The organism is Sphingobium sp. BHU LFT2, assembly GCF_018604485.1.
GTDB lineage: Bacteria > Pseudomonadota > Alphaproteobacteria > Sphingomonadales > Sphingomonadaceae > Sphingobium > Sphingobium yanoikuyae_A.
The window spans coordinates 1-54,416 of the sequence record NZ_JAFCGW010000013.1; the positions used below are offsets into that span (position 1 = coordinate 1).

Genomic DNA, 54,416 nt, shown 5'->3' on the forward strand with positions numbered 1-54,416 from the left:
TAAGGTCTACGGCTATCGCAAGCTACACGATGACCTGCTGGATCATGGCGAGACCTGCTGCCCCAACCGCGTTGCCCGGTTGACCAGGCTGGCGGCTATCAGGGCGCAGGTCGGCTACAAGCGCCGGCCCGGCAGCTATGGCGGCAAACCGTCCCTGGCGGTCGACAATACTCTGGATCGTCAGTTTGACGTCGCAGCTCCCGATCGGGCCTGGGTGACGGACATCACCTACATCCGCACCCTGGAGGGCTTTGCCTATCTGGCTGTCGTGATCGATCTCTATTCCCGCCGCGTGGTGGGCTGGTCGATGCAGAGCAGGCAGACCACCGATGCGGTGTTGCAAGCGCTGCACATGGCAGTATGGCGGCGCAAGCCGAAGCAGCGGGTGCTGATCCATTCGGATCAGGGTTCGCAGTTCACCAGCATGGACTGGGCGGCCTTCATCCGGGCTCACAATCTTGAGCATTCGATGAGCCGGCGCGGCAACTGCCATGACAACGCCGTCGCCGAGAGCTTTTTCTCCTCGCTCAAGCGAGAGCGCATCCGGCGCCGGACTTACAAAACACGCGAGGATGCCCGGCAGGACGTGTTCGATTACATCGAGATGTTCTACAACCCAGTGCGCAAGCAGGTCAGGAACGGGATGCTGTCACCCGCACAGTTCGAACGGCAGCAGATTTTGAAAGCAGAAGGCGTCTAGAAAACTAGGGGCTACTCAAGTGTTACCAGATATCCTTGATCGAAGCGCATTCTTTGTTTTGGCAGAGATTGCTCGAATCGAGGGGGCAGCGATAAGTATTTTCCATGCCGAGTTCGGCAAGCAGCCGGAGAAAACCACTAGCATGGATCCGGGGCGCGCATGGGACTGTCTTTTTCAGGTCTTGCACGAGGACATCATACTTGAATTCTCGCCCAAGCCGCTTTTTGTGTGGCTCCCCGCTGGCGAGCGCTTCCACGTCGTATTCGGAAGCAAGGCGATGATCGCCCAGATCGGCAATGTGCGAGATCAGGCTGGCTCGTTTTCAGCGTTTGTTGACGCATCGGGCCTGACTGAAAAAGGCAAGCAGTTCCTGCGGAAGGCTTATAAACGATACACGATACCCGAATGCGCAGGGTCAGCCATTTTGAGCAATCGCTTATATTGAAGTAGCGCTGTTGACCGTAAGATCAACGGAGTGGACGATGACGGCAGTTAATCAGTTTCGAGTAATTTTTCGGCTGCCGATACTCTCGGTAGGTTTGCCTATGAGCGTCGCGTGGGCACCCCCCGAAGGCAGGCGGCGCGACGGGATATTCAGCGGTTTAGACCATATCAGGGGATTGGAAGGCAGGGCGATAGATGGATCAGCCGGCAGCGAGCATGATCGTACTCTGTCTAGCGCCCGGGCCAACGCCTACATCTTTGGCGTGGCGGGCGCTACCAGCAAACGATGGTGCGGCGCAGTGACGATCCTGCCTCACGAACTTGTCGATCGCGCCTACACCTATCTGCGCGCCCTTCCATCCGATCGTCTTCAGGAAGGCGCGTCATCGCTCGTGGCCGATGGCCTTGCGGGCGCGTTCCCTTGTCGCGCCAACTGATGTTCGCGAAAATTTGTATGGCAAACGCGGTACGCGAGCACAGGACGCAACGATCATGGTACCAAAAACAACTCTCGCTATTCTCATTCTTCTGTCTGTCGGCATGTTGGTTCCCGCCACGATTGTGGCGACATCGAGGCTAACCCTGAGAAACGAAGCCGCCAAGGCTTCCACAGCGTCCGAACTGTCGACCCGACTCATCATATCGGTTGCACGGCCGCTGGACGAAACAGGAGGAGCGATCATCGTTTCCGGGCGACCGATTCCTGATGATGAGTGGCGTGCGCTAGAAGCAGACGGTGGCAACAATAGCAGGAAAGAGTTCAACCTACGCGTATCGTCTCCTGCGTCCATAGTGGATTTTGTCTATCCTCAAAGCGGCACCTATAGTTTTAAGATTCAACGCACGTCCTCGGACGACGCGACACCTCTCAGGACAAGGCAGATTCTGATCGGCAGCGCCGAGGTGCACGATCCTGAAACCAATAAGCTGGTGACCTGGCCATCAATGAGCGTCATTCATGTCGAAGGCGACACTTATGATGCGGGATGGGCGCGGATATTCGCTTCGACCTTTGATGGAGCCTTCAGGCAGGAAGACAAGGATGCTCTCCTGATTCAGCGATTCGCTGCTGGACGTATTTTATCGCTGTCCCGAAGTGCGATCGAAGCTGTCGTACAGGATAGCAAATAGCTTCATAGCATGGAGAAAGTATTTTGTATTTCTGTATTCTATATAGTTCGTCGGGTATGAGAAATCGCAGAGTGACCGTCCAGTTGATGCGGGCCAGCATCTGAGAGCATTTATTTCATTCTGACATAGCGACAGAGGGTGATGATGCGTTTACCTTATGTAATAGCTGTCGTCGCATCCATGGCGGGGATTGGGGGCCGCATCCGCTCGTTTGTCGTCAGGGAGAGGGACGCGCGAATTTGAGGGCGCTTCGCTTAACCAATGAAGGCAAAATCAGCCGTGCTGTCGGGAAGGGTGCGAGCCTCGTATCCGCGTGGGAGAATCCCCGAACCAGCGTCGGCAACTGCGAGAGAACACCGCCTGCTCGGCGAAGCCCAGTTTCTCCGAAATCTCACGGAAATCGAGATCGGTCTGCTGAAGGTAATAGAGCGTCATATCCCGGCGGACGTCGTCCTTGACTTCCTGAAAGCTGGTGCCTTCCTCCTTCAGCCGGCGTCGCAAGGTGCGATGGTGGATGTTCAGCGCACGTGCGACTTCAGCGCTTGCGCAGTCCCCCTGGGCCAGCCTGCGCATGATGAGCCCGCGCACTTCGGCTTCGAAGGGCGGTCGGTGCTTGGGATAATGCCTCTTGATGTATGTCACCAATTCCCGGTGGACTTGCGCGTTCTGGCGCAGCATCGGGCTGGCCAGGTCGCGGTCCGAGAACGTGATCCCGTCCGCCGGCTCTCCGAAACGGACCTCGCAGCCGAAATAGCGGTGATAGTCGCGAGGTGGCGACAGGGGTTCGTGCCTGAAGTGAACACAGCGCGCTCGTGCGTAACCGCCAGTCATCTCCATGGCCTCGACATGGCCGATCAGAAGAATCTGCTCGATGGCCTGGATACGCTCGGCGCTGGTCTCCAGCAGCAATTCATGTCCCGCGAAAATAGTGCCCTCGGCAGGATATGGCCGTAGCCACACGCGCGCGCCGCGGCTGTGAGCGCCGATGTGCGCGCTTGCGAAGTGTAGGGCGTCTCCGAATGTTTTCTAATGGCGCATGGTGTTGCCCAGCGGCCCGAAGATCGCCCCTCCGCGCTGCCGAAGTGCCAGCCGCATTCCAAAATCGCGACAGCCCAGGCGGTTGGCCGCATGGGCCAGTAGCCGGATCGCCTCCGGATATGTCAGTTCGACGATGTCATCGCGAAGGTCCCGGGCGGATATACCGGCCAACGGCAAGAGTTCGTTAGCGTCGCCGCCAAGTGATTTCACCAGTTCCGGAAAATGCCGAAGTAGCGGATTATTGAGGCGCCCAAATTCCGCATCGGCGATGAATGGCATCGGCGGGTCTTTCGCATACAAGGGAAGGGCGATGATCAGGGGATTCGGGGTTGGCGTCGCCCCCCTTCGGTGCAAAGGCTGCATCGCCTGTCCACTTCGGTCAAGTCGCCACCTCAAATCTGCGGCATGAGCCTGGGGTGAACGAGTATGCGTGGCTGCGAGTGGCCACGCTGTTTCCCAGAATTGCAAGGACCACAGGTCTACGGGGAGGGAATGATGACTACACGCGTTACCAAGGCCGCCGCATCTCTGCTGGCTATCGAGGCAGTCTTCGTAACCGCTGCTCCGGCCCTGGCGCAGGAGTCGACTGGCGAGGGCGGTGCCAACGAGATCATCGTCACAGCGCAGCGGCGCGAGGAAGCCTCGCGCGATGTGCCGATCAGCGTGACGACCTTGGGGCAGGACCAGCTCTCAACCGCGAACGTGCGGCAGCTTTCAGACACTGCCAAGCTTACGCCCGGCCTGCGCTTCGATGCGCAGGGGCCAGCGGTACAGCCGACCATCCGCGGCGTCGGCACCGCCATCACGACCTCTGGTGGTGGCCCGAACGTCGGCATCTACGTAGACGGCTTTTTCCAGGCCAACACCTACTTGTCGGATTTCGACCTGCTCAATGTCCACAGTATCCAGGTGCTGAAGGGGCCGCAGGGCACGTTGTTCGGCCGCAACACCACCGGCGGCGCCATCATCGTCACCACCGCCGAGCCGAGCACCGATACGAGCGCACAGGCCAAGGTCAGCTACGGCCGCTTCAACTCCCTCAAGGCGCAGGCTTACGCCACCTATGGCATCAGCGACAGGGTCGCCCTTGACATCGAGGGGCTATACCGCCGGGGTGATGGCTACTTCACGGAAATCGGCACCGGCGACGACAAGATCGGCCAGTACGAGAACTGGTCGTTGCGCCTGGGCCTCAAGGCTGAACTGACCGACGATGTCTCGGTCCTGCTGCGCTGGGTTCATGCGGAGACGGACGATCCCACCACGCAGCTGGTGAACGCCTATGTCGATAAAAGCGGCGATGCCGGCTTTTTCGACAAGGTATCGCCCGCAGGACTGGCGATCTACGGGCTAAACAGCTCGAAGGGGCTTCCGCTGGTCGGCTACGGAACACCTGCCTCCGCCTACGCTACGCGGCCGGGCGAAATTCTGCTCAACAAGCCGCTGAGCTTCCGCACCAATTCGGATGCGCTGCAGGGGACGATTAACGCCGACCTCGGCTTCGCGGACCTGACCAGCTACACCCAGTATCGCAAGGACCTGTCGCCCTACTACGGTGACCTCGATGCGACGGCGATTCCCGCGTTCAACATCTACGTCGGGGTCGATGACGAGACGTGGAGCCAGGAATTCCTACTGAACTCGAAGCCGGGTAGCCGGCTGCAGTGGACGGCGGGGCTCAACTACTTCCAGATCCGCGACACCTGGACGATCGGAGCGTCGTTCGGCGGCGCGCCGTTCGCGCCCTTCGGCGGTTCCAGCACCAAGACGACGTCCTATGCGGCGTTCCTTGACGCGACCTACGAGGTCAATGACCGGTTCTTCGTGACACTTGGGGGGCGCTATAGCCACGACGTGGTGGGCGATGCCTACTTCACCGCCAACTTCACGACGCCGCTGACCGGCTACACCGGCCCCGATGGCGAGAACGTGCCCTTCACCGGCAACCCGGGCGACCGCATCCCCGTGAACACCCTCAAGAACGACAGCTTCACCCCGCGCGTCGTGCTGCGCTACAAGCCAAGCGAGGATTCGAGCGTCTACGGATCGTTCACGCGCGGCTACAAGGCGGGCATCCTCAACGTCGGCGGCTATTCGCAGCAGCCGGTGAAGCCCGAGAAGATCAACGCCTTCGAAGTCGGCTACAAGTTCGACAACCGCACGCTGCAGGTCGACCTTGCCGGCTTCTACTACGACTACAAGAACCTTCAGGTGTCGAGCTACCAGGACGGCGCGGCGCAGATCCGCAATGCCGCTTCCTCGGAGATCTACGGCCTCGAGGCGCAAGTGCGCTATGCCGTCAGCCGGGACTTCAACCTTAACGCCGGCGTCGCCTGGACCCATGCGCGGTACAAGTCGTTCCCGAACGCGCCGTTCTACGGCTATTGCGACCCCGCTGTCACCGACTTCGCCAATCCGATGAACTGCGCCTATTCGGGCACCCAGAACCCCGGCGGCATCGTCCAGGCATCGACCGACGCCTCGGGCTACAAGATGCAGCGCGCGCCCGAGTTCACCGGCAATGTCGGCGCGAGCTACGGCCTCGATCTGGGCGGCGGCAGGCTGCTGGTTTCTGGCAACCTCTACTACACCTCCAGCTTCTACTTCGATCCGGAGCAGCAGTTCCGGCAGAACGGCTACGAGGTGCTGAGCCTGCGCGCGCAGTGGACCGATCCGAGCGAGACGTTCACTGTCGCCGCCTTCGGGGACAACGTCACCGGCCGACGCTATCGCACGCAGGTGCTGTTCAACACGCTCGGTACCGGCTCGGTCTGGAACTCGCCGGTCACCTATGGTGTCGAATTGGGCGTGAAATTCCGTTAATTTTGCATAGGCAGCCATGATCGAGTGGAGTTTCCGATGGAAGAAATACTGCACGAACTGCTCGACCGCGAGGCGATCCGTTCGTGCGTCGCCCGCCTGGCACGCGGCGAGGACCGGCGCAGCGCCGATGTCATCCGCTCTTGCTGGTGGCCCGGGGCGCGCTTCGACTATGGCGTCCATGGCGGCGATTTCGAAACCTATCTCGCCTGGGTCGTACCCGGAGCCGAGGCGATCAAGGACACCCAGCACCTGCTGGGCCAGACCCATATCGAACTGGACGGCGACGTGGCCAAGGCCGAGACGCACGTCTTCTCGTACCATCGGGTAGACATGGGCGAGGGCGACCGCGACACCTGCATCGGCGGGCGCTACCTCGACCGCTTCGAGAAGCGCGGCGACGAATGGCGCATCGTCGATCGCGTGATGCTCTACGACTGGGAGCAGGACTGGGGCGCGGCGGCCGACTGGTCGAAGGGCGTGATGGGTTATCCCTTCACCGCCGAGCATTTCCCGGGCCGCGCCAAGGGCGACTACTCAGAGCGCTGGTTCGCCGAGGACAAGGCATGAGCGCGCCGCTTGCCGGCAAGGTGGCGCTGGTCACCGGCGCCAGCCGTGGGATCGGCAAGGGGATCGCACTTGTCCTCGCCGAGCAGGGTGCGACCGTCTACGTCACCGGCCGCACCGTGCGCGAGGGTGACTACTACCTGCCGGGCACGGTGGGCGGCACTGCCGCCGGGTGCGACGAGCGGGGCAGGGGGAGCGGAGGCCGGGGCATCGCCGTCGCCTGCGACCATGGCGACGACGCGGCGGTGGAAGCGCTGTTCGCCCGCATTGCCTCGGAAGCGGACCGGCTCGACATCCTCGTCAACAACGCCTTCACCCTTTCGGACGACCTGCTGGAGCCCAAGGGCTTCTGGGAAAAGCCGCTATCGAACCTTGAGATGTGGGATGTGGGGGTGAAATCCAACTACGTCGCGGCTTGGCACGCGGCCAAGTTGATGGCGCCGCAGAAGTCGGGACTGATCGTCGCCATCTCTGGCTTCGCGGTAGTGACTTATACCTATGGCGTGATCTTCGGCACGTCCAAGTCGGCTGTGGACCGCATGGCGCGCGACATGGCGATCGAGCTGGAACCCCACGGTGTCGCCTCGCTCACCTTGTGGCAGGGCCTGACGCTGACGGAAAAGGCCAGGGACAACCTTGCCAGGATGGGGGACAAGATGACCAAGTCGATCACCTCGATGCAGGGAAGTTCGGTGGAGCATCCCGGCCGCGTGATTGCCGCGCTGGCAGCCGATCCGGATGTGATGAAGCGCTCCGGCGGCGAATACGTCACGGCGGAACTCGCCCAGGAATACGGCATCACCGATGTGGATGGCAGCACCATCGCTTCCGCCCGCGAAAGCTGGGGCTCGCCGATCTGGAAGCCGATCTCGGAGGTGAACTACCGTGGCAAGTGACCGCCTCACGCGCCGTGATGCGCGCATCGACGCGCTGCTCGACAAGCAGGACATCCAGGAATGCCTGGCCCGCTTCTCGCGCGGGATGGACCGTTTCGACCGCGATATCTACCTTTCCGCCTTCTGGGACGATGCCGAGATGGCGGCGGGTCCCTTCGTCGGCAGCGCGGCGGATTGCTGGGACTGGGCCGTGCCGATGCACGAGGCCGGACAGATCGTGACGCACCACGCCCTGCTGCAGACGATGATCGATCTCGATGACGATGCCGCGCATTCGGAGACTTACTACCAGTTCGTCGGCCGCAACCGCGACGAGAGTCTGTGGATCGCCGGCGGGCGCTACATCGACCGGCTCGAGCGCCGTGACGGCGAATGGCGGATCGCCCTGCGCACCAACGTGATCGAGTGGGGCTGCCTGCCCCCACCCATGCCGATTCCCTTTGCCGACGTACCTGACATCGCGGTCAACGGCGTATCCTCGCGCAGCCCGGAGGACCCGTCCTACCAGCGCCCGCTGGTGAATCGCCGGGCGCCCGCGAACCCGGCGAAGTCCTGATGGGCACGCTCGCGGGCCGCGTCGCCGTCGTCACCGGAGCAAGCCGGGGGATCGGCAAGGGCGTCGCCTGTGCGCTCGCCGATGAAGGTGCGACCGTGTACGTCACCGGGCGAACCGTCGGCGCCGGGGGGCATGTCCTTCCGGGGTCGCTGGAAGAAACCGTGGCGGAAGTCAACGCGCGCGGCGGGCGCGGCGTGGCGGTTGCCATGGACCTCCTTGACGACGCACAGATCGCTGCGGTGTTCGAACAGGTCCGCCGCGAAGAGGGGCGGCTCGACGTGCTGGTCAACAACGCCATGGCCATTCCCGATTCCATGACGCAGCGCACCGGCTTCTGGGAAAAGCCGCTCGCCGACGAATGGCAGATATGGCACACCGGCATGCGTGCGGCCTTTATCGCCGCCTGGCACGCCGCGCGGATCATGGTGCCGCAGGGATCGGGCCTGATCGCCGGGCTCTCGGGCTATGTGGGAGTGACCTATACCTACGACGTCGTCTTCGGCACGACCAAGACCGCCATGGATCGCATGATGCGCGACATGGGCCACGAACTGCGCGGAACGGGGGTATCCGCCGTCTCGCTCTGGCAGGGGTTCACCTATACCGAGCGCGCGATGGAGAACCTGAAGACGGTGCCCGGCATGGCCAGCCAGTTGAACAGCGCCGTCGGCTCCTCGCCCGAGTTTCCCGGGCGGGTGATCGCGGTACTGGCGGCGGACACGCAGCTTGCCGCGAAGTCGGGCGGGACTTTCGTCAATGCCGAACTGGCCGCCGAATACGGCCTGACCGACCGGGACGGGCGCACGATCCCCTCCTTGCGCGAGAGCCGGGGTGCACCGCTCTGGGAACCGGGATCGACAACATGGAGAATGCCATGAGCGAGCGTCGTTTCGATGGACGCGTCATTGTAATTACCGGCGGCGCGCGCGGGCTGGGGTTTGCCTATGCGCAATTGCTCGGTTCGCTTGGCGCGCGTATCGTAATCAATGACAACGGGAGCGCCATGTCGGGCGAGGGTGGCGGTTGCGGTCCGGCTGAGGACGCGGCCGAGGCCTTGCGCGCCACGGGCTGCGAAGCGGTGGCCTCCACTGACAGTGTCGCGAGCCCGGAAGGGGGCAGGGCTATCGTCGAGGTCGCGCTCGATGCGTTCGGGCAGATCGACGTGCTGATCCATTCGGCAGGCAACGTGCGCTATGGTGCGCTCGATGCGATCAGCCATGAGGATTTCCGCGCGGTGATCGACGTTCATCTGCTCGGCGCGTTCAACGTCGTGCGCCCCGCGTTCGAGCGGATGGCGGCGGCAGGCTACGGGCGCGTGGTGCTCAGCGGCTCGATCGGCGGGCTTTACTCCATCGCTCACGGCGTGAACTATGCCATGGCGAAGTCGGCGATGATCGGCCTCAACAACATGGTCGCCATCGAAGGGGCGGATCGGGGCGTGAAGTCCAACGTGATCCTGCCCGGCGCGGTCACGCGCATGGCGGACGGGCTTGACGTGAAGCAGTATCCGCCAATGGGGCCCGAGCTTGTCGCACCCGTGGTCGGCCTGCTGGCGCATGAAAATTGTCCGGTCTCAGGCGAACTTTACGTCTCAATGGCGGGCCGCATCGCGCGGGCTTTCATCACCGAAACGCGAGGCGTCTACCGCCCGGAATGGACCATTGACCAAGTCGCCGCCGACCTCGATGCCATTCGCGACGAAGCCACGCGTTGGACGTTCCACCCGCTCGAGAACGGTTTTGCCGAGCACATGGCGCGAAGTTTCGCGATGGCGCGCGGGAGCAGATAGTCTGGTGATCGGCACTGAGAAGTAACCCGAACGAGTCAGGGTCGCAAGGACAAGCAGTTTTTGCCGAATCAAATAGGCGCGCGCTCGCTGCCCAAGTTGGCTTGCAACGTGGCCAGTGTATATCAGAACCGCTTGAAAAGGCGCAGGCTGATCGCCCGTCCCAACGGATCGAGATAAGCGGCTTGCTGACTGATCGGCGTCTCGCCGGATCGGTCACGAACTTGCGGGCGGGCGTTGGTAATATTCTTGACGTTGAGGTCGATCATCAGTTTTTTTGCCCACCCTGCCTTGGGATAAAGTTGCTCCATGTCGGCATAGATGATGAGACCGGTCGTCCCCAGGCTCGCGAAACGCAGATCCGCTTCAGCGATCGGGCTGCGTACCCTGCTCCCGGAATGCCACACGGACTGCAAATACATGCCGAGACCATTGCGCGACAGTCCGAGATCGGCCTGTACATCCCAGCGTGGCCTGCCGCCGCTCGCTGAAATACTGTCCCCGCCCAGAAGGTCGAGCGGCGGAGCGCCGGGCGCGAGCACCAGCCTGTCTTCCAGCTTCCAGGCCGGCGTCACCGAGGCATGAAGGTAGGTCATCTTCTGCAGTTCGCCTTCAGGCGGCTTCTCCGGCTTCGCCCCGATCTGTCCGGAATAGGTGACTGTCGCCTTGACCGTCCGATGCTTCTCGCGATGAAGGTTGACCGGCCGCAGATCGACCGTCGTCAGTTGTCCTGTTTCATCACGTACAAAACGATCCTGATAGGCAGCGGCAATAGCCGGTGTCAGAATGGAAAGGCTCGCCGACTGATCGCGTATTGCGGCCTCTTCATAGATGATGCTGGTGCGCAAGGCTTCGGTAGGCAGCGGACGAAAATTGGCAGTGAATGTCAGCGTGCGACGCCGTTCCGCCAGCAGGTCGGAGTTGCCTCCGGCGATCGACGTGACGAGGAGGCTCTCGCCTGACACAAGATCGACGAACGGCGTGTTGGGGGTCGCTGTCCGAGGTGCGCCGAGAAGATCCAGCTTTGGCGCGGTCTGCGCATGCCTGAGCGTCGCGAGCAACTGGACCCGCTTTGCGGGTGTCCAGATCAGGCTCGCATGCGCGTTCTTGAGCGCTGCATAGCGACTGATCGCGGTCAGGCCACCCGAGAGCTCGGCTGAAAGCCGTCCCAGGAAGGGCAACACATTGTCGGCCGCCGACGCGATCGGTATCGCCGCTGTTACCGCACCGCCGCCCTCGCTTCGCCCGATATGAGCATCCGCGTCGGGAAACATGGCCGAGGCACTGTCGCTGGACGAGCGCTGCGCACTCAGCGTGGCGGTGAGGCTGACCGGTCCGGCAGGAAGCGATCCGATGATGCCGTTGAGGATAAGTTGGGCATCGGTCGTATTCTGGACGGAGCGGGACCGATCCGTCACACTCGGATCGGGCCCCTGTGCAGATATGATCGAGAACGGGTCGCTGCCTGACAGGACAGCCGCCTGCACCTCGCTGAGATCGAAGCCGAGTTCGCTGGCGATCCTACTGCGTTTGCGATCGTGATTGAGGCGTAGCGACCAGTTCCATCCGCTGAGAGTCCCGGTCAAGCCTGCGGCCGCGTGTAGGGACAGCATATTGCCGCGCTGCTCCAGCGGGCCAACCTCGACCAGATAACGATTGAGGAGGATATCCGTGGCAAAAGGCGCGTAGCTATTGTCCGCGGGTACAAGGATCGAGGCCGCTGCCAGCCCTTGAAGCGACCGGCTGCGCTCCTGTTCAACCGAGAGACTGAGCGCGCCGGTAATATCATCCGAGATCGGCTGACTGAGGAAGCCCGAAATCTTCATCGATCGCTTTACCGGCTGAAGGCTACGATAGGCGCCAAGGTCGCTGACATTGGGTCGGTTCGCACCGGACAGGTAGGCATTGAGGATGTTGCGCTCACCAGGATCGAGCGGGACAGCGGCTATAGTCACGGTCTCGCCCGCGAGCATGCTGAACCGGGGATCGATTTCCCCGCCGTCCAGACCGGTAATGTTACCGGTGCTGTCGAAAATCTGGTCGGGATCGGGCCGGATCGACCGTCGGCTCTGCCGCAATTCGCTCTGATCCAAGACTGTGGCTGAGAGGGTCAGGCGGCTCTTGCCGCGAAGGCGCGTCATGGCAAGACGCCCGTCCCGCGCTCCGCCCCCGCCATCCGTACTGGCCTGGCCGTTCACCATAGCTTCGAAGCCCTGAAATTTGGGCTTGGTGACGAGGTTCATCACGGGCTGGTTTGGCGAATATCCCAGTCGCGCGGCGGCCACCTGAGGCAGAACGTCAAAGGACAGGAGTGCATCGAAGGGCAGCGTCTCCACTTCATCATCGTCGAGCGGCCGACGGCCGTTGATGGCGAATACCGGATTCGAGCCGTCGGGACCCTTTGCTTCCGCCCCCAGTCTTTGCATCAGATCCTGAATGCTGGTGATGCCCAAAGCTCGCAGGTCCTGCGCGTCGAAATGGCGAAGCGGCTGTGTGTCGAGCCTTCCTTTTTGACCAGTGACGACAATATCCTGGGCGTGAGCCTCAGTTCCAGTCTGAACCAAGATTACTGCGCTCGGACACAGGAGCGCAAAACAGCCTGAAACTCTCGCTCTATATGTCTGCCCGTTCATGGTCTCAGGAATGGCCGCTGTGACATGGGGATGGAAGACTTAAAATTCGCGAAAACTGGCTGTGCGCTATCGTTCCCCAGACATTTGCTCGCCGCTCGCCAGTTGCGAGGGCGAAATTAGAGTAGGGGTCATCGATCACTCTTATCCCGCCCGACCTCTCTTGCAATTTTTCATTTCCATCACGCTAAGGTGCCGCAGGGCTGAGACGAATTGAGATGCGTTCACCCGAAAATATTTTCCATCGTTCAATTAATCGGTATAGCATCCTTGTCGATAGAAACGAGGGAGCCCTCCATGCGGAAATCGAGGTTCATCGCTTTCGGGATTGCAGCTGTTAGCCTGGTCGCCTCGGCTGTTCCGGCCTTTGCTCAGGACTATCTGGGCGCCCATCTTCAGGCTCAACGCGACGCGAACATTCGGCTGCATCAGCAGCGTATGGTCAAAAATCAGCAGGCCAAGCGCCGCGGCGCAGCCAAGGAGCAGCGCATGTCAAAACGGCAGTGGGAATGTGCCCGGCGTTATCGGGGCTACGACATCAGCACCGATCGCTATGTCGTTCGGCCGGGCGTCACTGCGAAATGCCCTTTGTCCTGACTGGCTGCGGCTTCACAATCCGGCACAGGCAGGCTGCAGCACTTCGATCGCACGGACCAGCCGTGCCGGTGGCGGTGCGGAGACAATGACGCGCTGAATGCAACTGGCGAGGAGTCGATGAGATTTCTCGCGGCTGCATACCAGATCGGCGGACCCGTCGTTCGCAAGGCTGTTCTCACCGCATTCAAACCCTGCTGCCAGGAGGGATGCTGAGGCCTGCTCCAGCGGCATTCCTGTGCGGACGTGCGTCCTGATCTCGGCGGCGAAATCCGATTGCGAACTGGCCGCACACGACGCCAATAGCGGGGCAAGGAGAAGACCCGGGCAAGCCTTTGCGATCATCGACTATCCTTCACGTTCATTCGCGGGCCGCACAGGCAGAAAGCCAGGCACGGTCTTCCTCGGACAGCGGGAGGCGATCGGCGGAAGTTCGGGTCATTCCCGCGTCCTCCGCCACGCTATTACAGCCGGAAGACGACGGCGTCAGCCGATCGCGGCACAGATGGAGTGTCTGATTGTAGCTGCGCCATCCATATGGGTCTGCACCGTTCGGCGCCCGGGCAGTGCAATAGGCGTCGGTCTCCATGCCACGATCACCGCAGATCCGATCGAAATGCACACGGTTCCCATCTGCTGTCCCGGTGAGACGATGGGTATAGTAAGCGTTCGTGGCAAAATCCTGACTTATTGCGCAGACCCGCTGCCCCTTCTGGATCATGGCTTCCCAAGCCCAGATCGACTCACCCTGATAGGTATCTCGATGCTCCCAAGCCCCGGAAAATGGCGCTCCCTTCTCCTGCTGGGAAAGCGCGACGGACGCCGGTACGAGGAGCGCCGCCAGAACAGTGCAAGCAAGACGGACGATCATATCAATTCTCCAGAACAGGCGCGCTGCATGCGGAATAGACGATCCGGCATTGAAGCCCGCCATTTTTCTCCGAACAGCTGGAGAGCGCAATGCTGGTAGCCTGGGTGATGGTTGCGGCGCTTTGGTTGATGCTTTGCCCGCCGGCTGCAGCTTGGCCGTTGTGGAACGGATCGGCGATCACCACGCACTGATTATGATAGGCAAGTAACAGTTGGCATGCCCGACCGCCCAATCCCTCGCATTTCTGTATGGCCGCCTGGGTAGCACGCTTCTCGGAACGCTGGCCGGTCGCGGTCCCTGTTGATCCTGTCTCGTTGTCGTAAGCGATCGCTCCCCATGTCGTTCTCCACCGCGGCGCTGCCGGTGCCGCTTCCGGTCCCGGCGCGGCGGGCGCATCGGGTAGGCACATGGCGCCCCCTTGCTGCGCGCCATAGGGACAGGCGGTCTGTGCGAGCGCAGGGACATTCAGGAGCGCGAGCGCGATAACGGCAATCGCCGACAGCCCGGCGGTGTTGAGTAATCGTCTCGTCATCCTACCTCCTAATCAGTGTGGCGCGCTTTCATTTCACGCAGGAAGCCATGAAGCAGTTCGGTCGAGAGGCCATGGAGCATCAGCCGAAACCCCGCGCGCAGTGTGCTGTGCGGCACCATCGGATGCTGATTGACGACCATCGCCAGATGTTTTTCTTCTCCCGTCAGCCGCGCCACATAGAGACCGATCGTCTCATCCAGTTGCAGCGAGTTCGTCGCGCGCCAGAAATCGCGGTCGGTCAGCAGCAGGGCATAAGCGGGCGTATAGAGCTCGATCGCCGTCTGAAGGTCGATAAAGGCGAAGCGTCCGCGCGGCAGTGGATCAAGGGCAATCTCATCAGTGATCGCCGAGAAATCGAGGCTTTGCACCCGCTCGATCCGCGCGCCGCGCTTATCCAGCTCCGCGTTGAGGGCGATCAGGAAATTGTAGATATTGAGGTCGTGACGCAGGAACAGGTCGTCACGCACGTCGTCGATCCGGCGTGGCTCCATCGGCCACAGGTCCGGGCGAAATCCGGGCGTCGCATTGTCGGCGATGAAACGCAGTATCTGCGCACCCAGGTGGAAGTGGCGCAGGATCAGGAGATTGGCATCGGGCGTCAGGAAGTGCCGCATGCCGAACGCGATCGTCCGATGCAGCAAGCGCGGTGCATGCGGCCAGCGCGGACTCACGGTATGGACCAGTTGCGCCGCGATGATCGACAGGCGGGCGAAGGGCCGAACCAGCGGCAGCAGGAATTGCCGGCTGCGCGAGCGCTGGTCGCGCAACAGCGCCGCCTTGGCCCGTGGATCGATGGGCAGCGAGCGATCCATCATCAGCGCGAGCCAGGGATCGGGATCGTTCCTGTCCCAATCGGCGAGACTAAGCCCGTCGGAACCGGCGCGATCAGACATTGTCCAGTTCTTCCAATTGCAGGCGGTAGAGCCGCGCGATAACCTTGGCGTGGCGGATGACATCGGTGGCGGTCGCGGCGTCTTGTACGGCAAGCGCCAGCGCCTCGTCGAACATCGCCAGATGATCCTCATCATTCTCGCCATGATAGGCGAGGAAGCTCACTGCTTCCTGCGGCAGGCCAAGCTGCTCGCGGATCATCGCCGCCCATGGGCCGGCGAGGCGCTGGCCAAGCCCCTCGATGATGAACATGGCGCCAAGCAGGCCAACCGGGTCCGGCTGCGAGGCGGCATGAAACATGAAGGCGCTCAACGCCTCCGAGCCGATGTTGCGGGAGCCACCGCGAATGGCTTCGCGATCGCCGCCCGCCGCGACATAATTGTCCTCCAGCAGCCGATAGTCCCTGTGCTCGGCGGCAGCATGGCGGATGAACAGCGAGCGCAATTCCTCATGCGACAGGTTGGAGGCCGCGCGGCTAATCCAACGGCCCCCGTCGACCACCTGCTGACGCAGATTGAACAGGAGGCTGCGATAGTCCTCGATCCGCAGCCGTCCGCCCAGCAGCCGCGCAATGACCGGAACGGTCGCCAGCGCGCTTTCGAAATCGATCCATATCCTTGCCAGTCCCCGCTGGGCGGCTTCCACATGCGTTGAGACCGTCGCGCTCATCCTTCTCTCTCCACCACAGTCATCAAGGCGTGGGCCATGATGCATTGGCCGCTCTCCGGCACGGCGCACAGGATCTTCTGCCCCGGACGCAATTGCTGCGACCGCAGCAGGTCGTCGATCAGCAGGAAGGGCGACGCCGCGCCGACATTGCCCTTGTCATAGAGGTTCGTGAACCAGCGCTCCTCCGGGATCATACAGCCGGCCCGCGTGGCGAGCCGCACCATCTCCTCGCGCAGGGATTTCGCGGAAAAGTGGCACAGGAACCAGTCGATCTCATCGGGCACGAAACGCCCCTCATCGACGAGCCGCATGAATTCGCCGAGCCAGACCGGCAACATGCGATGCAGCGCGTCCATATCCTGCCGCAACTGGAAGGCTCCGCGCGAAGCCGCCTCGCTTATCGAGGCGGAATGGCTCCAGGGCATGATGACCCCATCTTCGCCTTTGACCGCCCCGCCGGTCATGCACGGCGCGAAACGATCCGCAAAGGAGCGCGACATAATCCAGTCGATCCGAAGCGACAGTCCGTGTGCGGCGGGACGGTCCTCGATCAGCACACCGGCTGCGCCATCGCTCAGCGTCCAGCGGAGGAATGCCGCGTCGCGCGGCAGCACGCCGTCCGCGGACAGGGTTTCGGTCCCGATATAGTGACCGGGACGAAAATAGCGGCTCGCAAATTCCGCACCGAGCGCCAGAGCGGCGCGATGCTCTCCCGCCGCGACCTGAAGAGCGGCGCCTTTGAGCGCCATCATCGAGGAGGCGCAGACGCTCTGATGGCTCGACAATTCGAGGGGCGGCAGACCGGACAAGCCGTGAACGGCGCTTGCGAGGCCCGGCACCAGAAGGTCGTTCTGCGTGGTCGCTGTCGCGAGATAGCCGATGGCGTCGCGGTCCAGTTCGGCGCGTGACAGCAGATCATCCAGCGCCGCAGCTGCGAGATGTGACACTGTCCAATCGCTCTCGCCGTTCGAATCCATCGCATAATGGCGGTGACGGATGCCATTCTGCCGCAACGCCAGGCGCCCTTCACGCTCGCAACGCTCTGAGATCATACCGATATGCGCCGAAATGGCGTCATTGGCGATCGGCTTGCCCGGCAGAAACTGTCCGCTTGCTGTTATGAAAGACTGCATCGCCGCTCCAATTGGCCAGTGCTCAATAAAGCGACTTGCCATTTTTGTGAACGATGTTCAATATTCTTGCGTCCTCGGAGGAGCCTTTATGCGTCCAAGTCGCACGCCCTGGATAATCGCCTTCGCAGTCGTGGGGAGTGCGCTCACCCATGCCGCTGCCGCCTCCATGCACGCGCAACCGAGCCCTCTGCGGGAATTATTGCTCCGGCTCGCTGAAGGCGCGCCGCCATCGCAATGGCGCACGATTCCTGGCGTGCGCTGGCGCACATTCCTTCCGCCCGATGCGCCGCAGGGGAACGGTCGGCTTGAATGGCAGGGGCAGCTACGCCTCCAAGGCTTCGGCGAGGTGATGGTCCCCAAGGGCGTGGGCGCAGACAATCGCGCCGTCAAGGCGAACGAAGGCGATGCGCGCCTCCTTGTGCAGGGGGATGCGCGTGAGGGCGTTCGCACCATCGAGCTGGTCAAATATCATGCCAGCGCGGATTATGCCGGCGTTCTGCGCCGGCAACTGCGGGGCCGCGACAAGGTCGTGCTGGTCGCCGATGGCTGCGCAACGGACCGCTATGGCGAAGGCAATGATCCAGGACGCACGGCGATCTACCGGATCGATCTGGAGGCAACGGCCATGCCGGTCTATGCTGAGGCGTCGCGAGACGAAGCCGGGACGCGCTACAGCCCCGGCGAGACCATGCTGAGTTTTACCAGAAAGCGCCCGTCCGACCATCACATGGCGCGTATGGGCTGCTCGATCCATAAGGCGGAGGATCGAGCCCGGTGATGATCGCAACTTTGCTCGTCGGCTGTGCCCTACCAGACAATGCCGCTCTTCAATCCGTCCAAACGCCGGTCGTCTCTTGCGGTGCAGGAAGCGTGCCGCCAGGTGCTGCACATTACGCGCTGGCCAGTGGGCGGCAGACGAGCGACACTCAACATGCCGCAGAAGACCACATAGATCATTATGGCGGATGCGATGTTCGCCGGCTCATTCCTGGGCATTTCAGGCTTGCAGAGGTAGTATCAGGAGATGTCGACGGCGACGATCGGGAGGACCTGCTGGTCATATCGCAGGCGAGAAGCCCCATGCCGACGCCCCCGCGCGGCACGTCCTCGCAAATCGAGCGCCAAGGTTCGGCCCCTGCGCGCGAAGAGAACCTCAACGGCTATCGCCTGACGATCGCTCGGCCGCGCCAGGACGGACCGGACTGCGAAATCGTGGCAACCGACGAAAGCCTGATCCCCGCGCGTGAACACCGCAATTTCGAAGACGCATTCGATGGCGCTGAAATCCACGATGGCGTCATCGTCATCAAGCTGCGATTCTTCATGGGAATGGGCAGTTGGCGCGCGGAAACTCGGACGCTGCGCTTTCGCCGCGATGGCCGGGGCTTCCGCCTGATCGGCGTCGACAGCACGGAGTGGATGCGCAACAGCGGCGAAATGACGAAGCGGAGCGTCAACTATCTGACCGGCCGAATGCGGACCGAAACAGGCAATATGGGAGACGAGGGAGAGGGGCAGGTCCGTTGGTCGCGGCTTGCCCCGACGTCGCCGGCCTATTTCGGCCAGATGGGCGCAGGGCTTTCCTATCCCCTGCCTGGGGATGTCCAGTGAAACTGGCCGCCACCTTCGTGGCTGCGGGGGCGGCGCTGGGATTGCTGTCCCCAATCGTTGCGCCGAATGCTTACGCCGCACCGGGACGCGAGCGACAGACGAGCGCCTGTCCTGCGGGAGACTTCGCCTCGTTCCTCAACGCCTATGTCCGCAACCCCTCTATCCGGCCGCGTTACACCGCGCCGACCGTGCGTTTCGTCACCCCTGACGCGAACCGGCAAGTCCCACTTACGGCATATGCCGACACTTTCCCGCTGGAATTCGTCGGCGTGCACTATCGAACCCAAAGCCGTCCAGGGGAAGTCGGACGTGACGTCACGATCACGACCAGCTACGCAACCGGCCCGGTACACCCAACCGGCGAAACTGGCGCGCCTGCGCGCTCGTCGCCTGTCTGGCAGGCCGACTGGATCAAAGCGCGCTTCGATGAAGATCACCCCGAACTGGTCGCGGAAACCTACGACAAGCCCAATCGCCTGACATTCGCGCGCGCTGACGATGGCTGCTGGCAACTGATCGAAGATGCCCGCGACGTGTCGCGATCGGCTTTGGCTGCCGGGCCGCAATGGCTGTCATGCCATTTGCGCGGCGATGGTTTCGCCGAACGCTACCGAGCCGGCCCCGCCGGTGACAGAGTCGCGGCTCTCGCCTGCCATGTGCTGGAGGCTCGCATCGATGCGGCGCTGAAAAGCGATGATCTGGCCGCCCGTGCGCTTTCCATCCGGCAACGGATAGCCATGCTTTCCAAAGCCAATCCCGCGCTGCGCTCGCCAATCGCGACAGATGAACGCCGCTTCCGCCGCAGCCTGATGCGTGAAGTCGATTCGCAGGTCGACGAGAAGACGTTGAGGAAGGAAGACCGCCAGTATCTGGAGGGGAGGCTGGATGCCTATCTGGCGGGCCTCAATCGCACGCAGCCGCGACGTTCGAGGCCCGTCGGCTTATGGCGCAATGTTTCCGGCGAGATGCTTTTTGCAGGGTCGAATGGCGGCTACGACGTCGAGGGCTGGGCCGCTGAACCCGAGATGTTTGGCTGGACCTGCGAATTCACAGGCACCTTTCGCCAGGAGAATGGCCAGTTGATCCACAAAGGGACGGAAGGTGAGCATATCTCGCTTCAATTGAAGGATGGGCTGCTTCACGTGGCGGACGAGGGACGCCGTCCCCAATGCGGCCTCATGGGAACCTTGTCCGGCATCTATTTTCCCATTGAGAAGGACAGGCGATGAAAGCAGGTAAGTTATATCATCGAAGCGCAGCGCTCGTAGCCGCGGTGGCCCTGGCGCTGGGTTCACCCCCGGACGTACGGGCACAAGGACGTGCCCAAGCGCCCGCCGTCGCGGCGTTGCGGGTGCTTTCGACGCAGGGGTGGAACCTCCGCACGCCTGAAGGTGCTGCGTTCCAGCGGCGCTTCCTCGCCGAAGGAACCGGCCTGGCGCGACAAAATGGCTGCCTCGACGACGAGCGGCTGCCGTTCGATCGACTGTGCCAGTCCTACGGGACAGACGACGAAATGCCCGACCTGATGGTCGGCATCAAGAACGAGCATATCTTCGCCGCCATCCTCCCCGGGACGAGCGGCCAGGCTCTGGGCAAGGACTGGCGATGCAAGCAGGTACTCCACGACTATTATGCGGTGTGCTTCCCGACCGATACCGATATCCAGACCGAGATGCGCTGGACCGATCAGATCACTGCTTTCCTGGGCTCGCTGGGATGAGGAGAGGATGACTGCATTCTGTCGCGTCGGGGCCATTACGATTGCCGGTTGGCTGCTGACGGGGGCGGTCCCTGCTGGATCGGTCGCGGCGGGTTCGCGGATGATCGAGGCAGATGCCGCGTTCCTGCGCGAAGTCTATGCGCTGAAGGCGGAGCAGTCGGTTCGTCTCGACCGCTTCGTCGCGATCGGCGAAAAATGCAGGAGCATCTCCGATGAGGATGCCGCGACGATCCGCGCCCGTAGCCGCGAGATGCTGGAAGCGCATGCGGCGGATTTACCGGAAAAAGAGCGTGATTGGGCACGCGGCTATCTTCAGGGGCTGCGGGTCGGCGCGCTGCGCGTGGTCGACTTCGTCGACTCCATCCAGGCCGATGCCTGCGCTCGCTTCGCCAAGCCCGGCGGCGCGCTGATGAGGATCATGACCTGGACGAACAAGCCGCAGCGGATGCCCGACGGAAGCGTGGCGCCTGCGCGTATGACGCCGTGACCCGCCAGTTCCGAAAGGATAGCGCATGAGATTCCGAACGTTCGCACTCATTGCGGCAGCATTCGTCCCTTCACTTCTCCTGCCGGGACAATCGTCGGCCCAACGCGTTTCCGTCCAGGAAGAAATTCAACAAATGCAGGAAAGGCTCGAGCCCGATCCGCTTCGCCGGATTTTCAAGGCGATGGCCGTCCAGACTGTCGCGCTGGAACGGCTTGCAACGATCGGGCAGCTTTGTCGCATGGTTTCGGATGAGGACGCGCAAGCGATACGACGTAACGCGGCCGGGATCCTGGAGGCGCACAAGAACGCTCTGCATCCAGAAGATCAGCTATGGGCCGGGACCTATCTCGAGGGCATGCGCATCGGCGCTACGCAGTCGGGCATTCTCAAGGAAGACAGGGACGAGGCGGGCTGCGGCCGCTTCGCCCAAGCCGGTGGCGCTCTCATGCGGGTCATGACGTGGACGGACAAACCGCAATATACCAAGGAAGGCCTGCTGGCATCGCCACGCATGATACCCTGATTCATTGCTCGATCATGACAAATTTGGACGGCGTTCATTTTCTGGCCTATAGCGGACGCAATGGGACGTCGAGCAGATCATAGCCGGGAAGAATTGCATCACATGCTCGTGGTGGAAGGCCACAAGCATATGGCGGAAGTGGGCTTTGCCCGCTTCTCCGCGCGAGAGGTCGCCAAGCGCATAGGCTATTCGGTCGGCACAATTTACAATGTCTTTGGCGACTATGATCACCTGATCATCGCGATCAATACCCGCACTTTTCGGTTGTGGGCGCAGTTCATGCGCGAGGCGCTTGAGAAGGGCGGCACGGACCGGATCGCGACCCTGGTGGAGTGCTATTTCGCCTTCGCGCGGTCGAACCGCAAGGCGTGGACGGCAATCTACGATCATCATCTGCCCAGCGACATGGAGATGCCGCAGGAGCATGACTGGCTGCGCAGCGAATTGACCGAGATCGTCGTCACGGAAGTGCGCAATGCCCTTCCGGAACAGGCGCGCACCGGCGCGGGCAGCCTTGCGCGGTCGCTGATCGCCATCGTTCATGGTCACTGCGCATTCGACCTGAGCGGCAGCTTTCGGCTCATGGGCGAAGCGGCGCCTGTCGACATGGCGCTGGCCCGGGTCCGTGAAGTGCTCGCCGCTGCAGCGGATAAGGCCGCCGACGCCCCCAATTAACCACTGTCGATTTTATATTGAACAGTGGAGATTTAATTGATAGCTAGATCCTGTATTTGCGAGTCCCTTTCAACTGCGCAAAGGATCGTGCCGGATGAAATTTGCGATCAATCCTGCCCTGCTCGGATTTTGCCTTTTGTCGGCATGCTCGGCGGCGAAAGAATCAGAGGCTTCGCAAGATTCCGCTGCTAGGAGTGCGTCTTCCCAGCAGCGTTCTGAGAATGCGGCCGAACATATCTTTCAGGTAAGCGTCGCCAGCTCGGTCCAGGGCGTGGCGATCGAAAAGCTGACGCGGCTGCCAAAAGCACCAGCCAGCGGCGATCGCACCGCCTGCGAGGGTACCTGGATCAAGCCTCAAACCCGGGTCGGACGACAGGTCGCCGCGGCCGGTTGGCGCGTGACCGGCGAAGCGCGGATTGGCGCTTATCAGGCTGTCAGTTTCGCCGGCGATTTCAATCAGGGCACCAGCGGATCGTGCGATGTGCGTCACGGCAATGTCGGCTTTTTCCGGGACGACGCGCTTGTGGCGATCGCCTATGCCCCAGCTTCGGCGCAAACGACGATCGGAAGCTTCGAGTCCAAGGGTTCGGAATCGCAGCGGATACGGCTGTGGGACGGGGATATCTCTCCACGGCCGATCGCGGACGTCGAAGTGAGCAGTGACGGCGACATCGCCGTGCAGCCGGTCGCTGGGCAGGACAAGGTCTGCAAGGGGCACGCGGCCGTCCCGAACATCTTCGGGCAGCCGATCAGCCAGGCGCGCGCTGCGGTGCAGTCTAAGGGGTGGCAGCCGATAATCCAGCGCGCTGACAGAGATCCGGAACTTGGAGTTGCGGAACGCGGATATACCGACCGCTTTCCTGAAGTCGAGAGCTGCGCCGGCACGGGATTTGGGTATTGCAACTTCGAGTATCGGCAAGCGGCGGGCACGTTGTCTGTCACGACGGTCGGGGACGGTGACGACCCGACCGTCTCCCATTATCGTGTCGCTTGCGCCGAGTGAGGGGCGTACATCATGACGAAGTCTCTCGCAGCCCTTGCCATCGCGGTCGCCCTGGCAGTCCCGCACGCTCCGGTGGCAGCGCAAAGGCAAGGGTCATCACCCTCGTTCGATTGCGGCAAGGCCCGTTCGCCGGTCGAGCGCGCGATTTGCGCAAGCGGCGAAGCTGCCCGTCTCGACTGGCAGATTGGGGAACAGTTCGGACTCCTGACCCGGCTGTTGGACAAGGGCGCTGCCGCAGCGTTGCGTGAAGATCAGCGCGTTTTTATTACGGTTCGCGACGAGCTTTACGAGCCGACCGAGAGCGGACGTACGCGCTTGCTCGCGCAGCTTCGTGCGCGCCGGGACCTGCTTGCCGGGATCGTCGTCCCTCCCGAGGGATCTCGCTCGCTGGAGGGACGTTGGCGGAATATCGCGGGTGAAGCGGCTATTACCAAGGAGTCTGATGGAACACTGTCGCTTGGCGTGAACACGGCTGAGCCAACGACCGGACGCTGGGTCTGCGAGCTGGGTGGCGTCATCGAAGGTGGGTTCGTGAGCACGAGTTCCGACATGATCATCGAACCCAGGCGCGTGGGTGCGGCTCTGAAGATCGAGGAGCATTCTTCGCCGAACAAACGGGGCACCCGCGACTATTGCGGCCTCAACGGCTATGTCGAGGGCACCTATTTCCTGTGGCGCAAACCATGAAGGCCCGCGGCCGATGAAAGGTGCCACCGGGAGATGGCTCATGGCGGCGGGGCTGGGCATGGCGATCGCATGGATCGTGGGCAGGGCGATCTATACCGTGTTGGAATATGCGGCCGGGCTGTCGACACCGCCCGCGATGATCACGATCTCTAATGGCCGACAGGTGGTCCCCATCGGACCGGCCAAGCTGGCCCGCGACTTGCCGTTCGTCGTACTGCTATGCCAATGTGCGCTGGCCTTCGCGGCCGCTCTTCTTCTCCAGCGATCACGCAACCTGATGCGACAGGTAGGCTGGGGCTTACTCGCCTTCGCCGCAGCGCTTCTTCTCACCTGGCTGCTGCCGCTGATCCAACGGGGGCCGCTGTTCTCGCCGATCCGTAAGGAGGATATAGAAGAGCTTTTTGACCTTAACTATGCCCCTTACCTCCTTCTCTATGTTGGCTCTTATATATTGCCTGCCATCGCAGCAATCATCTGCGGCATCTGGCTGCTTTGCAAAGGCGCAGCGCGATCGGCACCGAATTGTGTGAAAGAGGAAGCGTGACGATGAGAATGCGTTTCGTGTTGCTCACCGCGAGCATGGCCGCCGCGACACCAGTCTCGGCAGCATCCCAATTCGCATGGTACCTCATTGGTGCGGCGGGAGAGAAACCCAACCGCGTGGCGATCTATGCCAACGGCATGAGTATCACGCGCTTCCCCAATCCGGATACTCAGGGCAGCCGCGAACTGCGCAGCGTGGAAACATCGGAGGTTCAGGAAGCGGGCAACGGCCCCTACGCTATCCACTATCTCTATCAGGTCGACTGCGGTGCGCGGAAGATCCGGACGATGACGCGCGAGCGACGGTGGTTGCGTGGTCGCGAGCAACGCCCGCCGGAAGTGACCGTGACTGATGTGCGCCAGTCACCTTGGGAAACGCCGCCCGCCAATCATGCGCGCTTCCCCATCATCGAATTCACCTGCACCCCGGCCGAACGCCGCGATGAAAAGCGGATGCTTTACGTCACCAATGCCGGAGAGCCGGTGGCGTCGAACTGGAACATGTTCTGGCGCGACAGCCCGCGCTTTGCCGAACTGGTCGCGCTCAGCAAGGATGACCGGTGAAACGCGCCGCGATCGCGGCCGCCCTCGCGCTTGTCGCAGGTGGTGCGACGATCCTTCTGGGAAAGGACCTTCGAGGCTGGTCACCAGGCCGCGAGATTGCCGCTGATACACGTATCGAACCCACACGCGGGGGCCGACCGTCGTTCTCAGTCGCCGCGTGCGTGCCAGTCACCATCGGTTATGATCTGCCGCTGGCCGACGAGCCCACCGGACATGCTTCGCTCGAAGTGATCACTTGTCGTAGCCGGACAGGCGCAGCGAGGATCGCGCTCATATCTGTTTTCGTGGCCGGCGCCGTGGTCTTGGCCGGTTTCATATTGCGTCGCCGTTCGACAAACCGGGAAGGAGAATGATGTCCATGAAACGTCTCGTGCCAGCGCTTCTCTTGTTGCAGCCCTTCTCGCCGGTCGCGATCCTCGCCGCCGCACCCGCCGCGGCGCAGACCGCATGCCCCGGCGGTGTATCGCCGGGCGATCCGCGGTGCGGGCCGGGCGGCGGGAATGGCCTCTGGACGGCGCCACCGGAATATCAACCCCGGTGGCGCTACAAGAACCGGTTTGGCGCCTATGCCTTCGGCTTCACCAAAGAAGGGCGCGTGTTGGGGATCGCGACGGGCCGCAAGACACGGGGCGGCGCGGAGAAAGCGGCGATCGAGCATTGTCAGGCGCAAGGCGGGAGCGACTGCCAGATGATCGTCTGGTTCGGCAACAACTGCTCCGCGCTCGCCTATCCCGTCGACAAGGGCGCTTACACCTATTTTGATAGTGATGGTGGCAGCGAGCGGGATGCGGCGACCAAGGCGGTGCGTGCATGCGCCAGCAAGAGCGGCGTTCCCTGCGTCCCGCTCGCTGCCTTCTGTGCTGGGACCGAATGGGTGTTTGGCTGATGAACTTGCTTTGCCAACTCACCCTGATGCTGCCCGTGGTGGCGATGTCGGCCGCGTGCGACGCCTCGCCGCAGCATACGGCGCCACAGCATCAGGCGAAAGCCCCGGTCGCTGCCGTTCGGCCCGGTGCGCCCGTAGCTGAGTCGGCTCCGCCATCGCCACAGGAGGTCCTGCGCAATATCTACATGGGGCAGGGGCCGATGCCCTGGCGCTACGAGACGAAGAGCGGCACCTATCATGACGACGAATTCGAAAGCGAAATGGGCTTTTGGAAGGCTGTCGAATTCACGCAGGATGGTCATCGATACTTCACCGGCTTCACGTACAAGACGCCCGATGGGCCTTTCAATGACCCGAATGAGGCGCCGGGCCCGATCAGCATCGATCAGGCGACCTTTCTCCACGACAATGAGCGCTGGCGGATCGTCGATACTGGATTTGTCGGTGAACTGGAAGTCAATCGCTCCAGTCGTTGGCCCAGAGCGGATTCGCACAAGGCCATTGCGGATCATGCCTTGGCCGACGGCAGGCGATTGATCGCTATCCCGACCAGGGAATTTCAGAATGGCGTGGATCTTTCCGCCTATCTCATCTTCCGTTTCCAACCTCAAGGCATGGCGCCGTCGACGCGGAGGAAGCAGGGCTACCCCAATGGAGGGTGGTCGCTGATCGGAACGATACCGGTCGGTGAGGACAACGGCGCAACATGTGATGGCGGGGCGGTCGTGCCATGCATCGCCAACGGCGGCGCGCTCCAGTTCAGGCCCAATGACGCCGAGTTGCCCGACATTCACGTTGCACGGACCGGAACGGAGATCGCGGCTCCAGGCAAAGCGCGTCGCGTGGTGCCGACTGATCACCTCCTCTACCGGTTTGATGTCACTCGGGATGCATACGTGCGGCATGGCCAGTCCGGAGCCTGAGGGAGAGGGAGAAGCGGGCTTTACGCCCCGGTAATAAAGAACAGGCCCCGTTCCCAGAGCCACGCCTCGATCTCATCAGTTGTCTTCTTGCCGGAGTTGGGCGCGTCGAAGACCTGGACTCGGGTCAAAGCTGCGACCCGCTCAGGAAAAAGCCTGTCGCGCTCGGCAGGATCGTCTTCGGGTTCGTAGATGAGATTTTTGAGGACATGATAGGCCCGCGTCGAGAGGGCGACGCCGTTGGGCTGCTCCGCTCGCCTTTTCTCCCGTAACTGCATCTGAGCGATGAGCTGCCGCACTCGGTCGACGCTGATCCCGAAGGTGGCGGCGATGTCGCGCATTGTTTTTCCTTCGGCCTTCATCGCGAGCATCTGCTTCGGTCGCTCGTCCACATCTTTGGCGACTGCCTTCGGCTTGCGCGGCGCGGGTCGCCGTATTGCCATCGCGCGATAACCATCCCAAAGCCGGATTTCACGAACATTTTCTCGTTTTAGGATCTCCACGGCCCGCGCTTTGGCGGTGTCGAAGTTCTGCGCGTCAACAAGGCTCATCGATGGTTTGCCGGTTTCGAACACATAATGGAACGCAAACGCCGGCATAGATCGATCTCCAAAAGATGATCCTGAGTTTCCGACAAAACCGGCGCGTTATCAACGCGCCGATTACCACAGTTTCTAGGCTGTTTAATCGAAGTACATGGTAGAGAAGCACTGCACCTATCTTGGGCCGTACTTAGGACGGTTCCTTGACCAGCGCAGCATAGCCGATCGAGATAGCGCCACTCGCCCTCACGCGGAGAGCGGCGCGCATATGGGCTATTCGTAAGAATAGCTGTCGTGTCCGCCCCGAAAAGCTCCGACGATGCTGCCACCGTCCTAATAGCCGGTGATAATGCCATGCGGCGCGGATGCTCTTGATCAGTCACCTGCGCGCGGCGAGCAGCTTCGCACCGATCAGCAAGCCCGCGAGGAAGGCGATCGCCGCACGCAACGGAGTCATGGAAAATGCCAATGCACGACACGCGATTCCATCGCGCCACGATATCCCCATGCAACAGGATAGACCTGCCGCTAGCGCGCTCAATGTGCCAAGGTCCTCATCACATCTTCCGAAGCACTAGCATTGCAGTTGGTCAAATGGAGGGGCGGGAGTGGCTGTGTTCCCGTTGCTTCACCAAGGCAGCAGGAAGGCGGTGAGCACGGACACCACTGCACGGTCCCCCTCGGACCCGGTCCAATTTTCCGCGCAATATCTGACCGCGCAAATCCGACCGCCCCAAAGGAGAAGAGCGGGAAGGGGACAGGAGGATTGTCCTGTTGTCCCAAGAGGTGCCCATGAACTTGCCCCAACTCGCCCTGTCGCAGACCCAAGACAGCGCCACATGTCTGTCCGAGGTCGCCCGCTCTCTTTCCCACCGCCTGCGGGGTAGCGCCGCCGTCAGCCGCCAGAGCCTCAGGCGCTTGATGACCGAGGCTTTCGACGACGACGATGCCGGCGGGCTCTGGTCGATGCGCGATGCCTATGACGCATTGGAAACGGCCCAGGTCCTGCTCCTCGCCGATCCGCAAGGCTCGCTCCTTGGCGGCACGCCCGCCGACATATTCGAACGCCTACGGCAGTTCGAGCGCGGCTTGCCAACCCAGACCTACCGCTCAGAAAAGCAGGTCGATCTCCAGCAGTTCAGCACGCCGATTACCCTTGCCTGGCTCGTGGCCATGGCGGCGCGCTGCCGACCGGACGATATCCTACTCGAACCCTCGGCCGGCACCGGCATGCTGGCCGTCCATGGCCTGCGGGCAGGCGCGCACCTGCTTCTCAACGAACATGATCCGGCGCGCGCCGACCTCCTGTCCCGTAGTCTCGGTCAGACTGTTACCCGCCATGACGGCGAACATATCCAGAATCTGTTGACCGGCGAGCGGCAGCCGACGCTGGTGCTGATCAACCCGCCCTTCAGCCGCAGCGCCGGGCGCGGGATCGACCGTCATGCCGGCGCGCGCCATCTGCGCGCCGCACTGGCGTGCCTGACCCCTGGCGGGCGATGCGTCGCCATCATGCCCACCAGCTTCTCGCCTGAAGGGTCCGCGGCGCTTGGCTATAATGCCGTCGCCGAACTTGTGCCGCCCCGCGCCGAACTCACCATATCAGGCAGTCCCTACGCCAAGCATGGCACGGGGGTCGATGTGCGGTTGCTGGTCTTCGACAAGGGATGGACCGGTACGCCCGAGCGCCACGTCGCGGGTGACATCGAAGCGGCGTTGCGCCTCGTGCTTGCCATGCCCGATCGGCTCGATCCCCTCGAGCCGCCGCCGCTTGCCCCGCCGCCGGCCGCCGCTGCACCCCGCTCCCTTGTCCCTGCCGCCCAATCGCCCGACATGCTCTTCGCGCGCATGAACGGCCAACGGCTTACGCCACCCTCCCGGATCGCCGCCACGGCGGATGAGGCGCGACCGATTATCTATACCGCGCATCAGGCGCCGCTTGCGCCTGGCGAAACCGTGGGCATTTATTCGCCCTGGCGCCTCGCGCGGATCGCAATCGAGGATGCTTCCCGGCATCCCGACGACCTGGTCGAATCCATCGCCATGGCTTCTGTGTCGCTTCCGGCGCCCAGCTATCGGCCAATGCTCCAGGACCGCGCGATCAAGGCGCTGTCGGAGGCGCAACTCGAAACCATCATCTATGCGGGCGACGCCCATGAGCGCGATCTTCCCGGTCGCTTCTCGGCCAATCTCGCCGGCGATCGCCTGATCGAGGACAAGGACGGCCACCTCTATCGCACCGGCTTCTTCATCGCCGACGGCACCGGCGTCGGCAAGGGCCGCGAGGCGGCCGGCACCATTCTCGACCAATGGAACCGCGGCAATCGCCGCGCGATCTGGATTTCCATGGCTGACCTGATCGAGGACGCTCGCCGCGACTGGACGGCGCTGGGCGGCCTCGCCATCGATATCCAGCCGATCGCGAATTTCCCTCTCGGCAAACCGATCACAATGGAAAGCGGCATCGTCTTCCTGACCTATGCCGCCCTGCGGTCCGCCCGCCATGACACGGCATCGCGCCTGCAACAGTTGCTGGATTGGACCGGCGATGACTTCGCCGGCGTGATCGTCTTCGACGAGTCCCACGCGATGGCCCATGCCGGCGGCACGGAAACCGATTTCGGGAAGGCTCAAGGGTCGGAACAGGGGCTGGCAGGCGTCCGGTTGCAAAATGCCCTGCCACGGGCCCGCATTCTCTACATGTCCGCCACTGGCGCGGCGAGGCCCGAAAACCTCTCCTATGCCGTTCGCCTCGGCCTCTGGGGACCGGGCACGGCCTTTGCCACGCGCGACATGTTCATGAAGGCGATGGAGGAGGGCGGCATTGCTGCGCTTGAGGTCGTTTGCCGCGACCTCAAGGCGATGGGCCTCTACACCGCCCGGGCACTGAGCTTCGCGGGCGTCGAATATGAGCCGCTCGAACATGTGCTGACGCCCGACCAGATCGCGATCTACGACGCCTATGCGGATAGCTGGAGCATCATTCATCGCGGGCTTCGCGAAGTGCTGGCCGAGATCGGCATCGTCGACCGAATATCGGGCAAGACGCAGAACGCCCGGGCGCGCGGATCGGCGCTCAGTTCCTTCGAATCTGCCAAGTTGAGGTTCTTTTCCAGCCTCCTCGTGAGCCTGAAAATCCCCTCGCTCATCAGGGCGATCGAACAGGAACTGGCGTCGGACAACGCCGTCTTGGTGCAGCTTGCGAGCACGGGTGAAGCCATCATGGACCGGCGGCTCTCCGAACTCACCGCCGAGGAGCGGGCCATGCTGGATGTTCAGGTCTCGCCCAAAGAGACGCTTATCGACTATTTGAAGAATGCCTTTCCCATACGCCAGATGCGGGTCTTCCGGGCTGACGATGGCGCCGTGCGCGCCGAACCGATGACCGATGCCGAAGGTAATCCGGTATTGTGCAGACAGGCGATCGCCGCTCGAGACGCACTGATCGAGGATCTGTGCGCGCTTCCGGCGATACCCACCGCACTGGACGCCCTTATCGCGCATTTCGGAACCGATCGCGTCGCCGAGATCACCGGACGTTCGCGGCGCATCGTGACCGACGTCACCGGAAAACAGAAAATCGAGAGGCGCGGCGCCCGCGCCAATGTCCTCGAAGTCCAGGCATTTCAGAACGGAAGCAAGCCGATCGCCGCCTTTTCGCTCGCGGGCAGCACCGGCCGATCCATGCATTCCGACCGGAACTGCCCGACCGCCCACCGCCGGCGCGCGCATTTCCTTCTCGAGCTGGGCTTCCGCATCCTTTCTGCCGTACAGGGCTTCGGGCGCAGTCATCGCACCAATCAGATGACCGCGCCTGTCTATCGGCCGCTCACCACCGATTGCCGCGGCGAGCGCCGCTTCCTCAGCACCATCATCCGCGGTCTCGAAGCCTTGGGCGCCTTGACCAGGGGGCAGCGCCAGACGGGATCGCAAAATCTCTTCGATCCGTCCGACAATCTGGAATCGGACTATGCTCGTGACGCACTCACGCAGTGGTTCCATCTTCTCTACGAGGGGAAGCTGCGGAGCGTCTCGCTCGACGCCTTCCAGGCGATGACGGGGCTTGAGCTGTGCGACGATGGCGGGGAACTGCTCGAGCGCCTGCCTCCTATCCATCGCTGGCTCAACCGGATCCTGGCGTTGCGGATCGCCACCCAGAACAGCATATTCGAGGAGTTTCTGGGACTGGTCGAGGATCGCGTCGAAGCAGCGCGCACGGCAGGCACACTGGACCTGGGCATCGAGACCATCCGCGCCGACCGCATGGATCTGCTGTCCGATTAACTCTTGCGCACCGATCCCGTGACCGGGGCCGAGACGAGGCTATTGCGCCTGGAACTGCATCGGCGGCCGCCGATCACCAGCTGGGCGATGCTCCAACTCGAATGCAAGGATGCGGACGATATCGCCTGGCTTCGCAATGCCCGCTCCGGCCGGGTGGCACTGCGCGTGCCGACATGGCCGGGGCAGGATGAAGAGGGCAACTGGATCGAGCGATGCTATCTTCTTCGCCCCACAGGCCAGTCCCGCATGGAAGTCGCGGCCCTGGCGGCCGGCCACTGGGGCGAGATCGAGCGCGACACATTCCAGCACCTCTGGGACCAGGAGGCCACTGAGGCAGGCAAGAATCTTCTGGTCGAGACGATCACCCTCGCCACCGGTCTGCTATTGCCCGTCTGGAACAAGCTGCCCGAGGATGATGTGCGGGTGTGGCGGATCGACGATGGCGCCGGCACGTCCATCCTCGGGCGTATCATCCATCCTGCCGCCCTCGAACGGCTCGAAAGGGAGTTCGGGCTCGATGGCGGCATCGCCCTTGGTCCTGACGAAATCATCGCCGGCGCGCGTGCTGGGACCGGCGTTCCGATCCCCGGACTCGGAACCGCAAGGCTCGCACGGGTTCATGTCAACGACAGTCCCCGTCTCGAGATCCGGGACTATCGCCCCGAAGATCGTAACTGGCTGAAGGCATGCGGCGCATTCAGCGAGGTCGTGCAATTCAAGACCAGATTGTTCCTGCCACCCGAACGGGCGCGGGACATCCTTGCCAGGATTATCGCCGAGCGCCGCTGATCTCGGCTCGGTAACGCACCGGACAGGCGAAATGCGGCGCGTTTCCGCCGCACTTCGCCGAAGATCATCATTCCGCCGGTGCGGGCACCTCCGCCTCGCCCGCATCCTGCTTGGCCGCCGCAGCACGCCGCCGAGGCGCCTTCGGTTTCGTGGCTGGAGCGGCCTTCACGGTTGAGGCTTTCGTTGTGGCCCTCTTTCTGGCCGCCGGCTTTGCAGCTTCCGCCGTTGCCGGAGCAGCCGCAACTTCCTCTGCGGGCGCCGGCGTCGGGGCTTTCGCCGCAACCTTCTCCTTCGCCTTGGTCGGCGTCTTCTTCACAGCGGATTTCTTGGCAGCCGTTTTCTTGCCTGCCGGCTTTGCTGCGGCGGCCCCTTCGGGCTGTGCAGGTGCAGCTACCGGCTCCGACGTCGGTTCAGATGCAGCGGTCCCGGCCGCATCGCCCAGATCGGCAAGAGCAGCCCTGACACGAACACGCCGGGACTTTTTCTCAGGGACAGGGGCCGCCTCGGCCACCGGTGCAACCTCCGGCACAGTCGCCGAAGCCCCTGCCGCTTCTGTCTCGGCCACAGGCGCTGCTTCGACTGCGGGCGCTTCAGCCGCGGACTGTGCGCCAATACGCCGTCCAAGCCCGAGCTGCTGCGCGACGGCACGTCGATGCTCCGAATAGGCCGGCGCGATCATCGGATAATCCTTGGGAAGATTATAGCGTTCGCGATATTCCTCCGGTGTCAGCCCGTTGGTCGCAAGATGCCGCTTCAGCGTCTTGTAGGGCTTGCCGTCCAGCATGCTGATGATGTGCTCACGCGAACCGAGGCTTTTGCGGATCGACACAGCCGGAACATATTCGGGCGCCGCCGGCGTCTCCACCGTGGCTTTCCGTTCCAGCGCGTCACGGGTCGCTTCGATGATCCCGGCAATGTCGGCCGCCGGCACCTGATTGTTCGAGAAATAGGCGCTCAATAACTGCACCGTCATGGCGGTGAAATCGGGCTGCTCGGTGTCGGCCACGTAAAACTCCCTGAATTGGAAGGCCATGAATATGGCGGTGATTGTGGGGAAGAACTTGGGAGCAACAGCTAAGCGGGAAAGCGCTGCTCATGCAAGCACCCTGTGCATCACGCGCATGGGACCGAAAATGAGAAGGGGAGGAAGAGGGGAAGATCAGGACCGATTGAAGGCCTTGTTTCCATGAAAGGCGAACCATGGCCGACCGCGTATCCGCCCACATCATGATTGGCGGCGTGCTTGCCCGCTTCGCATATCCTCAACTCATCAAGGCTATAGGCAACGATAATCCCGCTATCGATTGGGATGGCACGCCGTTCAGTCCTGAAGATCTACCCACCGATACGCCACTCGCGCTGATGGATCATGACGTCGCCGATGGTCGTTTCGAAGAGATCGAAGATGTCTTTCGCCGTCATGGCCTCCACTATGTTCGCTGGTCCGGTGGCTATCCCGGCAGTTTTCCGTCTGTTCGGGTTATTTACCTAGGCCATGGCGAACCACAACTGGTTCTGACAACCGAGGAGGACGAGCAAGTCATCCCGATTGAACGCATCAGGGAATTGGGAAGTGTCGAGGCGATCGAAGCGGATTACCGGCTTGCACGCATGAATCCGCCCCCGTTGATCCTTGCCGACGACGATCCGGGCGATCCGGCTATCTCGGAGACCCTCCATGGCTGATCATCATGTCCAGGGATCCTTCGCCTTCACTTGCACGGCATCTGAAAGCGCGCTGCTCGAGGAGGCGTGGCAGCATGCTGCCGACCTGCTGGGTGACTTCACGCCGGGTGAACCGAGCGCGGAGTTTCTCGCCGCTTTCATGCCGACGGACCTCGGCAATCCGTTCAACGGCCTGCTCGGGCTCTTCGATGATCCCGCCTTTCCCGATTTCGGCGCGGAGATCGAAATTGAGGGCGGCGTCGACTGTGTCGTCTCGATCTACGGAACCACGGACTTCCAGCCAGGCCCGATCGCCGAACTCATCCGCCATTGTTGCCTGGAGAGTTTGAAGGCCCAGCCCCTCGGCTTCGACTGGAGCTACAGCTGCTCACGTCCCCGTCGCGACAGCTTCGGGGGAGGGTGGTGCGCGATTTTCGCCGATCATGTCGAGTTCGAGACCACGCAACAGCGGCTGGCGCGACGACTGGCCATATTCGCTACCGCGCCAGTGCGAGACCCACCCGATCCATGGGTCGACGACCCCGACCATCCTTCCGTCGACTGGATCGCCGAGGTCCTGAATGGCGACACGCGCCTTGGTTATCTCGACTGGACGCTCGCCCGGATTGAAGCAGGCGATAGCGCCGATGCCCTGACGGTGCCGCCGCCGGCCTGACCGGCACACACCACAAAATCCTCTCAAACCAGAAGGACAATATCATGACCGACGCCACCGCGCCGGGCGCATCCGCGCGCCTGTATAGCCAGACCGAACATGATGACCGCGGGAACTTCCATTACCAAGGCGACCTCTATCGCGCCGGAGAAGCGTTGCTGTCGCTCGCCTCCCGGATCGAACGCCATTTGGCAGAACATTTTACCGAAACCAGGTTCGCGATCCGTACGCAGACATTTTCCTTAGGGCGCAAGGTCATCGCGGAGCTCCTCGATGCTCCGACCGACCTGACCGGCCGCGACGCGCAGAACGCCTTCATTGTCGAGGTGCGCGATCAGATGGAAAGGTTCGGTTCCACGAAGGCTAATCCCTTGCAGGATTTCTGCTCGTCCAGCTTCTACTGCGACGTGCGCATTGGCCGAGCTTATTGGGCGGCGTTGGCCAAGCGCAAGGGGAGCCGCAATCCGGTCGATACGGTGATATCGCTGGCGGCATTCAAGAAGCGGATCAAAGCCGGCGACCAGTTGAAACTGATCGACGCGCCGGCCGGTCATCGCCTGCTCGGCACGACCCGCGAAATCACGAAGGTGCGCTCCGGCGACCTGATCCTTGAAGGACGCTCCTACCTCAGCTTTCCTCGTGCATCGGCCTTTGCCTGTGACGGCCGTCTCATCCGGATCGCCATCGGCTCGGAACATGGTCCGGATGACCACCTGCTCTACGAGTGGATTCGCCTGAAGGCCGCCTGAGCAGGTCCATATCCGCGCCTGCACTCTTCAGTCCGCGCAAATTCCGGGCGCTCACAAAAATGAGCCGCGCAGAAAATCCTGCTGCGGTTGGCCCATCCGCCCGCGCCATCATCGATCCGGAGGCTCCGATGCATGAGCCCTATCTCAAAGCGATGGCGACGCTGCTCCGCCGCAGCCAGCCCCGCCACGATCTGTACACCGTTTTCGGCCACTGTATGGAGGCCATGGCACTTGCCATGGCCAACAGCGTCGATCTGCGGCAGCGCGAGCCACGCGAGGCGCGCTATCTCGACATTGTCGGGCACTACCGGCCGGATGTGATCGATCTGTTTCCGCGAGTCCTCGCCGAACTGGTGCAGGCGCTCGAAGTCGGCCCTGGCGATGTGCTGGGCGCCCTGTTTCACGACCTTGAGCTGCACAACAAGGCGCGCGGCCAGTTCTTCACGCCATATACCCTCAGTCGCTTCATGGCCCAGGTGACCATCGGGGATTGCGAAAGCGTCAAAGCGATCATCGGCGACCATGGCTTCGTGACCGCCATGGAACCGGCCTGTGGCGCGGGGTCGATGGTGATTGCGCTTGCTGAGGCCATGCGCGATCTTGGCATAAACTATCAGCGCCATCTTCATGTCACCGCGATCGATATCGACCCGCGCGCGATCCACATGGCTTATGTCCAGCTCTCTCTGCTGCATGTGCCGGCGCATCTCATGGTCGGAAACTCTCTTTCGGGTGAAACGGCCGAGCATTGGTATACACCGGCCCATATCCTGGGCGGATGGAACGCCCGGCTCGCTGATCGACGACGCCACAAGCCTGCCGGTGAGACGCTTGTCCATGCTGTCGAAGTGCCGCCTGTGCCAGTCCCGATCAACCATGCAGATTCACCGTCACGCGAGCCACGGGCTTCGCCACCGGCCATGCCGCAACAGCTGAGCCTTTTCTGACCGTCCAAGATTTCACATTGCTGGAGACCGGCATGTTCCATCATGTCCATATCACCGCACTCAGCCGGACGCCGGCCGGGATGACAGTCATAACGCTTGCCATCTGCGGACCACGAGGCCGCATGCGCGCCGTAGAGGATGTTTCTATCGTGGAAGCCGAGAAGATGGCGGCGCGGCTTCAGATGGCCATCACCGACGCGCGCGCCGGGCTCGGCGAGGATCCAGCCGACGTCTTCGTCCAGGATGTGATCGGTCAACTCGGCGACCCCGCTCTTGCTCTCGATCCATCTTTCCGCAGATGGTGTAGCGCGCATCATGGCCTGCTCAGCGCTCGGCAGGCCGCAGAGCGCTGGTGCTGCTGGCACGCGGCCTGACCCCATGGCGATCGAGATCATGGTCGGCCTTCCGCACCTGCGCGAGGGGCCGATATTGAACCGCGCCCGTACCATGCAGGTGCCGACACTCATCTCGGCGAACGCGCTCTCGCGCTGGAATCGCAGCAAGGGCTGGCCAGAATGGCAGGGGTGGCGCCTCGATTTGCTGAAAAATGCCGGCGGATTGTCCAGCATTGCATTGGACAGTGCGGGGTTCGTGGCTTTGTCGCGATACCATGCATATCCTTGGGCAACCGAGGATTATCTCGATCTCGCCGCAAGCTATCCGTTCCGCTGGTTCGCTAGCATGGACTATTGCGTCGAACCCGAGATCGCACCCGATCGTGACGAGGTGCGCGACCGGATTTCAAGAACCATCCGGGTCAACCGCGATTGCTGGCGCGGCGCTCATGACCGCGGCATTGCCCATCGCTTCATGCCGGTAATACAAGGCCGGGTCGCAGGCGACTATGAAAACTGCATCGATGCGCTGGGCGATATCATCGGGGCCGTACCTCTGATCGGTATCGGCTCCATGTGCCGCAGACCCGTAGGCGGCAGCGATGGGGTGATCGCTATCTTCGAGCATCTCGATCGCATTCTCAGCGCCAAGACGATGATTCACGGGTTCGGCATAAAGGGCACGGCCCTCAGCAAGCTCAGCGGGCTCGAACATCGTGTCGCGTCGACAGACAGCCAGGCATTCGGCCTCACCAGCAGAATTGAGGCGCGCCAGCGCGGCATCTCCAAAACCGACGCCTTCGTCGCCGATCATATGGAAAGATGGGCACGCCGCCAATATGCGCGGTCCGCGCTCGCTCCCACGCCCATACAGGGCGAGCTGCCGCTCGGCCCCGATGACCGACTGCCACGCGATCCATGGGAGAGGGTCATTGCACAGGCCCGCGCCGAAATCCGTGCGCTGATCGAAGAGGGGCAACTGTCGCACGATGAGATTTCCGAACCGTGGATTGCGCAGTGGGCAACCGACATCTTCCAGGCCGAACGGCTTGAATCCGCCGGGGCCTCACGATGATCCGCCACGGCGAAAGCATGGAACGCATCCTGCCCGGCCTATATGCGGGGAATGACGTCAGGGCCGAGCGCCACCGTCGCGGCTGGGCATTTCAGATGAAATGCGGCCAGCTCGGCCGCCAGCTCTGGTTTGAATATTCTCCGCATGGGCTGTGGACCGCCATCGGCATCTGGCGCACCCTGGACACCGGACTCTGGGTGGCAGCGCGCCTCCGCGCCGGAACGCATTTCTGGGATGAAAGCTGCCAGACCGCCCGCCTCTATTGTGAGGACGTCTATTCTATTCTGCGCGAAGACGTGTGACGATCGGCGCCTGATCGCGGGTCTACACAAATTACGCCGCCCAAGGTTAGCGCTTCCGGCGAGCCGCCATATCAGCGCCAACACTCCCTGACGGAAAACCCCGACCTCAAGGTTGTCGGGCATTGTATCAATCCGGCATTGTTTTTCGGTTAGTTCAGTGGATTAGATAGTCGCGCAACGCCGTACACGACGGTATTGCTGTGGAATTCCGCTGCGGCCTAGCACCTATCATGTGATTGCCGACATGTCATTAGCTTGTGAACACCCGGCATCATGCTATCTATCGAGATGAAAGGATTGGCGCATGATCGTTATCATCTTTGCCGCTGCCATAGGGGTGATAATGATCGTACTGTCCGTTCGCGCCAACTCGCGCTTCCAGCAGGAGCAGAAGCTTCCGATGCAGTGGATGCTTTCGCGATCACGACCTCTTTCCAGCACCGTGATTTGGTCCGCTCCCCGCGTTTTTGCTCTCAGCCTCATTCCCGCCTTGGCGATCTTAGTGCTATCGCTATTCGCGATTGGCTCTTTCACCCTAACGCCGAGGCCCGGCCAAGAAGGGATGATGATCCCCGCCCTGATATTCATTGGGGGCATCTTTCTCGCAGTTCAAATTTTGCATCTTTGGCTGATTGCGAAAACTTTACGCAGCACGGAACAATGATCGAGCCGCCGCAATTACGCGACAAACAGGTGTTGCCGCCGTGCCGCCCGCCATGTGATTGCCATCACCTCAGATTTTCTAGTTTCTCCACTTCTGATGGGGAATTTTGGGAATAAGCAATCGGGAAGGCGCGCTGCCTAGCTGGTGCGAAAGCCCAGCCTCCACCCCAGGAGCCGCGTGAATTGCTCAGGATCGTCCAAGCGGAACGCAACGCGCACAAAGGGGCCGCGCTTTTTCAGGAGCGAGCGACGATGCAGTGGGCCGCCCAACCGCAGCATCACGTTCGGCCAAGCGAGCAGCGCCGCGTTGAGGGTGGCCGGGTCGCGGACGTCATCGCCGGTGAATGCCCCGTCGATTGCGACGATCGCGTCGAGTGGTACGAATTGATCGATCAGGAAACCGGCTCGTACGCGGACCCCTTCGGGCGTCAGCAATACCGGTCTGAACCGGAACGACTTGATGAGGCCAACCAGATACACGAACCCCATGTCGCTCAGAATGAACATGACGATCGTGGCGGTGCGGCTCCAGTGCCCAAGCAGCAGATGATAAACCGCGATCTCAATCGCCGACAGGATCAGCAGCGTCGCGCACATTGGGGTCAGATGCTTATAGTAGGCAAATGCTCGGGCGTTTGCCGGCACGTCGGCCGGACCGCCCCAGCGGAACAACGCCATGTGGAGGACCGTCATTTCCGCCACGGCTAATCGAACGAGTACGGGGGAAAAGAACTCCGATGCGGCAGCCGCCCACCGCTCCTTACGATCAATACCCTCTTGGTTCATGAGCCGCCTAGCTCGGGCCGCTGCCCAGGCGACATGACCCAGAACGACGGTCCCCATCCCCAACACCAAGATCGGCATTTCGAGTAGCGTATCCCGTATCACCGGAGGCGAACCCAGCCAGACGGTGATGTTTGCCCCGGCCAGCGCTGCTAGAATGGCGCAGCGCTCCGGGTTTCGCGATGATCGGGTGATGAGCGACAGCATCAGCGTGTCTGCGACGATCCAGAGGAACAAAAGTAGCGCCGGGAGAGGATGAGCCATCGCTAGCGGCGTTCGCACCGCCATTCCGGCCAGCGCGACAATGACAAAGGGTGCCACTTTCGCAGCAATCTGCCGCCGATCGACATCGTTACCAACTTGGCCTGCCATAACTTCCTCATTCGCTGGCGCGAATGACCGGATGCTGGTCTGGCGCAGCGTCAGAGCACCATATGCGCTGCTATTCGATAGACTGCCAGCTTCCAAATCTTCTCGAAGCCCCGTTATGGATGCGTTTCGAGGATGCTTTTGTCGTTCCTGAAACTCTTTCCTTTGCGAAAAGAGGCGGTGTGACGAAAATCAGGCGAAACCCGCCGTCACAGCGTGTTTGCCGTTACCGCTCTGAGCGTAGATCGAAAAATTGGCAGTGGGGAAGCCCTTATTAGGTCGCGTTGACAAAAGAGATTCCCAACCCGGTGAAGTTCTGATTCAAGCCTTCCTTTTGGAAGGGCAGGCATGGATCGCGGCGACCTGAGCGACGCAGAATGGGAATTGATCGGGCCGCTGCTCCCACCCGAGCGTGGCAGGCATGCTCGCCCGGCCGGAGATAACCGGCGCTATCTCAATGGAATGCTGCACGTCCTGCGGGTTGGCTGCCCCTGGCGCGACATGCATGAGCGCTATGGGAAATGGAACTCGGTCTACGTCCGGTTTCGGCGCTGGGCCGAGCAAGGCGTCTGGGATGCCATGCTGCAAACTCTGGTCGATCTCGGCCTGACCGACGACTGGCAGCACATGATCGACAGCACCACGGTTCGCGGTCATGTCTCGGCCGTGGGCGGAAAAGGGGGGCTTTTGCGCAGGCTTTTGGTCGATCACGCGGCGGCTTTACGTGCAAGGTCCACGCCCGCTGCGACAATCAAGGCCTCCCTCTCGGCTTCTACCTGACGGGCGGCGAGGCTTCCGATTACGGCGGTGTCGATAGGCTCATGGTCATGCCGGTGCCAAAGCCTGCGGCCTTGCTCGCCGACAAGGGCTACGACGGCGATCGTTTCCGCGAGAACCTGCTCCTGCACAACATCCTGCCGGTCATCCCGCCGCGTTCGAATCGCAAGGCACCAGAGCACCCCGACTATCGCCGCTATCGCGATCGCAATCGCGTCGAGCGCATGTTCGGCTTCCTCAAACACCAACGCCGCATCGCGACACGCTTCGAGAAAACCGCGCTTTCCTACCTCAGCTTCCTCAACCTCGCCGCAGCAAGGCTATGGTTGAAGCATTTTGTCAACGCGACCTAGCGTCTCACTGCGTCATAGTAGTTGTTGCCGCCGTCATCGGTAAGGCAACGAACCAGGTCGAGGCCGACCCTTTTCATGCGGGTTGTATAGGCATTAGCCCCGAGCGAAAGCGAGGCTCGCCCGGTCAGAGTGTCGTTCCATTCACAAGCCTGCTGTGGCGCGCTGAAAAGTAATCGGCCGCCAGGATCGAGGGCGTCAGCTATCTTGCCAAGCACCTTCTGCTGATCGTTTGTATCAAGCAGGAAGATCAGGCCGATCGATACAGCGCCTTCGAAGGTGCGCCCGAAGAAGGAGCTATCTTGCGCCGGTTCGCATGCGACAGGGACGGTAGGAAGGTTGTCGCGGAACGCTCTGACTAGCGAGCGAGACGCATCGATGCCAAACACGACAAACCGATCATCGTTGAGCGCCTTCGCGATCGGAACGCCGGAACCACATCCCACATCCACGATAGACGACGATGGCACCAGACATTCTTGTGCCCATGACCGCACCAACGCTGTCCCGATCTCGGATCGGATCGCAATGAATCTTTCGGCAACTGCTTCCCAGCCCAGGGAATGGTCGGTCGTCACCAAATGCCTCCTGCTCATTTTGAGGATCAGCGTAACAACCGCCTAACTGACGGAGAAGCGCATTCTTCGGCAATATCCTCCAGATGACCGGCAAACAGGCCATAGCCGCCATGCCGCTCATCGTGTGATTTCCGTTAGGGTTGGGGCTTCGGCAGCTTCCGCTCCAAAGCGGTCCTTGGGCTGTTTAAGCCAGCGGTATGTCTAGCTTTTGGGACGGATCAGAGCGGCGATAGCTTCACCTCCTTCGCCTACGTAGAATGAATGTTTTTGGCGCTCTGGTGACACCACGTCTATTTTCTCTGAAATGTTGCCACGGGGCGGCGGACCTGACTTCGGATCATTTCCCGCAGCACGATTGAAGGGGCAAGTTCGAGAAATCGCGTCAGTGAGACGTTCCCCGCTCGCTTTGTCGAGAAGCCATTCCGCTCGTTTCATTGGGGTAAACGGCGCGCCTTCCACCCAGATTTGACTGCGACCGACTGCTGTTCCGCGCCACTGTCCATCGGGCGAACGAACAACAATGATGCTGTACTCCTCAGTAGAAAGGTGCCCGCCTTTGCCATGAAGCATTACCATCGGCGCTCCTTCAGGCATTGGCTCGTTCAATGCCTGCCGCAGCTTCTTGCGGTCTTCAATATCGGACGTTGTCGGCTTAAGTTGATCGGAGGCGACCGGTACGCACAGCGGTAGGCTTGTTGGGATTGCCTGCGAACTGGCAGCGGCAGCAAGTAACAGCAGTTGCATCATTGTCCGATGATGCTTCCTCCAGCCTCACATATCAACAGCTACGTTCGCTGACCACCAATCCTTGCCATTCACGGATGCGCGAAAATCAGGTGTTACGTAAGCGTGGGCTAGAGGCCGCAGATCAGGCGGCTTCGGCGATCGGTTCCTGATCTGGTCGCCAGTTCCACGGCATGAGTTCATCCCAGCGGGCAGTAGGCCATTCGCCCGCGATCTTGGCGATGACGTCGGCGATATAGGCCTGTGGTTCGAGACCATTAAGTTTGGCGCTCTCGATAACGGAATAGATTGCAGCGGCGCGATCGCCGCCCGCCTTTGAGCCAGCGAACAACCAGTTTTTACGGCCCAGGGCCACACAACGCATTGCGCGCTCTGCAATGTTATTGTCGATCTCCAGACGCCCATCGTCGAGGAAGCGTGTCAGCGCGACCCAGCGTTTGCGCCCATAGGCGATCGCCTTTGCCATCTCGGATTTGGGCGAGAGACGGCGCAGGGCATCGTCGAGTGCTTGGCGCAACTCGTCGATCAATGGCTGGGTGCGGTCCTGCCGGCTTCGTCGTCGGATATCCGGCCGATGTCCTCGAACCTCTGCCTCGATCTCATAGAGCTTGCCGATGCGTTCCAGCAGCTCAGTGGTGAGCGGCGTCGGCTTGGTGGCGTGGATATCGAATATCTTCCGCCGGAAATGCGCCCAGCAAGCAACCTCAGTGACGCGGTTCGTGTCGTAAAGCTTGTCATAACCGGCGTAACCATCAGCCTGGAGATAGCCGGTGAAGCTGGCCAGCTGCCGCTGGGGATGGGCGCCGGTGCGGTCGGTGGTGAACTCATACCAGACGAGCGAAGGGGTCGTGGCGCCGGAAACGCGATCGTCGACGGCGTAAGCCCAGAGCCTGCCGGTTGCCGTCTTGCCTCGGCCCGGGTCAAGCATGGGAACCGGCGTATCATCGGTATGGATCTTCGAGGCGGTCAGGCCGACCTCGCGGATGCGACTGACGATCGGGTCGAGCAGCACGGATGCCTGGCCGACCCAGCCTGCCAGCGTCGAGCGGTCAATCTCGATGCCCTGCGCCGCCATGATCTCGGCTTGACGGTAAAGCGGCAGATGATGATCGAACTTGGAGACGACGACATGGGCCAGCGTGCCGAAGGTCGCCTTGCCCCGCGCTATCGCCTTTACCGGCGCGGGCGCCTGCACGATCTTCTCGCAGGACCGGCAGCTATACTTGGGCCGGATGGTCCGAACGACACGCCATTGCACCGGCACGGCATCAAGCATCTCGTCGCTATCCTGTCCCAGAGGCCGCAACGCGCCGCCGCAGTCGGGACAGACGCAGTTGCCCTGCTCAGGCTCGATCCGCTGTTCCTCGCGCGGCAGATGGGCGGGCAGCCCCCGAACGGGCGACGGCCGATCGGCCTGTGCCGGATCGGCTCGACGCGCGGCAGCGACGATGGCCTCGCCTTCGAGTTCTTCGAGCGCCAGTTCAAGCTGCGCGATCTGGGCGTCGAGCTTCTCGGACGACTTGCCGAACTGCATCCGCTTGAGGCGCGCGATCTGTACGCGCAGCGTGTCGATCAGGATGTCGCGAGCAGAAATATCGGCGTGTGCGACCGCCAAAGCAGCTTCGAGCTCGGCGATCCGAGCGTCTTTGTCAGCTGTGGAAAGGCCTGCGTCCGACACCGCGCACCAATAGCGGAAACGCCGCCACAATACCAGCAAAAGCGCCAGAAAACGGGCGTTTTTAGCCCGCCAGTGATGGGGTGAAAGTGCGCTCCGGCCGTCGCCAGTCGATGCCTTCCAACAGCATGGAAAGCTGGGCTGCGGTCATCACCACCGACCCTGTCTTGGTCGATGGCCACACGAACCGGCCCCGGTCCATCCGCTTGGAAAACAGGCACATGCCCTGGCCATCATACCAGAGCAGCTTGACCAGATCGCCCCGCTTGCCCCGGAAGGCGAACAGCGCTCCGGAATGCGGGCTTTGCTCCAGAACCTGCTGCGTCATCACGGCAAGGCCGTCAAAACCCTTGCGCATGTCTGTCGCGCCGCAGGCCAGGAGTATGCGCGTCGATGGCGGCAGCGGGATCATCGCGTCAGGATGCCGATCACCCGCGAAAGAGCATCGGCATCGACCGTGGCATCCACGCTTACCCTGATGCCCGACGGCAGCTCGATGCCAATCACGCTACCGCTGCGCGCCTCGACCGTTGGGGCAGGTAAGGCTGGCTGCTCGCTGATCTGCACCTCCGCAAAAACGGGCTCGATCAGTTTGCGCACCCCGGCCAGTTCACCGGAGATCGCCTGTCGCCGCCAAGTGTAGATCGAGCCGCTGCCAACCTCATGGCGTTCACAGGCCGTGCGCACGCAACCTTCTGGGCCAAATGCATCCCGCAGCACGACCAGCTTCTGCTCCACCGTCCAGCGCCGCCGGCCCGACACCCGGCTAACGACCTCTATCCGACTACTCATACGACCGCTCGTATGAGTAGTCGCTGCACCGCTAGCTGAAACCTCAATCTCGTCCAACACCGTCCACTCCGCTCAAAGAGCGGCAATCATCCCAGCGGATGCCCGGCGTGCAAGGCGGCCGCCAGACCCCGCTTACGGTGTTACCGCCGTGCCGCCCGCCATGTGATTGTCGACAGGCAGCAGTGCGCCCCTTGTCGCCGTTGCCGAGCCGAGCGACGCTTCCTGACTGCTGACCGTCCGCTCTGCGCTTGTCCCTTGAATGGCAGCAGAGCCAGTAGGGACGGCTAGACGCCGGTGATGTCCGTAACGTCGCCGTTTGGAAGCCCGCAACCCTTCGCAATCTGCATGCAGTTTTTTAGCGCCTTGCCAGCTGAAACTAGCTTGCACTTCTTGCCGCGTGCTACTGCCACCGCCTCGAAGTGTTCGAAAAGCGGAAGCCCGCCGAGTATGCCAGAACCGTGCTGCTCCTGTAAGAGCGTGGCTGACTGATTGTTGGCGACAGTGGTTGGGACGTACTTCCTTGGCTGGATCGCGGTGAACGCAGCCCACAAATGAGGATAAAGGTCTTTCAGCTCATCCGAAACCGATCGCATGATGAGCATTTCACCGCTTTGGATCGCGCTGATTACCCGGTTCTTCGCCGAGTTTGACGTTGTCGTGAGCGCTTCCTTCATGCCGTGTAGGTCGATGACCCACTTAGGCGTAACCACGCTAGAGGAGGCGGCCGCCATTCGCTAGGCAGCCCCAAAAAGCTGATCTTGATAGACAGGTTTAAGGCCACTCAGGCGGTAAATATCGATTTCGTCTAGCTGTTCAGTAATCCGTGCTCGCTTGAGCAAATTTAAAAGCCGCGTGCCATATTGCGTGCGCTTGTCACGCAAAGGATCGGGTGTTCCCCCGCTACTCTTCTCCCCCTGGTCGCCAGAAGGCACGAAGTAGCGGTTGCCGAACTTGGCTTTCCACGCTCTGTAGTCGTCGCGAGCCAAGAAGCCAGTTTGAACGAGGCGGACGTACGTTGCCTCCTGACTGATCCCCAACTTCTTCGCAAACAAGCGAATGAAATCGTCGTCAGGGATGGGCGTGTAGCGAAAGCGGGCAAGTGCTGCTTTGATGAGGCGCTTGGGTGCGAGTAAGCAGGCTGCAAAGCGGTTACAGAAACGCTCAACCCGATTTCGGATGATAGAGGGGTTGGATACGCCCTCCTTGCGGAGGAGGACGTGCCCAAACTCGTGAGCAAGCGTGAACAGCTTGCGAGCCTTGCTGCTATTTGTCGTGTTAATGACGATTGTGTGAGGGCCGTCATCAATATGGACGTACAGGCCGGCCGCTTCGTCGGTCTTGAAGGGACGATGCAGAACCAAAACGCCAAGGCTCTCGATAAACGAGCGTAGGCTGATGTACAGCTTGTTGGCGTCCTGCCAATCTAGCTGCTGGTCATCTGTAATGCCCCAACGATCCCGCCATTTCGCGGCGAGTTTAATCGCTTCTTCATCCGAGTAGACTTTGGGCTTTATCTGCTCGACAGTATCGTCAAGCCCAACATCAAGGTCGAGCGCAGACAGGGTGTTGGACAGCTTCTCAACATAGCTAATGGCTTGGAGCGTGCCCTTCTCAAACCCCGCGATTTTCGGGCTGGCGGTGCGGAAGTCAACGGAGGGGAACAGCGGCAGTTCGCGTTGAGTGAAAAGCGCGTGCATCGGCACGGCTAATTCATCCGCAACGGATGTAATTTCCTCGTCGTCTAACTCGCCGCCATCGTCCATCACCCGCTGGAGCTTAGTACGAGACACCCCACTGCGAGACGCGAGGGTAGCCAAGTCTAGGCCGCGCGCCCTAAGGACGTTAGAGAGGGCACCAACAGGGATTTTCACGTGTGTATCGACTTATGGCCTTGGCAAGCGACGACAACCGGGCTGACCTTCGCGCAGCTGGCTAACGTCCAGACGGTAGGAATCGGACTGTATCTCGCGCTAGCGGTTATTCAAGCCGTATCAGCGACCGGCGTGGCTGGCCTCTCCCGGCGGGTAACGACACTAAAGGGTGCGGTGACGGCAAACCTGATGAAGACCGAGGCCAGGAACGTCCGCACTTTGGCGGGGCAGGTCAGCGGGCTAGAGATCGGCTTTCACAAATTCAATCGTGTGCTACTCTGGATCGTGTTCAGCTTGTTCGCCGTAAGCGTGGGCTACTTCGCATACTGCACGGTTTGGCAGGAAGCGCAGGCCCTTCAAGACGGCACATGGTTCATCTTCGGCTTCTACCTCATTCTGCCGGTTGCCATCTTTGTAATTTGCTCGTCAATTATCTGGTGGAGATGCAGAGAGGTGGCGCAGCGGCTGACGGAAGCGGAAAAGCGCATCCAGCGAGCGATCTTGGGCGTGCCATAACGAAGAGATATCAAAGTGGCCGCCTGATTTATGCTCGCTCAGTCCATGCCAAGCGGCAATCGGCCAGGTGCGGGCATCTCGTGGCAGCGTGCGGGGTTGGATCGAGCAAGCTGAACGACAGGCAGCTCACTGCGGCCGCTCCCCGATAGCTGCCCGACTGCAATCGGCCACAGCCTGCATGAATTGCGATCCGATCGGGTCGACATTTGATGTGGGCGAACGGTACTGGGAAAGCCGACTAACTGAGAACAGCTGATCCAACATTCCGGGAAAGCGCTTCTATTTTGGATCGCGCGGATAGGGGGGGAGCAGTGAATGCGCTGGTTTACGTTCGATATTTGTTCTATAAGCGCGGAGTATCGTAAAGGAGCTCGTGATGGACGACAGGATGAAGGAGGCGCTCGCTCAAATCGTCGAGGCGCAGCTGCAAATATTGGCCGTGATCGAAGAGGACCGTCCGCCGTCTCCCGACCTGCGCGCTCGACTTGAAACGCTGCACGAGACGCTTACCCGTAGGTCCGCAATCGATTTGCTGCCGGGGTTCAAGGGCCGCTGATGCCCGCCGCCGACGCTTGTAGCGTCGGCATCGCGCCCCGCCCCAGCAGAGACAACGCGGGGCGAGCATCGGTTCCTGGTCTATCCGGCCTTGGCGATGATCTCGTTCATCAGCAGCTCGAAACAGCCCTTATAGGGCTCGATCTGGTTCCGGGTCGGCAGCGGCTCCCGCGCGCGGATTAGATAATGCGTGTGTAGGTCCGCGATCGGCCGTGCTTCCTTCTCGAGCCGCTCGAGCATCGGCTTGATGCTCCGACTCGCCTGTCCCACCACCCCGGCGAAGCTTGTCTGGTCAAAGATCGGCGGCACATGGTTCATGACCGCCCGGATCAGCAAGGCGCTCGTCAGATAGTGGCCCCGCCGATAAGCATCGTTCAGCTCCTCGCAGAAGCGGATGAGCTTAGCATAGTCGAATGTCTGGCGCTCCGCTGCGCGAAGCGCGTCGAGCAGTTGCGGGGCGACGAAGGCGGCATTGAGACCCAACGCCGCCTCATAATCAGGGCTCGCGGCTGCTTCGCGCAGATAGTCGATCGCGATCATCAGACGGTCGCGGTGGCCATAGGCTTCGACGATATGTTCGGCTTCGCCCCCCCCGACCATCGAGCATGTCCATAAGCTCGATATCGCCGAGGCGGCGCGCCACACCCAGGAACCGGGTCGCGATCCGGTTCCACCCCGCGACATAGGCGGTAATCATGTCGGGATCGTCGCTCGGTCCGCATTCTTCGAGGGGATAGGCCTCGATCTCGCCCGCAAGCTCAAGCGCGAGGTTGAGCTTGGCGGTCATACCGGTAGTGCCGCCGCCCCGGCGACCAGGGCAGCGTGTGATGCTTGCTGGCTTTCGAGTGTCTTGACGCGTAGCTCTTCGGAATGCGCCTGGCGCTCGGTCAGGTGGCGGGCGGTCGTATATTCCGGGTCCGGCGTCGGTGCTGGGCTCAGACGTGCGGCGCAGCGCAGGCGTTCCGCCACCGCCAATGCCTTGAGCCCAAGGGATGCCATCTGGGTCAGCACCTCATGATCGCCCCCATCGGGCGGATCGAAGTCATAGAGATAGGCGATCTTCGCGTTTGCGGCTTCCACCGCAACCCGGAAGGCGAAGGACTCTTCGGTCAGCCGGACGCCAACCTTCTTCCATTCGATCTCCGGCGGGAACGGCGGAAGCTCGGGCAATGTGCCATGATCGTTGCCGGCATGGCCTCCCGAGGCGTTGAAGCTGTCCTTCTCGCCGAGCCGATGGGAGCAGTCGGTCGCATATTGCTCGAAGAACAGCGCGGCATAGAGATTGGAGAAACGCGCCTCATGACCCGTCGTCCAGCGCTCTTTCAACCAGATGGCTAACTGCGCGGCTGTCGCGGTCGCGATCGCGGTCATGAGGATTGTGAGGTAGATCATTGCTGCCTGTGTAAAGAATCAATGTCTGATTTACCTCATTTTCCGCCTCAAGCCGACAGTCGGCAATCGGCAATCGGCCATCGCCGGTCATCCATCACCGTACGGAAAACAGGCCATTTTCGCGATGCCGCCCACCGTGTGTTTTTCGGCCTACTCTTTCAAGCCGGATACCTTTAGCTGGCCTGATGGACGTGGCCTCACAGAATAGCAGCCTGCGGGCGATCATGGCGGCAAGCCCGTTGGTCAGCACCATCTTGGAACGCTGGTCCTCCATCAATTTGCCCGACTGCTGGCTATCAGGCAGTGCCATCGCGCAAACGGCTTGGAACGCCGCATTTGGCCTGCCACCCGAACATGGTCTTGCTGACATCGACTTGGTCTATTTCGATGATGCCGATCTGTCGGAAGAGAGGGAGGCTCGACAAGCGGCTCGCATCCGGGGCCTGTTTTCTGATCTTCCGATATGGATCGACGCCAAAAACGAGGCGCGGGTTCATCTATGGTATGAGGCGAAGTTCGGCTATCCGATCGCGCCTTATCAATCGAGCGAACAAGCGATTTCCACATTTCCAACGACGGCGGGAGCGGTCGCGATCCGGCCTGACGCTACGAGTATCTCGATCTTCGCTCCCTTTGGCCTAGACGATCTGTTGAACTGCACGGTGCGGCCCAACAAGGTGCAGATCACCCAAGCTATCTATGAGGCGAAGGTCGCGCGATGGCGGAAATGCTGGCCAAGACTGACGATAGTCGATTGGCAGCAGGTCTAATTCGCCCCGCCCCCGCTACCGACAAGCAGGCTTTTGCCGCCATGCCGCCCGCCGTCTTCTTTCCGAGGCTTGCTGCGGCCAGCGCCGACAGAATGGCGCGACGCTCCGGCTTTCTCGATGATCGGGCAATGAGCGACAGCATCAGCGTGCCTGCGACGATCCAGAGGAACAGGAGTAGCCCCAGGAGAGGTTGGACCATTGCTAACTGCGTTGGCATCGCCATTCCGGCCTGCACAAAAATTGCGAGGGGCGCTACTTTCGCAGCAATTCTGCCACCCATCTATGCCGTTACCAACTTGGGCGCTCATAACAGCGCAAATAACCCGATGCTGCGCTGGCGCAGCGTCAGAGCGACATACATGGTGCTATTCGACCGACTGCCAGCCACCGCATTTTTTTGAAACATCGTTGTGGTGCATTTCGAGACGCTCCTGCCCTTCCGATACTGGGTCGCAATCGGGAACGAGACAGCCCTCTGCTACCTGCTAGAAAGGAAGAAGGTATTGCCGTCCGGATCATTGAAATAGACGTGCGGAAAAGGCTTAGCTAGCGGCGGCCCTAAGAAGGTCACACCTTTCGCCGATAATCGCTCATACTCGTATGGCACATTGTCGCAGCCGAATGACCCGTTGAAAAAGGTGCCTACCCTTTCTTCATGGCCTTCGGGCGTGAACAAAAGGATGCCGGTCTGCGCGCCAGGGATGGTCAATTCTATCCAGCGCCTCTCCCCAACCGGGCGATCGGTCGCGATCACAAACCCCATGATCTCCGTCCAGAAGGTCAGCGCACGTTCCTGATCGCGGGTGGGGATGCCGACGTAATTCAGCTTTCGGATCACGGCCAACCTTTCTGGCCGCCAAGCGGTTGCGGCTCACCGTCATAACGGTAATTGCTATAGCAATGAGCGACAAGCAGTACGTATTGGACACTTACGTCCTCGACACCCTTATGCGCGATCTGGTGGGTCATGATCGCCGTACATCGGCTTTCCTGGTCTACCTCTCGCTGTTCGCCTCATCTGACGGAGGCTTCGCGCGGATCAGCCACGCCCAACTCGCCGAACGCACCGGGCTTTCCAAGCGCGGCGCGCAGGACGCCGTGCTTCACCTGATCGATCGGGGTCTATTGCGGACTGCCAAGAGCGGCGTGACCGAGGTGACGCGCTACGAGCTTCTCTCGCCTTGGCGCAAGCTGGCCTGCTGATCGCCACGGTCGCATCCTACTTCGGTTGCCACAGCTCAATCTTGGTGCCGTCGGGGTCCTGTATCCAGGCGAACCTGCCGAAGGTGTCGCCATCGTCGCGCCTCAAGATGGGCACGCCCTTCGCTGTCAAGCGTGCGATCATCGCGTCCATATGGTCTACGGCGAAGTTGATCATGAACTCCCGCGTGGAGGGCGTGATGTGATCCGCGGCGTCCGGAAAAGCCATCCATGACACCTTCGGCGGATGGCCGGGTGCGTCGAAGGGCATTGCTGCCCCACCCCATGAGGCAACATCGAGCCCGAGCACCTCCTTGTACCACTGTGTCAGTGCTTTGGGGTCCTGGCTCCTGACGAAGATGCCACCGATGCCGGTGACGTGACCGGGTTGATTAGCCATGCCAGGGGCCTCCCATCCGAGCAACGCGACGAACGCAACGACCCCGATACTCCTTGCTGTCCATCCCGATCTCACTCCCAGTTCCGTTGCCGCTTTCATGGAATGCACGCTAACCGGGACATGCTAGTGCCGCCTAGTGATGCAGCCAATGCTATAGCAACAGAGTGTAGGTCGTGCTCTGCCTTTTCCCAAAACGGGCATGGGCGGTTTTGAGAAGCGTTTCTCGTTCCCGCTTCACCACCGATTTCAGGAAGGTGCCGGGGGTGGCGACAAACAGGCTTTTGCCGCCATGCCGCCCGCCGTGTGCTTGCCAACAGGCTGGGCCGGAGCTTCTCGCTAATTGTGTGCGGTCGCACCTTACCTTTTAGGCATTGTTAGAAGAGCGGCAAGATCGGGTGTAGGCGCGCCACGCTGGAACACGAGAAGGTCTAGGGATGGCGGCTCGGCGTCTGTAAGGATCGACAGACCGGCATGGGCTTGACCCCGATGATGGGTCTGATGGTTGAAGAAATGCAGGAGGATGTCGCCAAGCACCTGTTCCTGCGGTTGCCCGGATGTGGTGCGATAGGGATGCCGCCTGCTGAGCGCTAAGGCGTTGTAGCCATCCATCACGGCGATGATCCGTTCATCCTCTGCTACGCGCGCCTGCGCCAAGTCGCGCAAATTGTCATAAGCGATCGCGTCGAGCCGATTGGGGTGATCTCCCTCGCCGGTAAGGCGCTTCAACCATAGCCGGTCCACGCCCAGAAGATGGTTCAGCGTGCCATGCAGACTCCGGAAGAACAGCCCGATCGGCCGCCGATACGCTTCGTCGGGTAGCGTCGCGACGACACCATAGAGGCGGGCATTCGCCCATGCATTGTAGCGGGCAAGCTGCCCGAAGTGGTTCACGTCCATCATAGATTCCGCTGGTGTTTCGACGACCATAACCTAATCCGGTGCTGAAACCCGTGAATTAACCTCACCATTGGCGACGGATCATAAATGGGCACTGGATCGCTGCCATCCATGAAGGGACTGCATGCGCTGTCGAAGCTCGCGCGTGCCGGCAGTCTGACCGCTGCCGCCACCGAACTCGGGGTGACGCGCTCGGCTATTTCGCATCGCATTGCTGATCTGGAAGGCCAGCTTGGCGTCAGGCTGCTCCGCAAGGCAGGGAGAAGCTCCGGCCTGACCGACGATGCCGAGGCGTTGCTGGCGGCGATGGGCGATGCCATCGAACGGATCGAGGCTGCTGTCGAACCGCTGCATCAGCGGCGAATGCAAATCCGGTTGAGCACCGTCGCGACATTCGCCTCCCATTGGCTGCTCCCCCGCATTAGCGGCTTTCAGGCTCGCCATCCGGATATAATGCTCGCCATTTCCACGACCCGGCGGACCGTGGACCTTGATAATGAGGCGTTCGACTGCGCTATCCGCCACGGCCTTGGTGAATGGGAAGGATTCAGCACGACGTTGCTCTTTCGTGAAACGCTGGTGCCCATAGCCATACCGACGATCACCGATATCGAGAGTGCAACGATTATCCGGGCACGGTCGCGCTATAGAGACTGGCCGACATGGTGGAGCCGATCCGGACGGCCCGGCAAGCCTTCCGGCGAGGGATTGATCGTGGAAACGCGCGCGCAGGCCCTCGATGCCGCGCTGTCCGGCGCGGGCATAGCGATGATGGACCTAGCTTATGTTCAGGGCCACCTCACGGCGGGCAGGCTCCAAAGCCTAGCTGATCCAATCCAATTATCGGAAGGCTATTATTTCGTGCATCGCACGCCGCCACGCAACGAACGCCTCATTTCCGCCCTGCGCGATTGGCTTATGGAGCAAGCACAGCAATGACGATCCCGGCGGATAGCAGTCTGCGCGCGATCGTGGCGGCAAGCCCGATCCTCAGCACCATCTTGGGTCGCTGAGATGCTGTCGCCTTGCCTGATTGCTGGCTGTCGGGCAGCGCCATCGCACAAACGGCATGGAACACCGCATTCGGCCTGTCGCCGGAATATGGCCTGGCGGATATCGATCTGGTCTATTTCGACGCCGCCGATCTGTCGGAAGAGGGCGAGGCGCACCATGCGGCGCGCATCCGCGCCTTGCTCCCCGATGTGCCGCTATGGATCGACGCTAAGAACCAGGCGCGCGTCCATCTCTGGTATCAGGCGAAGTTCGGCTATCCGATCGCGCCCTACCAATCGAGCGAACATGCCATTTCGACTTTCCCGACGACGGCGGGAGCGGTCGCGATCCGGCCTGATGCTGCGGCGACTATCTCGATCTTCGCCCCCTTTGGCTTGGATGATCTGCTGAACTGCACGGTGCGACCCAATAAGGTGCAGATTACCCAAGCTATCTACGAGGCGAAGGTAGCGCGCTGGCGGAAGTGCTGGCCGAGACTGACGATAATCGACTGGCAGTAGTTTTAACTCGCTTGACCTCACGGACGACAGACAGGCTTCTGACGCCGCGCCGCGAGCCCTGTGTTTGTTGATGGCTGTCCTGCATCACCACAATGCGCTCAACAACATGCCTTATAGCAGCCATGATCGCCGGTATGATATTCAAGCTATGGCGATCATCCGGCACGCGTTCTTTCCCGACGATGCAGCGGCGGTGCTGGGCATCTGGCGTGAGTTTGTTGCCAATTCCCCGGTGAACCTCGATTATCAGAACAACGATGCAGAGTTCGCCAATCTGCCGGGCAAGTATGCTTCGCCCAAAGGATGCGTTCTACTCGCGGACCAGGAGG

The 54,416-nt window shown here is 61.5% G+C and carries 64 protein-coding genes and 3 pseudogenes (1 of these 67 running past the window's edge); 43 read left to right on the forward strand and 24 right to left on the reverse strand.

Going from position 1 to position 54,416, the window contains the following annotated elements; all coding sequences use genetic code 11:
* The 4 genes from JQK15_RS19955 to JQK15_RS19970 form a co-directional block, all read left to right on the forward strand.
* On the forward strand, positions 1-700 hold a 700-nt coding region (locus tag JQK15_RS19955; RefSeq protein WP_214867173.1), incomplete at its 5' end, for an IS3 family transposase.
* Between the two features lie 19 nt (positions 701-719).
* Positions 720-1,145, forward strand: coding sequence for a hypothetical protein (locus tag JQK15_RS19960; protein WP_214867175.1), 426 nt, complete (start codon positions 720-722; stop codon positions 1,143-1,145).
* Positions 1,146-1,182: 37 nt separating this feature from the next.
* Positions 1,183-1,581, forward strand: a complete 399-nt coding sequence (locus tag JQK15_RS19965; protein WP_214867177.1) for a Rap1a/Tai family immunity protein — start codon at positions 1,183-1,185, stop codon at positions 1,579-1,581.
* 55 nt (positions 1,582-1,636) lie between these two features.
* Positions 1,637-2,275 (forward strand): hypothetical protein, encoded by a 639-nt coding sequence (locus tag JQK15_RS19970; protein ID WP_214867179.1) that lies wholly within the window; start codon positions 1,637-1,639, stop codon positions 2,273-2,275.
* 273 nt (positions 2,276-2,548) lie between these two features.
* On the opposite strand, the gene JQK15_RS26985 is transcribed toward JQK15_RS19970, so the two are convergent.
* Both JQK15_RS26985 and JQK15_RS26990 read right to left on the reverse strand, forming a co-directional pair.
* The gene (locus JQK15_RS26985) at positions 2,549-2,953 is read right to left on the reverse strand and encodes a helix-turn-helix transcriptional regulator (RefSeq protein ID WP_353047240.1); all 405 of its coding nucleotides are present in this window, start codon (positions 2,951-2,953) and stop codon (positions 2,549-2,551) included.
* A gap of 9 nt (positions 2,954-2,962) precedes the next feature.
* Positions 2,963-3,676, reverse strand: a pseudogene (locus JQK15_RS26990) (AraC family transcriptional regulator ligand-binding domain-containing protein); the annotation flags it as partial.
* 129 nt (positions 3,677-3,805) lie between these two features.
* On the opposite strand from JQK15_RS26990, the gene JQK15_RS19980 reads away from it, so the two are divergent.
* From JQK15_RS19980 to JQK15_RS20005, 6 genes are read left to right on the forward strand one after another with little or no spacing between them, the layout of a single operon-like run.
* On the forward strand, positions 3,806-6,136 hold the full coding sequence (locus tag JQK15_RS19980) for a TonB-dependent receptor (RefSeq protein ID WP_251007890.1): 2,331 nt from the start codon (positions 3,806-3,808) through the stop codon (positions 6,134-6,136).
* 36 nt (positions 6,137-6,172) lie between these two features.
* Positions 6,173-6,703 carry a nuclear transport factor 2 family protein gene (locus JQK15_RS19985; protein WP_214867181.1) on the forward strand — a complete coding sequence of 177 codons (531 nt, stop codon included), beginning with the start codon at positions 6,173-6,175 and terminating at the stop codon, positions 6,701-6,703.
* On the forward strand, positions 6,700-7,596 hold the full coding sequence (locus tag JQK15_RS19990; protein WP_214867183.1) for an SDR family NAD(P)-dependent oxidoreductase: 897 nt from the start codon (positions 6,700-6,702) through the stop codon (positions 7,594-7,596). Before JQK15_RS19985 ends, JQK15_RS19990 begins: the two co-directional genes overlap by 4 nt.
* Positions 7,586-8,152 carry a nuclear transport factor 2 family protein gene (locus JQK15_RS19995; RefSeq protein WP_353047231.1) on the forward strand — a complete coding sequence of 189 codons (567 nt, stop codon included), beginning with the start codon at positions 7,586-7,588 and terminating at the stop codon, positions 8,150-8,152. The genes JQK15_RS19990 and JQK15_RS19995 overlap by 11 nt, the downstream gene beginning before the upstream one ends.
* The gene (locus JQK15_RS20000) at positions 8,152-9,030 is read left to right on the forward strand and encodes an SDR family NAD(P)-dependent oxidoreductase (RefSeq protein ID WP_214867185.1); all 879 of its coding nucleotides are present in this window, start codon (positions 8,152-8,154) and stop codon (positions 9,028-9,030) included. The genes JQK15_RS19995 and JQK15_RS20000 overlap by 1 nt, the downstream gene beginning before the upstream one ends.
* Positions 9,027-9,941: an SDR family NAD(P)-dependent oxidoreductase gene (locus tag JQK15_RS20005; protein ID WP_214867187.1), complete on the forward strand. Its 915-nt coding sequence runs from the start codon at positions 9,027-9,029 to the stop codon at positions 9,939-9,941. The genes JQK15_RS20000 and JQK15_RS20005 overlap by 4 nt, the downstream gene beginning before the upstream one ends.
* A 122-nt stretch (positions 9,942-10,063) precedes the next feature.
* On the opposite strand, the gene JQK15_RS20010 is transcribed toward JQK15_RS20005, so the two are convergent.
* Positions 10,064-12,502, reverse strand: coding sequence for a hypothetical protein (locus tag JQK15_RS20010; protein ID WP_214867189.1), 2,439 nt, complete (start codon positions 12,500-12,502; stop codon positions 10,064-10,066).
* Positions 12,503-12,865: 363 nt separating this feature from the next.
* Here JQK15_RS20010 and JQK15_RS20015 point away from each other — a divergent pair, with 363 nt between their 5' ends.
* The gene (locus tag JQK15_RS20015) at positions 12,866-13,165 is read left to right on the forward strand and encodes a BA14K family protein (protein WP_214867191.1); all 300 of its coding nucleotides are present in this window, start codon (positions 12,866-12,868) and stop codon (positions 13,163-13,165) included.
* Positions 13,166-13,177: 12 nt separating this feature from the next.
* Here the strand turns inward: JQK15_RS20015 and JQK15_RS20020 are convergent, their stop codons facing one another.
* Genes JQK15_RS20020 through JQK15_RS20045 form a run of 6 tightly spaced genes read right to left on the reverse strand, consistent with a single transcriptional unit; the run spans position 13,178 to position 17,258 of the window.
* Entirely contained in the window at positions 13,178-13,507 is a 330-nt protein-coding gene (locus tag JQK15_RS20020) for a hypothetical protein (RefSeq protein WP_214867193.1), read from the reverse strand.
* Between the two features lie 16 nt (positions 13,508-13,523).
* On the reverse strand, positions 13,524-14,033 hold the full coding sequence (locus JQK15_RS20025) for a hypothetical protein (RefSeq protein WP_214867194.1): 510 nt from the start codon (positions 14,031-14,033) through the stop codon (positions 13,524-13,526).
* A gap of 1 nt (position 14,034) precedes the next feature.
* Positions 14,035-14,565, reverse strand: coding sequence for a DUF4189 domain-containing protein (locus JQK15_RS20030; protein ID WP_214867197.1), 531 nt, complete (start codon positions 14,563-14,565; stop codon positions 14,035-14,037).
* Positions 14,566-14,573: 8 nt separating this feature from the next.
* Positions 14,574-15,458, reverse strand: coding sequence for a DUF6999 family protein (locus JQK15_RS20035; RefSeq protein ID WP_214867199.1), 885 nt, complete (start codon positions 15,456-15,458; stop codon positions 14,574-14,576).
* Positions 15,451-16,125 carry an iron-containing redox enzyme family protein gene (locus tag JQK15_RS20040; RefSeq protein WP_214867201.1) on the reverse strand — a complete coding sequence of 225 codons (675 nt, stop codon included), beginning with the start codon at positions 16,123-16,125 and terminating at the stop codon, positions 15,451-15,453. Before JQK15_RS20040 ends, JQK15_RS20035 begins: the two co-directional genes overlap by 8 nt.
* Positions 16,122-17,258, reverse strand: coding sequence for a 3-oxoacyl-[acyl-carrier-protein] synthase III C-terminal domain-containing protein (locus JQK15_RS20045; protein WP_214867203.1), 1,137 nt, complete (start codon positions 17,256-17,258; stop codon positions 16,122-16,124). The genes JQK15_RS20040 and JQK15_RS20045 overlap by 4 nt, the downstream gene beginning before the upstream one ends.
* An 88-nt stretch (positions 17,259-17,346) precedes the next feature.
* On the opposite strand from JQK15_RS20045, the gene JQK15_RS20050 reads away from it, so the two are divergent.
* From JQK15_RS20050 to JQK15_RS20115, 14 genes are all read left to right on the forward strand, one after another.
* A complete protein-coding gene (locus tag JQK15_RS20050; protein WP_214867205.1) occupies positions 17,347-18,036 on the forward strand; it encodes a hypothetical protein in 690 nt (229 codons plus the stop codon).
* Positions 18,036-18,869, forward strand: a complete 834-nt coding sequence (locus tag JQK15_RS20055) for a hypothetical protein (protein WP_214867208.1) — start codon at positions 18,036-18,038, stop codon at positions 18,867-18,869. Before JQK15_RS20050 ends, JQK15_RS20055 begins: the two co-directional genes overlap by 1 nt.
* The gene (locus JQK15_RS20060) at positions 18,866-20,098 is read left to right on the forward strand and encodes a hypothetical protein (protein WP_214867210.1); all 1,233 of its coding nucleotides are present in this window, start codon (positions 18,866-18,868) and stop codon (positions 20,096-20,098) included. Before JQK15_RS20055 ends, JQK15_RS20060 begins: the two co-directional genes overlap by 4 nt.
* Positions 20,095-20,589, forward strand: a complete 495-nt coding sequence (locus tag JQK15_RS20065; protein ID WP_214867213.1) for a hypothetical protein — start codon at positions 20,095-20,097, stop codon at positions 20,587-20,589. Before JQK15_RS20060 ends, JQK15_RS20065 begins: the two co-directional genes overlap by 4 nt.
* 7 nt (positions 20,590-20,596) lie before the next feature.
* Positions 20,597-21,076, forward strand: coding sequence for a hypothetical protein (locus tag JQK15_RS20070; RefSeq protein WP_214867215.1), 480 nt, complete (start codon positions 20,597-20,599; stop codon positions 21,074-21,076).
* A 25-nt stretch (positions 21,077-21,101) separates the two neighbouring features.
* Positions 21,102-21,599, forward strand: coding sequence for a hypothetical protein (locus tag JQK15_RS20075; RefSeq protein WP_214867217.1), 498 nt, complete (start codon positions 21,102-21,104; stop codon positions 21,597-21,599).
* Positions 21,600-21,701: 102 nt separating this feature from the next.
* The gene (locus tag JQK15_RS20080) at positions 21,702-22,274 is read left to right on the forward strand and encodes a TetR/AcrR family transcriptional regulator (protein ID WP_251007891.1); all 573 of its coding nucleotides are present in this window, start codon (positions 21,702-21,704) and stop codon (positions 22,272-22,274) included.
* 94 nt (positions 22,275-22,368) lie between these two features.
* Positions 22,369-23,277 (forward strand): hypothetical protein, encoded by a 909-nt coding sequence (locus tag JQK15_RS20085; RefSeq protein ID WP_214867221.1) that lies wholly within the window; start codon positions 22,369-22,371, stop codon positions 23,275-23,277.
* 12 nt (positions 23,278-23,289) lie between these two features.
* On the forward strand, positions 23,290-23,964 hold the full coding sequence (locus tag JQK15_RS20090; RefSeq protein WP_214867223.1) for a lysozyme inhibitor LprI family protein: 675 nt from the start codon (positions 23,290-23,292) through the stop codon (positions 23,962-23,964).
* Positions 23,965-24,004: 40 nt separating this feature from the next.
* A complete protein-coding gene (locus JQK15_RS20095; RefSeq protein WP_214867225.1) occupies positions 24,005-24,508 on the forward strand; it encodes a hypothetical protein in 504 nt (167 codons plus the stop codon).
* 2 nt (positions 24,509-24,510) lie between these two features.
* Complete coding sequence (locus tag JQK15_RS20100) at positions 24,511-25,071, forward strand: hypothetical protein (protein WP_214867227.1); 561 nt, start codon at positions 24,511-24,513, stop codon at positions 25,069-25,071.
* Positions 25,068-25,424 carry a hypothetical protein gene (locus JQK15_RS20105; RefSeq protein ID WP_214867229.1) on the forward strand — a complete coding sequence of 119 codons (357 nt, stop codon included), beginning with the start codon at positions 25,068-25,070 and terminating at the stop codon, positions 25,422-25,424. Before JQK15_RS20100 ends, JQK15_RS20105 begins: the two co-directional genes overlap by 4 nt.
* Before the next feature lie 5 nt (positions 25,425-25,429).
* Positions 25,430-25,957 (forward strand): DUF4189 domain-containing protein, encoded by a 528-nt coding sequence (locus JQK15_RS20110; protein WP_214867231.1) that lies wholly within the window; start codon positions 25,430-25,432, stop codon positions 25,955-25,957.
* Positions 25,957-26,880 (forward strand): hypothetical protein, encoded by a 924-nt coding sequence (locus JQK15_RS20115; RefSeq protein ID WP_214867233.1) that lies wholly within the window; start codon positions 25,957-25,959, stop codon positions 26,878-26,880. Before JQK15_RS20110 ends, JQK15_RS20115 begins: the two co-directional genes overlap by 1 nt.
* 20 nt (positions 26,881-26,900) lie before the next feature.
* Here JQK15_RS20115 and JQK15_RS20120 read toward each other — a convergent pair whose 3' ends face one another.
* Positions 26,901-27,476, reverse strand: a complete 576-nt coding sequence (locus JQK15_RS20120) for a hypothetical protein (RefSeq protein WP_214867235.1) — start codon at positions 27,474-27,476, stop codon at positions 26,901-26,903.
* A 735-nt stretch (positions 27,477-28,211) separates the two neighbouring features.
* On the opposite strand from JQK15_RS20120, the pseudogene JQK15_RS20125 reads away from it, so the two are divergent.
* Positions 28,212-32,492, forward strand: a pseudogene (locus tag JQK15_RS20125) (strawberry notch-like NTP hydrolase domain-containing protein).
* A 67-nt stretch (positions 32,493-32,559) separates the two neighbouring features.
* Here JQK15_RS20125 and JQK15_RS20130 read toward each other — a convergent pair.
* Positions 32,560-33,498 carry a Ros/MucR family transcriptional regulator gene (locus JQK15_RS20130; RefSeq protein WP_353047232.1) on the reverse strand — a complete coding sequence of 313 codons (939 nt, stop codon included), beginning with the start codon at positions 33,496-33,498 and terminating at the stop codon, positions 32,560-32,562.
* Positions 33,499-33,692: 194 nt separating this feature from the next.
* On the opposite strand from JQK15_RS20130, the gene JQK15_RS20135 reads away from it, so the two are divergent.
* The 8 genes from JQK15_RS20135 to JQK15_RS20170 all read left to right on the forward strand — a co-directional run bounded on the left by JQK15_RS20135 (position 33,693) and on the right by JQK15_RS20170 (position 38,905).
* Complete coding sequence (locus JQK15_RS20135) at positions 33,693-34,178, forward strand: hypothetical protein (RefSeq protein ID WP_214867239.1); 486 nt, start codon at positions 33,693-33,695, stop codon at positions 34,176-34,178.
* Positions 34,171-34,833: a hypothetical protein gene (locus JQK15_RS20140; RefSeq protein WP_214867241.1), complete on the forward strand. Its 663-nt coding sequence runs from the start codon at positions 34,171-34,173 to the stop codon at positions 34,831-34,833. Before JQK15_RS20135 ends, JQK15_RS20140 begins: the two co-directional genes overlap by 8 nt.
* 44 nt (positions 34,834-34,877) lie before the next feature.
* A complete protein-coding gene (locus JQK15_RS20145; RefSeq protein WP_214867243.1) occupies positions 34,878-35,582 on the forward strand; it encodes a hypothetical protein in 705 nt (234 codons plus the stop codon).
* Positions 35,583-35,641: 59 nt separating this feature from the next.
* Positions 35,642-36,529 carry an N-6 DNA methylase gene (locus JQK15_RS20150; protein ID WP_353047233.1) on the forward strand — a complete coding sequence of 296 codons (888 nt, stop codon included), beginning with the start codon at positions 35,642-35,644 and terminating at the stop codon, positions 36,527-36,529.
* 32 nt (positions 36,530-36,561) lie between these two features.
* A complete protein-coding gene (locus JQK15_RS20155; RefSeq protein ID WP_214867245.1) occupies positions 36,562-36,903 on the forward strand; it encodes a hypothetical protein in 342 nt (113 codons plus the stop codon).
* Positions 36,904-36,907: 4 nt separating this feature from the next.
* The gene (locus tag JQK15_RS20160; protein ID WP_214867248.1) at positions 36,908-37,939 is read left to right on the forward strand and encodes a deazapurine DNA modification protein DpdA family protein; all 1,032 of its coding nucleotides are present in this window, start codon (positions 36,908-36,910) and stop codon (positions 37,937-37,939) included.
* 17 nt (positions 37,940-37,956) lie between these two features.
* Positions 37,957-38,241 (forward strand): hypothetical protein, encoded by a 285-nt coding sequence (locus tag JQK15_RS20165; protein ID WP_251007892.1) that lies wholly within the window; start codon positions 37,957-37,959, stop codon positions 38,239-38,241.
* A gap of 304 nt (positions 38,242-38,545) precedes the next feature.
* Complete coding sequence (locus JQK15_RS20170) at positions 38,546-38,905, forward strand: hypothetical protein (RefSeq protein ID WP_214867252.1); 360 nt, start codon at positions 38,546-38,548, stop codon at positions 38,903-38,905.
* Between the two features lie 137 nt (positions 38,906-39,042).
* Here the strand turns inward: JQK15_RS20170 and JQK15_RS20175 are convergent, their stop codons facing one another.
* The gene (locus JQK15_RS20175; RefSeq protein ID WP_214867254.1) at positions 39,043-40,059 is read right to left on the reverse strand and encodes a hypothetical protein; all 1,017 of its coding nucleotides are present in this window, start codon (positions 40,057-40,059) and stop codon (positions 39,043-39,045) included.
* Positions 40,060-40,404: 345 nt separating this feature from the next.
* On the opposite strand from JQK15_RS20175, the pseudogene JQK15_RS20180 reads away from it, so the two are divergent.
* Positions 40,405-41,186 (forward strand): annotated as a pseudogene (locus tag JQK15_RS20180) (IS5 family transposase).
* Here the strand turns inward: JQK15_RS20180 and JQK15_RS20185 are convergent.
* The 7 genes from JQK15_RS20185 to JQK15_RS20215 all read right to left on the reverse strand — a co-directional run bounded on the left by JQK15_RS20185 (position 41,183) and on the right by JQK15_RS20215 (position 46,735).
* Entirely contained in the window at positions 41,183-41,761 is a 579-nt protein-coding gene (locus JQK15_RS20185) for a class I SAM-dependent methyltransferase (RefSeq protein ID WP_214867256.1), read from the reverse strand. The pseudogene JQK15_RS20180 and the gene JQK15_RS20185 sit on opposite strands and share 4 nt — an antisense overlap.
* A 201-nt stretch (positions 41,762-41,962) precedes the next feature.
* Complete coding sequence (locus JQK15_RS20190) at positions 41,963-42,508, reverse strand: hypothetical protein (protein WP_214867258.1); 546 nt, start codon at positions 42,506-42,508, stop codon at positions 41,963-41,965.
* A gap of 121 nt (positions 42,509-42,629) precedes the next feature.
* Positions 42,630-44,183, reverse strand: a complete 1,554-nt coding sequence (gene tnpC / locus JQK15_RS20195; protein WP_502956849.1) for an IS66 family transposase — start codon at positions 44,181-44,183, stop codon at positions 42,630-42,632.
* A 61-nt stretch (positions 44,184-44,244) separates the two neighbouring features.
* Positions 44,245-44,592: an IS66 family insertion sequence element accessory protein TnpB gene (gene tnpB, locus JQK15_RS20200; RefSeq protein ID WP_214867260.1), complete on the reverse strand. Its 348-nt coding sequence runs from the start codon at positions 44,590-44,592 to the stop codon at positions 44,245-44,247.
* Complete coding sequence (locus tag JQK15_RS20205) at positions 44,589-44,972, reverse strand: transposase (RefSeq protein ID WP_214867262.1); 384 nt, start codon at positions 44,970-44,972, stop codon at positions 44,589-44,591. The genes tnpB and JQK15_RS20205 overlap by 4 nt, the downstream gene beginning before the upstream one ends.
* A gap of 284 nt (positions 44,973-45,256) precedes the next feature.
* Entirely contained in the window at positions 45,257-45,646 is a 390-nt protein-coding gene (locus tag JQK15_RS20210; protein ID WP_214867264.1) for a hypothetical protein, read from the reverse strand.
* A gap of 60 nt (positions 45,647-45,706) precedes the next feature.
* Positions 45,707-46,735: an ImmA/IrrE family metallo-endopeptidase gene (locus tag JQK15_RS20215; protein ID WP_251007919.1), complete on the reverse strand. Its 1,029-nt coding sequence runs from the start codon at positions 46,733-46,735 to the stop codon at positions 45,707-45,709.
* Positions 46,736-46,843: 108 nt separating this feature from the next.
* Between JQK15_RS20215 and JQK15_RS20220 the strand changes: the two genes are divergently transcribed.
* A complete protein-coding gene (locus tag JQK15_RS20220) occupies positions 46,844-47,359 on the forward strand; it encodes a G protein-coupled receptor family protein (RefSeq protein WP_214867267.1) in 516 nt (171 codons plus the stop codon).
* A 376-nt stretch (positions 47,360-47,735) separates the two neighbouring features.
* On the forward strand, positions 47,736-47,915 hold the full coding sequence (locus JQK15_RS20225) for a hypothetical protein (protein ID WP_214867269.1): 180 nt from the start codon (positions 47,736-47,738) through the stop codon (positions 47,913-47,915).
* A gap of 80 nt (positions 47,916-47,995) precedes the next feature.
* Here the strand turns inward: JQK15_RS20225 and JQK15_RS20230 are convergent, their stop codons facing one another.
* Positions 47,996-48,514: a hypothetical protein gene (locus tag JQK15_RS20230; protein ID WP_214867271.1), complete on the reverse strand. Its 519-nt coding sequence runs from the start codon at positions 48,512-48,514 to the stop codon at positions 47,996-47,998.
* A gap of 183 nt (positions 48,515-48,697) precedes the next feature.
* The gene (locus JQK15_RS20235) at positions 48,698-49,285 is read right to left on the reverse strand and encodes a hypothetical protein (RefSeq protein ID WP_214867273.1); all 588 of its coding nucleotides are present in this window, start codon (positions 49,283-49,285) and stop codon (positions 48,698-48,700) included.
* 206 nt (positions 49,286-49,491) lie between these two features.
* Between JQK15_RS20235 and JQK15_RS20240 the strand changes: the two genes are divergently transcribed.
* Together JQK15_RS20240 and JQK15_RS20245 are read left to right on the forward strand one after the other, a co-directional pair.
* On the forward strand, positions 49,492-50,076 hold the full coding sequence (locus JQK15_RS20240; protein WP_214867275.1) for a nucleotidyltransferase family protein: 585 nt from the start codon (positions 49,492-49,494) through the stop codon (positions 50,074-50,076).
* Positions 50,025-50,477 (forward strand): hypothetical protein, encoded by a 453-nt coding sequence (locus tag JQK15_RS20245; RefSeq protein WP_214867277.1) that lies wholly within the window; start codon positions 50,025-50,027, stop codon positions 50,475-50,477. Before JQK15_RS20240 ends, JQK15_RS20245 begins: the two co-directional genes overlap by 52 nt.
* 77 nt (positions 50,478-50,554) lie before the next feature.
* Here JQK15_RS20245 and JQK15_RS20250 read toward each other — a convergent pair whose 3' ends face one another.
* Positions 50,555-50,914: a VOC family protein gene (locus JQK15_RS20250; RefSeq protein WP_214867279.1), complete on the reverse strand. Its 360-nt coding sequence runs from the start codon at positions 50,912-50,914 to the stop codon at positions 50,555-50,557.
* 62 nt (positions 50,915-50,976) lie between these two features.
* Between JQK15_RS20250 and JQK15_RS20255 the strand changes: the two genes are divergently transcribed.
* Positions 50,977-51,279 carry a helix-turn-helix domain-containing protein gene (locus JQK15_RS20255; RefSeq protein WP_214867281.1) on the forward strand — a complete coding sequence of 101 codons (303 nt, stop codon included), beginning with the start codon at positions 50,977-50,979 and terminating at the stop codon, positions 51,277-51,279.
* Positions 51,280-51,295: 16 nt separating this feature from the next.
* On the opposite strand, the gene JQK15_RS20260 is transcribed toward JQK15_RS20255, so the two are convergent.
* The gene (locus JQK15_RS20260; RefSeq protein WP_214867282.1) at positions 51,296-51,676 is read right to left on the reverse strand and encodes a VOC family protein; all 381 of its coding nucleotides are present in this window, start codon (positions 51,674-51,676) and stop codon (positions 51,296-51,298) included.
* Between the two features lie 357 nt (positions 51,677-52,033).
* On the reverse strand, positions 52,034-52,603 hold the full coding sequence (locus tag JQK15_RS20265) for a DinB family protein (RefSeq protein ID WP_251007895.1): 570 nt from the start codon (positions 52,601-52,603) through the stop codon (positions 52,034-52,036).
* Between the two features lie 81 nt (positions 52,604-52,684).
* On the opposite strand from JQK15_RS20265, the gene JQK15_RS20270 reads away from it, so the two are divergent.
* The 3 genes from JQK15_RS20270 to JQK15_RS20280 form a co-directional block, all read left to right on the forward strand.
* The gene (locus JQK15_RS20270) at positions 52,685-53,512 is read left to right on the forward strand and encodes a LysR substrate-binding domain-containing protein (RefSeq protein ID WP_214867284.1); all 828 of its coding nucleotides are present in this window, start codon (positions 52,685-52,687) and stop codon (positions 53,510-53,512) included.
* A gap of 86 nt (positions 53,513-53,598) precedes the next feature.
* The gene (locus JQK15_RS20275) at positions 53,599-54,087 is read left to right on the forward strand and encodes a nucleotidyltransferase family protein (RefSeq protein WP_251007896.1); all 489 of its coding nucleotides are present in this window, start codon (positions 53,599-53,601) and stop codon (positions 54,085-54,087) included.
* Between the two features lie 70 nt (positions 54,088-54,157).
* A protein-coding gene (locus JQK15_RS20280) for a GNAT family N-acetyltransferase (RefSeq protein WP_251007897.1) crosses the window boundary here: on the forward strand, positions 54,158-54,416 show its start. 284 nt of this gene lie beyond the right edge of the window; the window shows 259 of its 543 coding nt (coding positions 1-259); the start codon lies at positions 54,158-54,160; its stop codon lies beyond the right edge, outside the window.

Bases quoted from the DNA above. Each gene is read 5' to 3' on its own strand.
- JQK15_RS19965 (WP_214867177.1), top strand. From the start codon at position 1,183: ATGACGGCAGTTAATCAGTTTCGAGTAATTTTTCGGCTGCCGATACTC.
- JQK15_RS19970 (WP_214867179.1), top strand. From the start codon at position 1,637: ATGGTACCAAAAACAACTCTCGCTATTCTCATTCTTCTGTCTGTCGGC.
- JQK15_RS26985 (WP_353047240.1), bottom strand. From the start codon at position 2,953: ATGCTGCGCCAGAACGCGCAAGTCCACCGGGAATTGGTGACATACATC.
- JQK15_RS19980 (WP_251007890.1), top strand. From the start codon at position 3,806: ATGATGACTACACGCGTTACCAAGGCCGCCGCATCTCTGCTGGCTATC.
- JQK15_RS19985 (WP_214867181.1), top strand. From the start codon at position 6,173: ATGGAAGAAATACTGCACGAACTGCTCGACCGCGAGGCGATCCGTTCG.
- JQK15_RS19990 (WP_214867183.1), top strand. From the start codon at position 6,700: ATGAGCGCGCCGCTTGCCGGCAAGGTGGCGCTGGTCACCGGCGCCAGC.
- JQK15_RS20000 (WP_214867185.1), top strand. From the start codon at position 8,152: ATGGGCACGCTCGCGGGCCGCGTCGCCGTCGTCACCGGAGCAAGCCGG.
- JQK15_RS20005 (WP_214867187.1), top strand. From the start codon at position 9,027: ATGAGCGAGCGTCGTTTCGATGGACGCGTCATTGTAATTACCGGCGGC.
- JQK15_RS20015 (WP_214867191.1), top strand. From the start codon at position 12,866: ATGCGGAAATCGAGGTTCATCGCTTTCGGGATTGCAGCTGTTAGCCTG.
- JQK15_RS20020 (WP_214867193.1), bottom strand. From the start codon at position 13,507: ATGATCGCAAAGGCTTGCCCGGGTCTTCTCCTTGCCCCGCTATTGGCG.
- JQK15_RS20025 (WP_214867194.1), bottom strand. From the start codon at position 14,033: ATGATCGTCCGTCTTGCTTGCACTGTTCTGGCGGCGCTCCTCGTACCG.
- JQK15_RS20030 (WP_214867197.1), bottom strand. From the start codon at position 14,565: ATGACGAGACGATTACTCAACACCGCCGGGCTGTCGGCGATTGCCGTT.
- JQK15_RS20035 (WP_214867199.1), bottom strand. From the start codon at position 15,458: ATGTCTGATCGCGCCGGTTCCGACGGGCTTAGTCTCGCCGATTGGGAC.
- JQK15_RS20040 (WP_214867201.1), bottom strand. From the start codon at position 16,125: ATGAGCGCGACGGTCTCAACGCATGTGGAAGCCGCCCAGCGGGGACTG.
- JQK15_RS20045 (WP_214867203.1), bottom strand. From the start codon at position 17,258: ATGCAGTCTTTCATAACAGCAAGCGGACAGTTTCTGCCGGGCAAGCCG.
- JQK15_RS20050 (WP_214867205.1), top strand. From the start codon at position 17,347: ATGCGTCCAAGTCGCACGCCCTGGATAATCGCCTTCGCAGTCGTGGGG.
- JQK15_RS20055 (WP_214867208.1), top strand. From the start codon at position 18,036: ATGATCGCAACTTTGCTCGTCGGCTGTGCCCTACCAGACAATGCCGCT.
- JQK15_RS20065 (WP_214867213.1), top strand. From the start codon at position 20,095: ATGAAAGCAGGTAAGTTATATCATCGAAGCGCAGCGCTCGTAGCCGCG.
- JQK15_RS20070 (WP_214867215.1), top strand. From the start codon at position 20,597: ATGACTGCATTCTGTCGCGTCGGGGCCATTACGATTGCCGGTTGGCTG.
- JQK15_RS20075 (WP_214867217.1), top strand. From the start codon at position 21,102: ATGAGATTCCGAACGTTCGCACTCATTGCGGCAGCATTCGTCCCTTCA.
- JQK15_RS20080 (WP_251007891.1), top strand. From the start codon at position 21,702: ATGCTCGTGGTGGAAGGCCACAAGCATATGGCGGAAGTGGGCTTTGCC.
- JQK15_RS20085 (WP_214867221.1), top strand. From the start codon at position 22,369: ATGAAATTTGCGATCAATCCTGCCCTGCTCGGATTTTGCCTTTTGTCG.
- JQK15_RS20090 (WP_214867223.1), top strand. From the start codon at position 23,290: ATGACGAAGTCTCTCGCAGCCCTTGCCATCGCGGTCGCCCTGGCAGTC.
- JQK15_RS20095 (WP_214867225.1), top strand. From the start codon at position 24,005: ATGGCGGCGGGGCTGGGCATGGCGATCGCATGGATCGTGGGCAGGGCG.
- JQK15_RS20100 (WP_214867227.1), top strand. From the start codon at position 24,511: ATGAGAATGCGTTTCGTGTTGCTCACCGCGAGCATGGCCGCCGCGACA.
- JQK15_RS20110 (WP_214867231.1), top strand. From the start codon at position 25,430: ATGAAACGTCTCGTGCCAGCGCTTCTCTTGTTGCAGCCCTTCTCGCCG.
- JQK15_RS20115 (WP_214867233.1), top strand. From the start codon at position 25,957: ATGAACTTGCTTTGCCAACTCACCCTGATGCTGCCCGTGGTGGCGATG.
- JQK15_RS20120 (WP_214867235.1), bottom strand. From the start codon at position 27,476: ATGCCGGCGTTTGCGTTCCATTATGTGTTCGAAACCGGCAAACCATCG.
- JQK15_RS20135 (WP_214867239.1), top strand. From the start codon at position 33,693: ATGGCCGACCGCGTATCCGCCCACATCATGATTGGCGGCGTGCTTGCC.
- JQK15_RS20140 (WP_214867241.1), top strand. From the start codon at position 34,171: ATGGCTGATCATCATGTCCAGGGATCCTTCGCCTTCACTTGCACGGCA.
- JQK15_RS20145 (WP_214867243.1), top strand. From the start codon at position 34,878: ATGACCGACGCCACCGCGCCGGGCGCATCCGCGCGCCTGTATAGCCAG.
- JQK15_RS20150 (WP_353047233.1), top strand. From the start codon at position 35,642: ATGAGCCGCGCAGAAAATCCTGCTGCGGTTGGCCCATCCGCCCGCGCC.
- JQK15_RS20155 (WP_214867245.1), top strand. From the start codon at position 36,562: ATGTTCCATCATGTCCATATCACCGCACTCAGCCGGACGCCGGCCGGG.
- JQK15_RS20160 (WP_214867248.1), top strand. From the start codon at position 36,908: ATGGCGATCGAGATCATGGTCGGCCTTCCGCACCTGCGCGAGGGGCCG.
- JQK15_RS20165 (WP_251007892.1), top strand. From the start codon at position 37,957: ATGGAACGCATCCTGCCCGGCCTATATGCGGGGAATGACGTCAGGGCC.
- JQK15_RS20170 (WP_214867252.1), top strand. From the start codon at position 38,546: ATGATCGTTATCATCTTTGCCGCTGCCATAGGGGTGATAATGATCGTA.
- JQK15_RS20175 (WP_214867254.1), bottom strand. From the start codon at position 40,059: ATGGCAGGCCAAGTTGGTAACGATGTCGATCGGCGGCAGATTGCTGCG.
- JQK15_RS20190 (WP_214867258.1), bottom strand. From the start codon at position 42,508: ATGATGCAACTGCTGTTACTTGCTGCCGCTGCCAGTTCGCAGGCAATC.
- tnpB (WP_214867260.1), bottom strand. From the start codon at position 44,592: ATGATCCCGCTGCCGCCATCGACGCGCATACTCCTGGCCTGCGGCGCG.
- JQK15_RS20205 (WP_214867262.1), bottom strand. From the start codon at position 44,972: ATGAGTAGTCGGATAGAGGTCGTTAGCCGGGTGTCGGGCCGGCGGCGC.
- JQK15_RS20210 (WP_214867264.1), bottom strand. From the start codon at position 45,646: ATGAAGGAAGCGCTCACGACAACGTCAAACTCGGCGAAGAACCGGGTA.
- JQK15_RS20215 (WP_251007919.1), bottom strand. From the start codon at position 46,735: ATGGACGATGGCGGCGAGTTAGACGACGAGGAAATTACATCCGTTGCG.
- JQK15_RS20225 (WP_214867269.1), top strand. From the start codon at position 47,736: ATGGACGACAGGATGAAGGAGGCGCTCGCTCAAATCGTCGAGGCGCAG.
- JQK15_RS20230 (WP_214867271.1), bottom strand. From the start codon at position 48,514: ATGGTCGGGGGGGGCGAAGCCGAACATATCGTCGAAGCCTATGGCCAC.
- JQK15_RS20235 (WP_214867273.1), bottom strand. From the start codon at position 49,285: ATGACCGCGATCGCGACCGCGACAGCCGCGCAGTTAGCCATCTGGTTG.
- JQK15_RS20240 (WP_214867275.1), top strand. From the start codon at position 49,492: ATGGACGTGGCCTCACAGAATAGCAGCCTGCGGGCGATCATGGCGGCA.
- JQK15_RS20245 (WP_214867277.1), top strand. From the start codon at position 50,025: ATGGCGGAAATGCTGGCCAAGACTGACGATAGTCGATTGGCAGCAGGT.
- JQK15_RS20255 (WP_214867281.1), top strand. From the start codon at position 50,977: ATGAGCGACAAGCAGTACGTATTGGACACTTACGTCCTCGACACCCTT.
- JQK15_RS20260 (WP_214867282.1), bottom strand. From the start codon at position 51,676: ATGGCTAATCAACCCGGTCACGTCACCGGCATCGGTGGCATCTTCGTC.
- JQK15_RS20265 (WP_251007895.1), bottom strand. From the start codon at position 52,603: ATGGTCGTCGAAACACCAGCGGAATCTATGATGGACGTGAACCACTTC.
- JQK15_RS20270 (WP_214867284.1), top strand. From the start codon at position 52,685: ATGAAGGGACTGCATGCGCTGTCGAAGCTCGCGCGTGCCGGCAGTCTG.